At 45.1% G+C, this 57,671-nt stretch carries 45 protein-coding genes, 1 pseudogene and 1 riboswitch (2 of these 47 running past the window's edge); of the genes and pseudogenes, 36 read left to right on the top strand and 10 right to left on the bottom strand.

All coding sequences use genetic code 11. The features are described 5' to 3' along the window. Positions 1 to 1,081: the 3' portion of an arabinosylfuranosidase ArfA gene (arfA, locus tag ACTNEW_RS06000; protein ID WP_441058990.1), read on the top strand. The gene continues 437 nt to the left of window position 1, outside the view; only the last 1,081 of its 1,518 coding nucleotides appear in the window; its start codon lies beyond the left edge, outside the window; the stop codon is at positions 1,079 to 1,081. A 156-nt stretch (positions 1,082 to 1,237) separates the two neighbouring features. Here arfA and ACTNEW_RS05995 read toward each other — a convergent pair whose 3' ends face one another. Beyond that, the gene (locus ACTNEW_RS05995) at positions 1,238 to 2,575 is read right to left on the bottom strand and encodes an MATE family efflux transporter (RefSeq protein ID WP_441058988.1); all 1,338 of its coding nucleotides are present in this window, start codon (positions 2,573 to 2,575) and stop codon (positions 1,238 to 1,240) included. A 262-nt stretch (positions 2,576 to 2,837) separates the two neighbouring features. Here ACTNEW_RS05995 and ACTNEW_RS05990 point away from each other — a divergent pair, with 262 nt between their 5' ends. Next, positions 2,838 to 3,716 carry a helix-turn-helix domain-containing protein gene (locus tag ACTNEW_RS05990; protein WP_441058985.1) on the top strand — a complete coding sequence of 293 codons (879 nt, stop codon included), beginning with the start codon at positions 2,838 to 2,840 and terminating at the stop codon, positions 3,714 to 3,716. Between the two features lie 182 nt (positions 3,717 to 3,898). Here ACTNEW_RS05990 and ACTNEW_RS05985 read toward each other — a convergent pair whose 3' ends face one another. From ACTNEW_RS05985 to ACTNEW_RS05970, 4 genes are all read right to left on the bottom strand, one after another. Continuing rightward, positions 3,899 to 5,809, bottom strand: a complete 1,911-nt coding sequence (locus ACTNEW_RS05985) for an ABC transporter ATP-binding protein (RefSeq protein WP_441058983.1) — start codon at positions 5,807 to 5,809, stop codon at positions 3,899 to 3,901. Next, entirely contained in the window at positions 5,806 to 7,566 is a 1,761-nt protein-coding gene (locus ACTNEW_RS05980; RefSeq protein WP_441058980.1) for an ABC transporter ATP-binding protein, read from the bottom strand. The genes ACTNEW_RS05985 and ACTNEW_RS05980 overlap by 4 nt, the downstream gene beginning before the upstream one ends. A 47-nt stretch (positions 7,567 to 7,613) precedes the next feature. Continuing rightward, positions 7,614 to 8,051, bottom strand: coding sequence for a MarR family winged helix-turn-helix transcriptional regulator (locus tag ACTNEW_RS05975; RefSeq protein ID WP_441058978.1), 438 nt, complete (start codon positions 8,049 to 8,051; stop codon positions 7,614 to 7,616). A 306-nt stretch (positions 8,052 to 8,357) separates the two neighbouring features. Next, positions 8,358 to 9,260: a DMT family transporter gene (locus ACTNEW_RS05970; protein WP_441058976.1), complete on the bottom strand. Its 903-nt coding sequence runs from the start codon at positions 9,258 to 9,260 to the stop codon at positions 8,358 to 8,360. Between the two features lie 290 nt (positions 9,261 to 9,550). On the opposite strand from ACTNEW_RS05970, the pseudogene ACTNEW_RS05965 reads away from it, so the two are divergent. The 4 genes and pseudogenes from ACTNEW_RS05965 (at position 9,551) to ACTNEW_RS05950 (ending at position 14,008) form a co-directional block, all read left to right on the top strand. Further along, positions 9,551 to 10,838: pseudogene (locus ACTNEW_RS05965) on the top strand (AAA family ATPase). A gap of 43 nt (positions 10,839 to 10,881) precedes the next feature. Further along, positions 10,882 to 12,183, top strand: a complete 1,302-nt coding sequence (locus ACTNEW_RS05960; RefSeq protein WP_441058973.1) for a hypothetical protein — start codon at positions 10,882 to 10,884, stop codon at positions 12,181 to 12,183. Positions 12,184 to 12,193: 10 nt separating this feature from the next. Further along, on the top strand, positions 12,194 to 13,138 hold the full coding sequence (locus ACTNEW_RS05955) for a glycosyltransferase family 2 protein (protein ID WP_441058970.1): 945 nt from the start codon (positions 12,194 to 12,196) through the stop codon (positions 13,136 to 13,138). 3 nt (positions 13,139 to 13,141) lie between these two features. Next, positions 13,142 to 14,008 (top strand): serine hydrolase domain-containing protein, encoded by an 867-nt coding sequence (locus ACTNEW_RS05950; protein ID WP_441058968.1) that lies wholly within the window; start codon positions 13,142 to 13,144, stop codon positions 14,006 to 14,008. Positions 14,009 to 14,199: 191 nt separating this feature from the next. Here ACTNEW_RS05950 and ACTNEW_RS05945 read toward each other — a convergent pair whose 3' ends face one another. After that, entirely contained in the window at positions 14,200 to 15,576 is a 1,377-nt protein-coding gene (locus ACTNEW_RS05945) for an NCS2 family permease (RefSeq protein WP_441058965.1), read from the bottom strand. A 43-nt stretch (positions 15,577 to 15,619) separates the two neighbouring features. Continuing rightward, positions 15,620 to 16,900 (bottom strand): amidohydrolase family protein, encoded by a 1,281-nt coding sequence (locus tag ACTNEW_RS05940; protein WP_441058963.1) that lies wholly within the window; start codon positions 16,898 to 16,900, stop codon positions 15,620 to 15,622. 73 nt (positions 16,901 to 16,973) lie between these two features. Further along, a riboswitch (purine riboswitch) is annotated at positions 16,974 to 17,069 on the bottom strand. Positions 17,070 to 17,191: 122 nt separating this feature from the next. On the opposite strand from ACTNEW_RS05940, the gene ACTNEW_RS05935 reads away from it, so the two are divergent. Continuing rightward, the gene (locus tag ACTNEW_RS05935; protein ID WP_441058961.1) at positions 17,192 to 18,415 is read left to right on the top strand and encodes an AI-2E family transporter; all 1,224 of its coding nucleotides are present in this window, start codon (positions 17,192 to 17,194) and stop codon (positions 18,413 to 18,415) included. Between the two features lie 128 nt (positions 18,416 to 18,543). On the opposite strand, the gene ACTNEW_RS05930 is transcribed toward ACTNEW_RS05935, so the two are convergent. Continuing rightward, positions 18,544 to 19,770, bottom strand: a complete 1,227-nt coding sequence (locus tag ACTNEW_RS05930) for an argininosuccinate synthase (RefSeq protein WP_441058959.1) — start codon at positions 19,768 to 19,770, stop codon at positions 18,544 to 18,546. Positions 19,771 to 20,157: 387 nt separating this feature from the next. Here ACTNEW_RS05930 and argC point away from each other — a divergent pair, with 387 nt between their 5' ends. The 16 genes from argC to ACTNEW_RS05850 all read left to right on the top strand — a co-directional run bounded on the left by argC (position 20,158) and on the right by ACTNEW_RS05850 (position 39,019). Beyond that, positions 20,158 to 21,198, top strand: a complete 1,041-nt coding sequence (gene argC, locus ACTNEW_RS05925; RefSeq protein ID WP_441058957.1) for an N-acetyl-gamma-glutamyl-phosphate reductase — start codon at positions 20,158 to 20,160, stop codon at positions 21,196 to 21,198. A gap of 61 nt (positions 21,199 to 21,259) precedes the next feature. Beyond that, positions 21,260 to 22,483 (top strand): bifunctional glutamate N-acetyltransferase/amino-acid acetyltransferase ArgJ, encoded by a 1,224-nt coding sequence (gene argJ, locus ACTNEW_RS05920; protein ID WP_441059072.1) that lies wholly within the window; start codon positions 21,260 to 21,262, stop codon positions 22,481 to 22,483. Between the two features lie 36 nt (positions 22,484 to 22,519). Beyond that, entirely contained in the window at positions 22,520 to 23,416 is an 897-nt protein-coding gene (argB, locus tag ACTNEW_RS05915) for an acetylglutamate kinase (RefSeq protein WP_441058955.1), read from the top strand. Beyond that, positions 23,409 to 24,599 carry an aspartate aminotransferase family protein gene (locus ACTNEW_RS05910; protein WP_441059070.1) on the top strand — a complete coding sequence of 397 codons (1,191 nt, stop codon included), beginning with the start codon at positions 23,409 to 23,411 and terminating at the stop codon, positions 24,597 to 24,599. Before argB ends, ACTNEW_RS05910 begins: the two co-directional genes overlap by 8 nt. 4 nt (positions 24,600 to 24,603) lie before the next feature. Beyond that, positions 24,604 to 24,819 (top strand): FeoB-associated Cys-rich membrane protein, encoded by a 216-nt coding sequence (locus tag ACTNEW_RS05905; protein ID WP_441058953.1) that lies wholly within the window; start codon positions 24,604 to 24,606, stop codon positions 24,817 to 24,819. A 117-nt stretch (positions 24,820 to 24,936) separates the two neighbouring features. After that, on the top strand, positions 24,937 to 25,371 hold the full coding sequence (locus ACTNEW_RS05900) for a DMT family transporter (protein WP_441058951.1): 435 nt from the start codon (positions 24,937 to 24,939) through the stop codon (positions 25,369 to 25,371). Positions 25,372 to 25,560: 189 nt separating this feature from the next. Beyond that, the gene (locus ACTNEW_RS05895; protein ID WP_441058949.1) at positions 25,561 to 26,259 is read left to right on the top strand and encodes a helix-hairpin-helix domain-containing protein; all 699 of its coding nucleotides are present in this window, start codon (positions 25,561 to 25,563) and stop codon (positions 26,257 to 26,259) included. A 91-nt stretch (positions 26,260 to 26,350) separates the two neighbouring features. Further along, positions 26,351 to 27,040, top strand: a complete 690-nt coding sequence (locus ACTNEW_RS05890; RefSeq protein ID WP_441058947.1) for a response regulator transcription factor — start codon at positions 26,351 to 26,353, stop codon at positions 27,038 to 27,040. 3 nt (positions 27,041 to 27,043) lie between these two features. Continuing rightward, on the top strand, positions 27,044 to 28,465 hold the full coding sequence (locus tag ACTNEW_RS05885) for a sensor histidine kinase (protein ID WP_441058945.1): 1,422 nt from the start codon (positions 27,044 to 27,046) through the stop codon (positions 28,463 to 28,465). A 10-nt stretch (positions 28,466 to 28,475) separates the two neighbouring features. Then, on the top strand, positions 28,476 to 29,411 hold the full coding sequence (locus tag ACTNEW_RS05880; protein ID WP_441058943.1) for a GerMN domain-containing protein: 936 nt from the start codon (positions 28,476 to 28,478) through the stop codon (positions 29,409 to 29,411). A gap of 75 nt (positions 29,412 to 29,486) precedes the next feature. Then, positions 29,487 to 31,823 carry a DNA internalization-related competence protein ComEC/Rec2 gene (locus tag ACTNEW_RS05875; protein ID WP_441058941.1) on the top strand — a complete coding sequence of 779 codons (2,337 nt, stop codon included), beginning with the start codon at positions 29,487 to 29,489 and terminating at the stop codon, positions 31,821 to 31,823. Positions 31,824 to 32,151: 328 nt separating this feature from the next. Further along, positions 32,152 to 33,543, top strand: coding sequence for an ABC transporter substrate-binding protein (locus ACTNEW_RS05870; RefSeq protein WP_441058939.1), 1,392 nt, complete (start codon positions 32,152 to 32,154; stop codon positions 33,541 to 33,543). Positions 33,544 to 33,608: 65 nt separating this feature from the next. Further along, complete coding sequence (locus tag ACTNEW_RS05865) at positions 33,609 to 34,517, top strand: carbohydrate ABC transporter permease (RefSeq protein WP_441058937.1); 909 nt, start codon at positions 33,609 to 33,611, stop codon at positions 34,515 to 34,517. Between the two features lie 12 nt (positions 34,518 to 34,529). Next, complete coding sequence (locus ACTNEW_RS05860; protein ID WP_441058935.1) at positions 34,530 to 35,369, top strand: carbohydrate ABC transporter permease; 840 nt, start codon at positions 34,530 to 34,532, stop codon at positions 35,367 to 35,369. Positions 35,370 to 35,383: 14 nt separating this feature from the next. Beyond that, positions 35,384 to 37,423: a glycosyl hydrolase family 95 catalytic domain-containing protein gene (locus ACTNEW_RS05855; protein ID WP_441058933.1), complete on the top strand. Its 2,040-nt coding sequence runs from the start codon at positions 35,384 to 35,386 to the stop codon at positions 37,421 to 37,423. Between the two features lie 27 nt (positions 37,424 to 37,450). After that, complete coding sequence (locus ACTNEW_RS05850) at positions 37,451 to 39,019, top strand: glycoside hydrolase family 43 protein (protein WP_441058931.1); 1,569 nt, start codon at positions 37,451 to 37,453, stop codon at positions 39,017 to 39,019. Here the strand turns inward: ACTNEW_RS05850 and ACTNEW_RS05845 are convergent. After that, positions 38,971 to 39,903 carry an AraC family transcriptional regulator gene (locus ACTNEW_RS05845; RefSeq protein ID WP_441058928.1) on the bottom strand — a complete coding sequence of 311 codons (933 nt, stop codon included), beginning with the start codon at positions 39,901 to 39,903 and terminating at the stop codon, positions 38,971 to 38,973. The genes ACTNEW_RS05850 and ACTNEW_RS05845 overlap by 49 nt on opposite strands. Positions 39,904 to 40,103: 200 nt before the next feature. On the opposite strand from ACTNEW_RS05845, the gene ACTNEW_RS05840 reads away from it, so the two are divergent. Both ACTNEW_RS05840 and holA read left to right on the top strand, forming a co-directional pair. Next, entirely contained in the window at positions 40,104 to 41,507 is a 1,404-nt protein-coding gene (locus ACTNEW_RS05840; protein ID WP_441058926.1) for an alpha-glucosidase/alpha-galactosidase, read from the top strand. Positions 41,508 to 41,681: 174 nt separating this feature from the next. Further along, entirely contained in the window at positions 41,682 to 42,680 is a 999-nt protein-coding gene (gene holA, locus ACTNEW_RS05835) for a DNA polymerase III subunit delta (RefSeq protein WP_441058924.1), read from the top strand. A 59-nt stretch (positions 42,681 to 42,739) separates the two neighbouring features. On the opposite strand, the gene rpsT is transcribed toward holA, so the two are convergent. Beyond that, the gene (gene rpsT / locus ACTNEW_RS05830) at positions 42,740 to 43,003 is read right to left on the bottom strand and encodes a 30S ribosomal protein S20 (RefSeq protein WP_441058922.1); all 264 of its coding nucleotides are present in this window, start codon (positions 43,001 to 43,003) and stop codon (positions 42,740 to 42,742) included. Positions 43,004 to 43,406: 403 nt separating this feature from the next. Between rpsT and gpr the strand changes: the two genes are divergently transcribed. The 11 genes from gpr to ACTNEW_RS05775 all read left to right on the top strand — a co-directional run. Then, the gene (gene gpr / locus ACTNEW_RS05825) at positions 43,407 to 44,315 is read left to right on the top strand and encodes a GPR endopeptidase (protein ID WP_441058920.1); all 909 of its coding nucleotides are present in this window, start codon (positions 43,407 to 43,409) and stop codon (positions 44,313 to 44,315) included. Between the two features lie 90 nt (positions 44,316 to 44,405). Next, positions 44,406 to 45,656: a stage II sporulation protein P gene (locus ACTNEW_RS05820; protein ID WP_441058918.1), complete on the top strand. Its 1,251-nt coding sequence runs from the start codon at positions 44,406 to 44,408 to the stop codon at positions 45,654 to 45,656. Between the two features lie 179 nt (positions 45,657 to 45,835). Next, positions 45,836 to 47,644, top strand: a complete 1,809-nt coding sequence (gene lepA / locus ACTNEW_RS05815; RefSeq protein ID WP_441058916.1) for a translation elongation factor 4 — start codon at positions 45,836 to 45,838, stop codon at positions 47,642 to 47,644. 10 nt (positions 47,645 to 47,654) lie between these two features. Further along, entirely contained in the window at positions 47,655 to 47,885 is a 231-nt protein-coding gene (locus tag ACTNEW_RS05810) for a hypothetical protein (protein WP_441058914.1), read from the top strand. 4 nt (positions 47,886 to 47,889) lie between these two features. Next, entirely contained in the window at positions 47,890 to 49,044 is a 1,155-nt protein-coding gene (hemW, locus tag ACTNEW_RS05805; RefSeq protein WP_441058912.1) for a radical SAM family heme chaperone HemW, read from the top strand. Between the two features lie 18 nt (positions 49,045 to 49,062). Further along, positions 49,063 to 51,909 (top strand): excinuclease ABC subunit UvrA, encoded by a 2,847-nt coding sequence (gene uvrA / locus ACTNEW_RS05800; RefSeq protein ID WP_441058910.1) that lies wholly within the window; start codon positions 49,063 to 49,065, stop codon positions 51,907 to 51,909. 130 nt (positions 51,910 to 52,039) lie between these two features. Then, positions 52,040 to 53,029 carry a rod shape-determining protein gene (locus tag ACTNEW_RS05795; protein ID WP_441058908.1) on the top strand — a complete coding sequence of 330 codons (990 nt, stop codon included), beginning with the start codon at positions 52,040 to 52,042 and terminating at the stop codon, positions 53,027 to 53,029. 45 nt (positions 53,030 to 53,074) lie between these two features. Continuing rightward, positions 53,075 to 55,315: an SF1B family DNA helicase RecD2 gene (gene recD2 / locus ACTNEW_RS05790; protein ID WP_441058906.1), complete on the top strand. Its 2,241-nt coding sequence runs from the start codon at positions 53,075 to 53,077 to the stop codon at positions 55,313 to 55,315. A 125-nt stretch (positions 55,316 to 55,440) separates the two neighbouring features. Then, positions 55,441 to 56,166, top strand: coding sequence for a double zinc ribbon domain-containing protein (locus ACTNEW_RS05785; protein WP_441058904.1), 726 nt, complete (start codon positions 55,441 to 55,443; stop codon positions 56,164 to 56,166). Positions 56,167 to 56,433: 267 nt separating this feature from the next. After that, positions 56,434 to 56,868 carry a hypothetical protein gene (locus tag ACTNEW_RS05780; protein WP_441058902.1) on the top strand — a complete coding sequence of 145 codons (435 nt, stop codon included), beginning with the start codon at positions 56,434 to 56,436 and terminating at the stop codon, positions 56,866 to 56,868. Further along, positions 56,865 to 57,671: the 5' portion of a hypothetical protein gene (locus ACTNEW_RS05775; protein ID WP_441058900.1), read on the top strand. The gene runs 300 nt beyond the window's last position; the window shows 807 of its 1,107 coding nt (coding positions 1-807); the start codon lies at positions 56,865 to 56,867; its stop codon lies beyond the right edge, outside the window. The genes ACTNEW_RS05780 and ACTNEW_RS05775 overlap by 4 nt, the downstream gene beginning before the upstream one ends.

Here is a 57,671-nt window from a genome sequence, read left to right as displayed (position 1 = left end):
GGGTGGAACGAAATACAGTGACCTGCGGATTTCTCACGGACAGAAGGAACCTTATGGATTCAAGACCTGGTGCCTTGGAAATGAGATGGACGGTCCATGGCAGATCGGCCATAAGACCATGGATGAATATGGCCGTCTTGCAGAAGAAACCGCCAAAGCCATGAAGCTGATTGATCCTTCCATAGAGTTTGTCGTATGCGGAAGCTCCAATCAGGAAATGCCGACATTCCCGCAGTGGGAGAACAGGGTACTTACCCATACGTATGATTATGTAGATTATCTTTCCCTTCATACTTATTATGGTAACCGTTCCGGAAATACAGGTGATTTTCTGGCGAAATCAAACGATATGGATGATTTTATCCATACTGTGATCGCAACCTGTGATTATGTAAAAGCGAAGAAACGCAGCAGAAAGAACATGTACCTCAGCTTTGATGAGTGGAATGTCTGGTATCATTCCAATGCCACTGAGGATGATTACAGAGAGAACCATCCATGGGAAGTGGCACCGCCGATTCTGGAGGATATCTATAATTTTGAGGACGCACTCCTGGTGGGCCTGATGCTGATCGTGCTTCTGCGCAATTCTGACAGAGTGAAGGTAGCCTGCCTTGCCCAGCTTGTCAATGTCATTGCTCCGATTATGACAGACAGGAACGGCGGACCTTCCTGGAAACAGACAATTTTCTATCCGTTTATGCATGCATCCAAATACGGACGGGGTACTGCGCTTCTTCCTGTTATTGACTCTCCGGTCCATGCAACCAAAGACCACGGGGAGGTCACGGATGTGGAAGCCATTGCTGTACATAATGAGGAAAAAGGGGAAGTCACGATTTTTGCAGTCAACAGAAATCTGGAGGAAGATGTGGTTCTGACCACTGATATCAGAAGCTTTGAGGGATATCAGCTTGCAGAACATATTGTACTGGAGAATGACGACCTGAAAGCAGAGAACAGCGCAGAAAAACAGAAGGTTGCACCTGTTTCTGTGGACAGAACTACGATGGATGGAGGTATCCTTACCAGCATGCTGCACAAGGCATCCTGGAATGTGATACGACTTGTACGCAGATAAGAATCAAATGTCTGGAGAAATTCCGGATAGCAGCTGTGAGTCTGGTCTTGTCTATACAGTATATAACAATAAATCCCACAATCAGTGAACCATCAGAACTGATTGTGGGATTTTGTATAGTTTGTATCATTATTTGCAGATTGGATAAATGGAAAATTATGGCATTCGCCTTTCCAGCTTCCGGATGTACAGATAGTAAGCGATGCACAGAGGCACACATGCCCCCAGCCATGCCAGCGGGTTTGCGGTACATGCGCCTGCAAAGCCAAAGTGCTGTGCAAGAAACAGGGCAGCTACGGCTCGCATAATCAGCTCCATGGTGCCGGCAATGGTGGGAACCAGGCTGTTTCCGAGTCCCTGCAGAGTAAAGCGGTAAATAAACAGCAGTGCCAGGATCCAGTAATTTATCCCGGAGATGGAAAGATATGTTTTGGCAAGTCTCAGTACTTCTGTTTCTCCTTTGCCTACGAAGACAGCGGCAAGCTGGCTTCCCGCAAGGATGTTTACAGCGCCCATAATAATACTGAAGGAAACGGACATAAGGATACACTGGAAAACTCCTTTGCGGATACGGCTGATTTTGCCTGCTCCATAGTTCTGTGCGGAATAAGTTGCCATAGCGGATCCCATGGAATTGATGGGCATTGTGGCAATGGTGTCAATCTTCTGAGCAGCGGTATAGGCAGCAACAGCAACTGCTCCCAGCCCGTTAAGTGCAGCCTGGAGAATCAGAGCACCTATGGCAATGATAGACATCTGGAAAGCCATGGGAAGTGCCACCTTCAAATGCTGTATAATTTCATGGGAACTCAGGCGAAAATGCTTTTCGGAAACCCAGAGTGCCGGCATTTTTTTTCGGATAAATATGCAGCAGCAGATACCGGAAAGAAGCTGTGAAAATACGGTAGCCACACCGGCTCCGGCTACTCCCATGCGGAAAATCAGGATCAGCACGAAATCCAGTACGATATTGATACAGCATGCCAGCACAAGGAAATACAGCGGAATCCGGCTGTCACCAAGAGCGCGCATCATATTGGAAACCAGATTAAAAAGTACGGTTGCGGAAAGTCCAAGAAAAACTACTTTCAAATACGATTCCGCATCGTCAATGATTTCCGCAGGAGTGTTGAGAAGCTCCAGAGCAGGACGTGCAATAAAAAACGCGATTACGGTCAAAATTACTGCAACAGCAGCAGAAAGAAGAATTCCTGCTGCAAAACTCTTTTTAACACCTTCTTCATCCCGGGCACCGAAGCGCTGAGCGGTAATGATGGAAAGACCGGTGGTAAAGCCTATAATAAATCCCATAATAAAAAAGGTAAGACTTCCTGTACAGCCTACTGCGGCCAGAGCGTTTACGCCAATCGTGCGTCCAACGATCACAGTGTCCGCCATGCTGTAAAACTGCTGAAAAATATTTCCCGCAATCAGCGGAAGTGCGAAAAAGAGAATTAATTTAGCCGGATTGCCTGATGTCATGTCTTTTGTCATAATTGTTATGTCCCCCTCTTGTAATCAAATGGATTATCATACACAATTCGTGAAAGAAGTCCTGCAAATATTTATGCAGATTCGTTCGGATTGTCACTCCATATTATCAAATTTATGAAAAAAAGAAATGTAATTTCTTGTTATTCAGATGTCAAATCATGTATACTTGGAAATAGAACCCTATATCAGACAGTCTGCAGAGAAATGCAGGAAATCGATGCTGATAAATTGGTGAACCAGAATATGATTCAGGAGAAAATGTATGTGCGAGAATTCTTTTGATATGACTTATACGGATTTAAATCCGAGATTTTTGTATTCTTATCTGCTTACCAGAACAGAGCCCAATACTGCCCACACCCATGATTCGATTGAACTTGTTATGATCCTTAAGGGAAAAGGCAGATTCCGCATAAATGAAAGAGAATATCCGGTGGAAGAAGGAAATGTGATCCTTCTGAATCCGGGAACCGTTCATTACAGCTGCCCGGACCGGGAAGCCGGTGAGCAGCCTCTGGAATGTTATCTGGGATTTACGGATGTGGAATTTAAAAATTGTCCCAAAGGATTTATGCCGCTGTTTCATGATTATCAGATCATTACGAAGCTGCCGGATGGTCTTACGAAAGAAATGCACCATCTGTGTATGGCGATTGATCAGGAGGCAAATTCCTGTGAACTTGGGAGATATTTTATGCTGAAAGCTTATCTCATTCAGGTGATCTGCCTTCTGGAGCGTTTTCAGAAGCAGGAAGATGAAATCGTGCAGAAGAAGGAACATGGCATGGGATATGAATTCCACTCCATTAATAAAAAATATATCGTACAGAGAATTATGGAATATATGGAATCACACTATCAGGAGAAAATTTCTCTTGACCGCATTGCCGCAAATATGTATCTCAGTTCCTACTACATTTCCAGACTGTTCAAAAGCGAGACAGGGGATACGCCGATCAATTATCTGATCAGTCTGCGCATGAAAAAGGCCAGAGAAATACTGGACGGAGCGCCGGATATTTCCATTCAGTCCGTAGCGGCAGCGGTAGGATACGAAGATGCCTATCATTTCAGTAAACTATTTAAAAAGTATTACGGAATTTCTCCGCTGTATTATAAAGCGAGACTTCCGCAGCAGTAAAGTCATTTTGCCATATATCATGGTCTGAGCCCATGTTCAAAGGTCATGATCTGTCTGTACTGATCAGTCATTGGCATGGAAAAAGAAGCTGCAGCATTTTCAGATTCATAAATTCTGTAATGCTGCAGCTTCTTTTGTCAGTAGTTTTAATGGTTTATTATCATTATGGATACTGCTGATAATTATCCATTATACAGCTGATAATACTTCCCTTTTTCCGCCAGCAGTTCTTCGTGGGAGCCGCGCTCGATGATCCGGCCCTGCTCCAGGACCATGATACAGTCGCTGTTGCGGACGGTGGAGAGGCGGTGGGCGATGACGAAGGTAGTCCTGCCCTGCATGAGTTTGTCCATACCGTTCTGCACCAGCTTTTCGGTACGGGTATCGATGGAACTGGTTGCCTCGTCCAGAATCAGCACAGGCGGATCTGCAACGGCTGCCCGAGCAATGGAGAGAAGCTGACGCTGTCCCTGACTTAAGTTGGCTCCGTTGTTTTTCAGCATCGTATTGTAGCCATCCGGAAGACGCCTGATAAATCCGTCTGCGTTGGCAAGTTTTGCTGCGGCGATGACTTCTTCATCTGTGGCATCCAGTTTTCCGTACCGGATGTTTTCCATGACAGTCGCGGTGAACAGGTTGGTATCCTGCAGGACAATACCCATGGAGCGGCGGAGGTCGGCTTTTTTGATTTTGTTGATGTTGATGCCGTCGTAACGGATCTTGCCGTCCTGAATGTCATAAAAACGGTTCAGAAGATTGGTGATGGTAGTTTTACCTGCACCGGTTGATCCGACAAAGGCAATTTTCTGTCCGGGTTTTGCAAACATTTTCACATCATGAAGTACGATTTTGCCCGGATTATAACCGAAATCTACTCCATCCAGAACCATGTCACCTTTCAGTTCAATATAATCGGTGGTATTTGTTGCTTTGTGGAAATGTTTCCATGCCCAGCGGCCGGTCCTCTTTTCCGATTCTGTCAGTTTTCCGCCTTTTTCTGTAACGTTTACCAGTGTAACGTAGCCATTGTCTTCTTCCGGTTTTTCGTCAAGGAGATCAAAAATACGCCTTGCACCTGCCAGGGCCATAACAATACTGTTTAGCTGCTGACTGACTTGGTTGATCGGCTGGTTGAAGCTTTTATTAAAGGTCAGGAAGCTGGCAAGACCGCCAAGGGTGAAGCCGCCGAAACCATTGATTGCCAGGATTCCTCCAAAGATGGCGCAAAGCACATAACTGACATTTCCAAGCTGTGCCACAGTAGGCATCAGTATATTGGCGAATTTGTTGGCATTGTCGGCGCTTTCAAATAATGTATCGTTCAGTTCGTTGAATTTCTCAATGCTTTCTTCTTCATGACAGAAGACCTTGACTACTTTCTGTCCTTCCATCATTTCCTCGATGTATCCGTTGATAGCTCCAAGATTTTTCTGCTGCGCCAGGAAATATTTGCCGCTCAGCGCCACGATTTTCCGGCTGACGGTAAGCATAAATCCTACCATGACCAGAGTCAGAACGGTCAGAGGAATGTTCAGGATAATCATGCTCACCAGAACGCTGATGATGGTAATCACACTGGAGAACAGCTGAGGGATACTCTGGCTGATCATCTGGCGGAGAGTGTCAATGTCGTTGGTGTAAATAGACATAATATCGCCATGTGCATGAGTATCAAAATATTTGATCGGAAGCGTTTCCATGGTTGCGAACATTTCATTTCGAAGATCCCGGAGACTTCCCTGACTGACGTAGATCATGATGCGGTTATAGGTATAAGTTGCAAGGACACCGATGGCATAAAAACAGGCAACTTTGCCGATCGCCAGTGTCAGAGGATGGAAATCCGGCGTACTGCTCTTCAGAAGAGGAAGGATATACTGGTCAATCAGCGTTTTGGTAAACATGGTTCCCTGAACATTGGCGAGTACGCTGATAAAAATGCACACGATGACGATCAGGATATGGAATTTATACTTCCGGGAAACATACTGCAAAAGTCTCTTCAGCAGTTTCCCCGGATTTTCAATTTTGGGTGCGGGACCGCGTCCTCTTCCGGGACCGTGTTTCATTCCTGCATTTGCCGGTCTGCTCATAACTGATCACCTCCTGTAACGTTCTGGTCAAAATCTCCTCCGCCTTTGGTCTGGGAGTTGTATACTTCCTGATAGATCGGTTCGTTTTCCAGAAGCTCTTTGTGCGTTCCGAAAGCTGCTACGCGGCCGTTTTCCATGACAATGATCCGGTCGGCATTTCTGATACTGGAAATACGCTGTGCGATGATCAGCTTGGTGGTATCCGGGATTTCTTCGGCAAAAGCACGGCGGATGCGTGCATCTGTTGCGGTATCCACTGCGCTGGTGGAATCATCAAGAATCAGGATCTTTGGTTTTTTAAGAAGGGCACGGGCGATACAGAGACGCTGCTTCTGACCGCCGGAAACGTTGGTTCCGCCCTGCTCGATAAAGGTATTGTATTTGTCCGGCATACGCTGGATGAACTCGTCTGCACAGGCAAGCTCGCAGGCATGTCGGCATTCTTCTTCTGTTGCATTTTTATTGCCCCAGCGGAGGTTGTCAAGGATCGTACCGGAAAACAGGACATTTTTCTGAAGTACGACAGAAACCTGATTTCGCAGGGATTCCATATGGTATTCGCGGACATCAATACCGCCGACTTTTACCGAACCTGAGGTGACATCATAGAGACGGCTGATCAGGTTTACCAGACTTGATTTGGCACTGCCGGTGCCGCCAATGATTCCAATGGTCTCACCGGAGCGGATGGAAAGATTGATGTCTTTCAGGACAGGCTCTTTGCTGTCTTTTTTATAGCTGAAATCCACATGCTCGAAGGTGATGCTTCCGTCAGGGACTTCTGTAATCGGGGTTTCCGGGTCTGCCAGATCCGGTCTGTCGTTGAGGACTTCTGTGATTCGTTCTGCACTGGCCATACTCATGGTGATCATGACGAAGACCATGGAAAGCATCATCAGGCTCATGAGAATATTCATGCAGTAGGTGAGAAGACTCATAAGTTCACCTGTGGTAAGAGAACTGCCGACAATCATTTTTGCCCCAAGCCAGCTGATGCCGAGGATACATGCATAGACAGTGAACTGCATGACGGGCATGTTGAGGACGACGAGTTTTTCGGCTTTTACAAACATTTCATAGACTTTGTTGCAGGCCGACTGAAATTTGGTTGTCTCGTAATCTTCGCGGACATAAGCCTTTACCACACGGATTCCGGCGATGTTTTCCTGTACACTGGCGTTCAGGTCGTCATATTTGCGGAATACTGCCTGAAAATATTTGGTGGCATGTGTCATGATGTAAATCAGAATCGCACCAAGGAAAAGAACCGCGATCAGATAGATGCTGGCAAGCTTCGCATTGACCAGAAATGCCATGGTCATGGCACAGATGAGGCTGGCCGGAGCACGGGTGCACATGCGCAGGATCATCTGGTAGGCATTCTGCAGATTGGTGACATCCGTGGTCAGACGTGTGATGAGACCTGCAGTGCTGTATTTGTCGATATTGGAAAAAGAAAATGTCTGAATGTTTTCAAACATGGCTTTGCGCAGGTTGCGGGCAAAACCAGTGGATGCGCGGGCGCCGTATTTGCCGCCAAGGACTCCGGTGAGAAGTCCGAGAAGAGCAAGTACTGCCATGACCGCGCCCATGCGGCAGATGTGGCCGATATCACCGGTTTCCACACCATTGTCAATGATGGATGCCATGATCAGAGGAATCATTGTTTCCAATAATACTTCGAGAATCATGAACAGAGGGGTCAGGAGGGAATCTTTTTTGAATTCTTTGACCTGTCCCAGTAGTGTTTTCAGCATAGGGATGCTCCTTTCATGAATTTTTTGCAGAGGATGAACAGTCGTTTTTACAGTGTTTCGTTCTGGAGATTTTGTTTCATCTGATGAATGATCTCAAAAAAGAAATCCAGATCCTTCTGGGAAATCTGACCTTTCAGAAGCTGTTCTATCTGATTCAGATTCCGGATGATGCTGAGCTGAAAGCTGATTCCTTTTTCCGTCAGGACAAGGCGTTTCAGACGGGCATCACTGGGGACAGATTCGCGGGTGAGAAAACCCCGTTTTTCCATAAGCTGTATAATTCCGGTTGCAGTGGAACGTGCAATGTGGAATCGTGCTTCCAGATCTTTTTGAAATATGTTCTTATCAGAATGATCATAAAGGTAGCCGATGACCCAGCTCTGCATCTGGGTAAGTCCGTCTCTTTCGCAAAGTGCGGAGATCCGGCGGCCGATCATGTTATCCAGAATGTGGATTTCATATCCGATGATTTGCCTGTTTTCCATACATACCTCTTTTCTGAAAATGAAAAAGTTCGTGAACGAACTGTTAGTACACGAACAATATTATAGATATGAAATGTCAGATTGTCAATATTGATATGTGGGGTTGATGTTGGACAGTAATGAATGGGCTAAAATGTTTGGAGATGATATTGGAATGCATGGAAGAAAGAAGAAAAGTCCTGAGTTCGGGGAAATGTGTTTCCCTGCAGGTCAGGACTTTTCGGGTTATATGATGTACCAGTACATCGTAAATGAAATAACGGATACATTTGCATTGTCGATTTTTCGATGTGCTGGATACATTTTTTATTTCTCTTTCTGCGGAAGCTGAGCCAGGATGATGGCACCGAACATGATCACACAGCCAAGGATTTCCTTTGTGCTGAGACGCTGCCCCAGAATGATCCATCCGGCAAGGACGGAGATGCAGGATTCCAGACTGAGAATCAGGGAGGCGACCGTCGGATTCATATCCTTCTGTCCAATGATCTGCAGTGTGTAAGCGACGCCGCAGGACATCACACCTGCGTAGAGGATAGGCTGCCATGCTGCGCAGATAGAGGAAATCTGCGGATGCTCCAGAAGAAGCGCCGGAATTCCGGAAAGGATTCCGGCAGTCAGGAACTGAAGGCAGGAAAGTTTTACACCGTCTGTTTTGGGTGAAAAATAATCAATGACCAGAATGTGGAAGGAGAAAAGTACTGCACAGATCATGACGAGGATGTCTCCTTTGCCGATGGAAAATCCGTCGTTGATGCACAGCAGATACAATCCGACCAGTGCCATTACTACAGCAGCCCAGATAAAAGGACTGCATTTCTTTTTCAGAAATAATCCCAGAATAGGAACAATAACAATGTAACATGCAGTGATGAAACCGGCTTTTCCTACGGAAGTATATTTAATTCCAAACTGCTGGAAATTGCTTGCCAGGCAAAGGCAGATTCCGCAGCTGATTCCGCCGATGAGTAAGGTTTTGCGGCCGGCAGTTTTTTCCTCGGGAGTCCGGGATACCGGTTTTTTGCCCTTATCGAGAAACCAGATGACCGGGAGCAGTACAATGGCTCCGATGATGCAGCGCACCATATTAAACGTAAAACCGCCTACATAATCCATTCCCACGCTCTGCGCCACAAATGCCACGCCCCAGATGGCAGCGGTCAGCAGCAGAATCAGGGAATTTTTTAATTTTACTGGTTGTGTTTTCATGTGATTGATCCCCTTGTTTTAGAAATTCTGTGTATCGATAGATGGTACACAGGGTAAATAGTGCCGTATTTTTATTCTGTTAAGGAAAAATACAACGGTATTTATTATACTGTATAACTTCGAATTAATAAAGTGGGAATTTGAGATTTATCAAAGACTACCTGATCATATTTGAGGCGAGGAAAATAAATTGAGGGTTGTTTCTTTGGTGTTATTTTATTTGTATTCAGTATGCAAATGGTCTATAATCAAGAATAGAATGTTCGACCATGCTGACGGGAGGTGCAGAAATGGGCAGTTATCTGAATCCGGGTAAGGAAGTTTTTGATAAGATTGTAAATTCTGAGATTTACGTTGATAAAACCGGTTTGTTGAATTATACAAATAAAGTCATTAATACGATGCAGGGGTATCTTTGTGTCAGCCGGCCGCGTCGTTTTGGAAAATCTGTGGCAGCATATATGCTGACGGCATATTACAGCCGGGGTTGTGATTCCGAGAAATTGTTTTCTGCATTTGCGATTGCCGAGAGCAGTGATTTTAAAAAGTATCTGAATAAATATGATACCATTTTTCTGAACATGCAGGAGTTTCTGAGTCAGAGTGCGTGCATAGAGGATATGATTCAGCTGCTTCAGAAAAGTGTTCTCTGGAATCTCTTAGAGGAATATCCGGATTTTCGCTATTTTGATGATAAGAATCTGGCAAGAACAATGCAGGATGTCTATAGCCATACAAGGTGCCCTTTTATTCTGATCATTGATGAGTGGGACTGCGTTTTCAGAGAATATAAAACAGATAAAAAAGCGCAGGAGAAGTACCTGGATTTTTTGCGTAATCTGATGAAGGATAAGGGATACATTCATCTGGCATATATGACAGGGATTCTTCCCATAAAAAAATACGGAACTCATTCTGCGTTAAATATGTTTGATGAGTTTTCTATGATAGATCCAGGTCCTCTTGCTGCTTATGTGGGATTCACAGAGCAGGAAGTATATACTTTGTGTAAAGAATATGAAATGGATCTGGAAGAAGTAAAGAACTGGTATGATGGCTATTCTTTTGAAAAAGGGATTTCTATATACAGCCCGCGTTCTGTTGTGAGTTCCATGAGGTTTGGAAAAATCGGAAATTACTGGAACCAGACAGAGACATTTGAGGCACTGCAGGTTTATATTGATATGAATTTTGATGGGCTGAGGGATGATGTACTCAGCATGATGGCTGGAGAAAAAGTGCCGGTTAATACAGAAAGTTTTACGAATGATATGGCTATATTTCGAACAGAAGATGATGTCCTTACACTGCTGATTCACCTGGGATATCTGGGATATGACTGTGAAGAACGATGTGTGTTTATTCCGAACGGTGAAATCCGGGCGGAGTATATAAAAAATATGGAACAAAAGCGCCAGAGGTGCGATTGCACAGATAAAAGAAAAGGAGTATTGCGAAAGCCTGGAAGAATATCAGGGGAATCTTTTGCTGGTCGGTGTGAATTATGACTTGAAAACCAGAGAACATACATGTATGATTGAACGGTATGTGAAAGATCAGGAGCGTGGAAATTTGTGAAAATTGGGGCTGAAAAATGATCCCATCGGAGGGAGATAAGGTAATGAAAAAGAAGAAAATATTTCAAAATTTACTGATTGGCGCAGGAGTTTTTCTTACATGCGTGCTGGCAGGATTTTTGCTGATCTGTATGGTTTATATGCTGCCATCAGGACGTGTCAGCCTGCATGTGCAGGAGAGCGGAGCCATTCTGGAGCAGGAGAAGGATTATCCGCAATTGATTCCGTCCAGTCCTTATATGGTACTTGACAATTTTACGGACTGTATTATGCTGCTGACATCTGCTTATGACGGAGAAGAATCTATTGCTGATAAGGCCATTAATAATTATCGGATATATCAGAAAAAGGCCACAAAACAGGTTTCCTGTAAGGTGTGCGGGATTCTTCCGGAAAAAGATGCACAGAAAATAAGCTATGCGAGATACTGGCATGGATATATGGTAGTGCTGAAGCCTCTGCTTCTTTTTCTGAATATTAATGAGATACGGCAGCTGAACCAGTTTGGCATTCTTGGGTGTATCTGCCTGATTGGCATTTTGCTGTATATGAATAGAAAGATGAAATATCTTATACCGTTTTTACTTGCTGTCAGCTTCCTGAATCCGGGAGTCATTATGAATTCTCTTCAGAATTCTACGATCTTTTATGTGTCCAGTCTGGCTGTCATTGTATTGCTGGCCTGTTGGAAACGAACAGGATTCCGTCAGTATGCGTGGCTGTATTTTATGATTACGGGAATGGTGACCAGTTATATGGATTTCCTGACGTATCCGGTGGTGGCGCTGGCATTTCCGCTTATTTTTTATTATATGCTGAATGAAGACAGCCGCTTTATTGTGACTTTGAAACGCTTAGTTGGCTATTCTGTGATGTGGTGTATCGGATATGCGGGAATGTGGAGTTCCAAGTGGGTTTTGTCCAGTATTTTAACCGGAAAGAACTATTTTACCAATGCGATGGAGAGCATTACGATTAGATCCGGAAATGTTGTAGGAGAGCAGACGATTACCCTTTCGGATGTGTACGGGATGCTGATCACTTATCTGAAAGACAGCAAGCTGTGGACCTGTACGCTGTTGTTTGTTGTATTATGCCTGGTAACGCTTGTGCTTTCTTCCAGGAGATGGAAATGCTGGTCTGTCAGTCTTGCATTTCTGATAATTTCCCTGTATCCGTTTGTCTGGGGAATTGGAACGAAAAATCACACCTATATTCATCATATGTTTACGCATCGTGGCTGGAGTGTATTGATTTTCGGCCTGTCCTGTGCAGTTTTGCCGATGATTGAACGGCCTTTTGAGGTAATAAGAAAAAAAGTTTTCCATTTAGACAAAAGAAAATGAGGTACATGCAATGGATCAGATAGCGGTTTTGATTCCGTGTTTTAACGAGTGCAAAACCATTCATAAAGTGGTGACGGATTTTAAAAGGGTCCTTCCGGAAGCGGTCATTTATGTTTATGACAATAATTCGACAGACGGGACAGATGAAATTGCGAGGGATGCAGGTGCCATTGTCCGGTATGAATATCTTCAGGGAAAAGGAAATGTGATTCGAAGAATGTTCCGTGAAGTTGATGCAGAGTGCTATATTATGGTGGATGGGGATGATACCTATCCGGCAGAACCGTCCAGGGAAATGGCAGATAAAGTGTTGAAATATCATGCGGATATGGTTGTAGGTGATCGTCTGTCTTCTACTTATTTTACGGAAAATAAACGATTGTTTCATAACTTTGGAAATGCACTGGTGCGGAAAGCAATCAATGTTCTGTTTCAGAATAACATAAAAGATATTATGACAGGATATCGTGCATTCAGTTATGAATTTGTGAAAACGTTTCCTGTTCTGTCGAAGGGATTTGAAGTGGAAACAGAGATGAGCATTCATGCAGTGGATAAGAATATGTACGTGGAGAATGTTGTGATTAACTATAAAGACAGGCCGGCGGGAAGCAGTTCCAAATTAAATACCTGTTCGGATGGATTGAAGGTCCTTCGTACTATCGAAAGATTTTATCGCACTTACAAACCGCTGAGATTTTTCAGCGCTATTGGGATTCTGCTGGCATTGATATCACTGATATTTTTTCTGCCGATCGTGGATACTTATATCAAGACAGGGCTGGTTCCGAATTATCCTACACTCATTGTCTGCGGGTTTACCATGCTTGCTGCAATCCAGTCCTTTTTTGCAGGACTGACGCTGCAGACTATTACGCAGAAAAACAGGCAGGACTTTGAGATCAATCTTCAGAGGGCAGCCAGAGAACATAAAAAGCTGATGAGGGAGGATTAATATATGGATTTACAGGCATTTGTTGAAAAAGTGAACACAATTGGGGTGCTTGGAGTCAAGGTATCCCAGCATAATGAACTGATCGGAGAATGGCACAGCGAAGGCGAATGCCGCAGAAATGTCTATTCGGTAACGAAGAGTTTTACCTCCTGTGCAGTAGGATTTGCTGTGCAGGAAGGGCTGCTTTCACTGGATGAAAAACTGACAGATGTTTTTGCGGAAGACCTTCCGGAGAATCCGTGTGAGAATCTGAAAAAAGCAACTGTCAGAGATCTTTTAACCATGCATCTTGGACAGAAATCAGCCAGTCTTATGGGTGCGCAGAGACCCCTTTATGAAGAGGATAACTGGGTAAAACTGTCCCTGTCCATTCCGTTTGAATATGAGCCTGGAACGCATTTTGTGTACAATAATGTGGGCCCATATCTGGCAGGAATGCTTGTTCAGAGAAGGGCTGGATGTGATCTGATTTCTTATCTGACACCGAGACTATTTTCTCATCTGGGAATCAAACGTCCTACCTGGGAAATGGATCCTCTTGGCAATTCTTTCGGGGCAGGCGGACTGTTTCTGACATTGTCAGAAATGCATAAACTGGGGCTTTTTTACCTGAATAAAGGGGCATGGAATGGAAAACAGCTGCTTTTGGCAGAATGGATCGAAGAGAGTACGAGACAGTATGCTCCGGATGCGCCTTACGCATATCTTTTCTGGCGCGGGAAATATAATTCTTTCCGGGCAGACGGGAAATACGGACAGTTTTCGATTGTTCTGCCGGATTATGATGCAGTGATTTCAGTAGTATCAGAGTGCAGAAAAACAGAAGAATTGATGGCTGCTATTTATGAGGAAATCTGTACACAGCTGTAGAAAAGCAGTAAAAAACATGAAAAATAAAACAAAGGGCCTGTGAAAAACGTTCGTTTTTCACAGGCCCTTTTATAAATGGATGATTTCTGCGTGAAAAGAAATTTTCGTTTAGCCTGTTATTATCATGTTTTTGTCTTTTGAAAGAAAAGCAGCAAAAGCAGAAATACGTCGAATCAAATTTATTTCATACTTTACAGGAAAATATATTTCAATACAAAAATAACCGCCAGAACATACATCAGTGCACTGATTTTCTTTTCTTTTGCCTTACCGGTAACCAGGTTGATCACTACATAGGAGATGACTCCCATGGCAATGCCTTCAGAAATGCTGTACATGAACGGCATTGCGATAATGGCGATAAAGCATGGAATCGCTTCGGTGTAATCGTTGAAGTCGATTTTTGTGATGGAGGTCAGCATCAAAAATCCTACGATGATCAGGGCTGGTGCAGTCGCGAAGGACGGAATTGCCAGGAAAATCGGGGACAGGAACAGGGAAAGTCCGAACAGAATCGCAGCAACAATGGCAGTAAGTCCGGTCCGTCCGCCTTCGGCAACGCCGGATGCACTTTCTACAAAAGTAGTGACCGTGGAGGTACCAAACATGGCTCCTGCAGTAGTTCCGACAGCGTCAGAGAGGAGTGCTCCGCGGATTTTCGGAAGCCGACCGTCTTTGTCAAGCATGTCCGCTTTTGAGGCAACACCGATCAGAGTGCCCAGCGTATCAAACATGTCCACGAACAGGAATGCAAACATGATTACAAAGAAATCCAGTGAAAATACAATGGAAAAATCCATTTTCATAAAGGTCGGTGCCATGCTCGGGACAGACAGTCCGTTGGAGAAATCCGGAAGCAGACTGTAAAAACCAAGCTCTGCATCAGGCACATAAAGTCCGGTGAACTGACAGAGAATTCCCAGTCCCCATGTGATCAGAATGCCCCATAAAATACCGCCTTTGATGTTTTTTACGAGCATAATTGCGGTGATCAGAAGACCGATCAGAGCAAGCAGAACGGTGATTCCCAGTGTATGGAAAGTGCCGTCTTCCACAGAGCCTTTGAAGGAAAAAACGCTCACCAGTGTAGAGTCATTATTTACCACAATATGTGCATTCTGCAGTCCGATAAATGCAATAAACAGTCCGATTCCTACGGATACGGCATGCTTCAGGTTGATCGGAATAGAGTTGAAGATCGCTTCGCGCACGTTTGTGAGAGAGAGCAGAATAAAGATCAGACCCTCTGCAAACACAGCTGCCAGTGCCTGCTGCCAGGAATATCCCATTCCAAGAACTACGGTGTAGGCAAAATAAGCGTTCAGCCCCATGCCGGGAGCAAGGACAAACGGGTAATTGGAGAGCAGTGCCATGAGGCAGGTGGCAACAAAGGAAGACAGAGCAGTAGCCGTAAATATGGCACCTCTGTCCATGCCGGATGCCTGAAGGATGTTGGGATTCACAGCCAGAATATACGCCATCGTCATAAATGTGGTGATACCTGCAATGACCTCTGTTTTGACATCCGTGTGATGTTCTTTTAAGTGAAACAGTTTCTCAAGATTCATAAATCTTCCCCCTTTTTGATTGGTTTATTTTGTTTTATAAGTGTCAGAACAATTTTTGCCCTGCCACATATTTTCCGGTGATATTTCGGTCATCTGCCAGATAGATGAGCCTTTCCAGACGGTCTCTGGAGGAAAGCTTCTGAGGATGAGGAAGATTCTGATCATCCAGAATAACCGCATCAAATTCATAGCCTTCTTCAAAGCTTCCCACTTTTCCGAAGAAAGAACCGCCGCCGAGAGTCGCCATGTAAAAGCCTTCTTCCAGTGACAGAGGGCGGAGTGTGCTGTCTGTCAGTCTCCAGCGCAGTTTGGAAACCTGAACCGCATCGGACATGGCTCTGAGAATAGAAAGGGAAGAGCCGCCGGCAATGTCGCTTCCAAGTCCTATATGGAGTCCTTCGTTCAGATAACGCCGGACAGGCGCAATCCCTGAGGCAATGTTTGTGTTGGACTGCGGGCAGTGGGCAATGTAGACACCGCGTTTTTTGATCAGCGCGATTTCTTCATCCGAACTGTAAACACAATGTGCCATAATCGTCGGACAGCCATCTCCTCCGAAAAGTCCGAACTGGTCGTAGGCTTCTCCGTAAAAATGTGTATTCGGACAAAGCTCCTGAACCCAGGCGATTTCCCCTGGATTTTCTGACAGGTGGGACTGAACGGGCAGATGATATTCCTGCTGGATACAGGAGAGTTCCTGCATCAGTTCGTCCGTACAGGAGGGAGTAAAACGCGGGGTAAGAATGGGCTTCGTATTTTTGTATTTCCCCTGAATATTCCGAAGCCATCGGCGCGTATCTGAGGCGGAGGCTTTTGCATCTGCTTCCTGAAGCTGCGGAGAGCCGTTTCTGTCCATGTTGACTTTGCCCACACAGGTTTTCAGTCCTGTCGCTTCCAGAAGATCCATCAGGAGTTCCGTAGCCTCTGCATGAATGGTGGCAAAAATGGAAGCGCGGGTAGTAGCGCTTTTTTTCAGGTCATTCACAAAGATGGAATAGGCCGGTTGTGCATAAGTGAGATCCCGATATTTGGATTCTTCCGGAAATGTATAGGTATTCAGCCATTCCAGCAGTTCCAGATCCATTCCTGTGCCGCGGTAAGTATACTGGGGCGCATGAAGATGGAGGTCTGTGAGTCCGGGAATGATCATGCAGTGATTGGTGTCCCGGCAGGGAATCCGGCTGTATTTCTCCGGAAGTTCTGAAAAAATTCCGGCGCATCTGCCGTTTTCACAGACCAGCCAGGAGTCCTCGCGGAATTGAATCGTGTCCGGAGCGGTACTGAAACAAATTGTGCCTTTTAGCGCAAAAGTATTATGAGTCATACAGGTCACCTTCCTTTCAGCAGTCAGGGAAGAACAAAAAACAGGAAAAGAAAAACTACCTGATTTATTGTCTGCCGTCCCTGAAAAAACTTATAGACAACTATTCCGGTAGTTGGTAGAAACGTCCAACCGATTATGGACTTATATAAGTTACAAACTAATATGTTTTATTGATTTTATTACAAAATAATTATAAAATAGGATATGTTATCTGTCAATTGTTTATGCATGAAAAATTGCCTGGCGTATTTATGCATAAAAATTGCCCGGCGGAGTTTGCGGCAGGAACGGATGTCTGTTATAATAAACAGAGAATTGACAGTAGAAAACATTATGTGGTTTGTGAAATGGAGGATTGTTTTGGAGCTGAATCGTGAAAATATGAAAAGAATCGCGGCACTGATCGCGTTCGCTGTGCTGCTGTGTCTGGGACTGCAGCATCTGAGTACAGTACTTGCCTTTCTGGGGGAGATTGTCGGGATGCTTTACCCGTTTCTTCTGGGAGGAGCAATCGCGTTTATACTGAATGTGCCCATGAGTTTTATAGAACGCAGATTATTTGGAAAAGCGAAAGAAAAGCAGAATAAAATGGCCGTCAGGCTGGCAAGACCGGTTAGTCTCATCATTTCTATCTGTTTTCTGGCAGTTGTGATTCTGGTGGTTGTTCTGGTGGTAGCACCGGAACTGGGTAATACGTTTGCCAGTGTAGGCAGGAGAATTGAGGCCAATATTCCGGTTTTTCAGAAGTGGCTGGGAGAAATTCTCCGGGAAGATTCCCCTGTCATCAGCTGGGTAAATTCCATAGATTTTCAGCCTCAGAAAATGCTGAATACAGTGATGGATATGCTCAAAAACGGAGCGGATGGTTTTTTATCTTCGACAATTTCCGTGACAATGGGAATCGTAAATACTGCTATGAATTTTGGAATCGGGTTTATTTTTGCGTGTTATGTTTTGCTTCAGAAAGAAAAACTTTCTGTTCAGATAAAAAAAGCAATGTATGCGATTCTTCCGGAAAAAACAGTTGCCTATTGCCTGCATGCCTGCTCTCTGGCGCATCATATTTTTGCAAGCTTTATTGCCGGCCAGTGTATTGAAGCTGTGATTCTGGGAAGCATGTTCTTTGTGGCCATGACGATTTTCCGGTTTCCGTATGCGCTGCTGGTGGGTGTGCTGATTTCCTTTACAGCACTGATTCCGGTGTTTGGCGGATTTATCGGCTGTGGAGTGGGGTTTTTCCTGATCCTGATGGTAAATCCGGTACAGGCATTTGCGTTTTTGATTTTATTCCTGGTACTGCAGCAGATTGAAGGAAATTTTATCTATCCTCATGTAGTGGGAAATTCCGTAGGACTGCCATCTATCTGGGTGCTGGCTGCGGTAACCGTTGGCGGAAGTCTTATGGGAATTGCCGGTATGCTGGTATTTATTCCGCTTGTGTCTGTTGTATATACGCTGTTCCGTGAGTGGGTTTATGGACGGCTGAAAAAGAAAAAAATACGTAATATTTCCTGACAGAGAGACACAGGAGCATCTGCATGAATCGCAGATGCTCCTGTGTCAGTTTTAAGAAAAAGATCATTTAAAAGATTATTTGTAACTGTTCAGAAGACATTATCTGTGAAGGGAATGAACAGATACGATTATTTTTCGGTTTTCTTTGCTTCCTGCATCATCATCGCACGAACCTTCAGCGGCAGACCGAACAGGGTGATAAATCCGTCTGCGTCATGATGGTCATACAGATCACCTGTGGTGAAGGATGCAAGAGATTCATTGTACAGGCTGTATGGAGAAGTGGTTCCTGCTTTGATGATATTGCCTTTGTACAGTTTGAATTTTACTTCACCGGTGACATATTTCTGAGTAGATTCTACAAATGCCTGAATTGCCTCGCGAAGAGGGGTGTACCATTTGCCTTCGTATACGATCTGTGCAAACTGGCTTCCCAGTTTCTTTTTGGTTTCCAGTGTTTCGCGGTCAAGGATCAGTTCTTCCAGTTGGTCGTGAGCTTCCATGAGAATCGTTCCGCCAGGTGTTTCATAAACGCCGCGGGATTTCATTCCGACTACACGGTTTTCTACGATGTCCACGATACCGATACCATTTTCACCGCCAAGTCTGTTTAATTCCGTGATGATTTCGGAAACTTTCATTTCTTTGCCGTTCAGAGTTTTCGGAATACCAGATTCAAAAGTCATGGTAACTTCTGTTTCTTTGTCAGGAGCTTTCTGCGGAGTTACACTGAGCACAAGCATGTCGTCATAATTCGGAGCCTGTGACGGATCTTCCAGTTCCAGACCTTCATGGCTGATATGCCATAAGTTACGGTCACGGCTGTAGCTGTGGCTTGCGTCAAATGGAAGATGGATGCCGTGTGCCTCACAGAAAGCAATCTCATCTTCACGGGACTGCATAGTCCATACATCTGTCATGCGCCATGGAGCGATGATTTTCAGATCAGGAGCAAGAGCTTTGATTCCCAGTTCGAAACGGATCTGGTCATTGCCTTTGCCGGTTGCACCGTGGCAGATGGCAGAAGCGCCTTCTTTGCGTGCGATTTCTACTAATTTCTTAACAATAGCCGGACGTGCCATGGAAGTACCGAGAAGGTATTTGTGTTCATAAACAGCACCTGCTTCTACACATGGCATGATATAATTGTCACAGAAATCATCTACAATATCTTCAATGTATAATTTGGCTGCACCGGAAAGTCTTGCACGTTCATCGAGTCCTTCCAGTTCGTTGCCCTGTCCGCAGTTGACGCAGCAGCAGATTACTTCATAATCAAAATTTTCTTTTAACCACGGAATCAGTGCTGTGGTATCCAGTCCGCCTGAGTACGCTAATACAACTTTTTCTTTCATAATAAATTTCCTCCTGAATTTCTGAATTTTTATCATTCCTGCTATTGGCAGAAACGGTGATATTTGGTATTATATATTTTCGTATAAAAATAGATTTTCGGCATTGGATTCTTGATACTGGTCCTGCCGACATGGGTTAATATACAACATTTTTTATAAATATGCAATAGGCAATTAGAAAAAATATCAAAAAGTTTTTGCATAAAAATGCAACATTAAATAGGAAAAGATAAATGAAAATACACGAGAACAGATGAATCCCGGAAAAATGCGGAAAAAATAAGTGTTGCATATTATGCAGGATGGATGTATAATCTTAACTGCTTGACAGAAGTGAAATGATGATATAGTAAGTAAGAGGCTAGTCTGAAATATAAGGAGGAGAAAATGATTAAAGCAGGTATTATCGGTGCAACAGGTTATGCGGGAAATGAGATTGTAAGACTGCTGCTTGGCCATAAAGATGTGGAGGTTGTATGGTACGGATCCAGAAGTTATATTGATAAAAAATATGCAGAAATCTATCAGAATTTTTTCAAACTGGTAGATGCGAAATGTATGGACGATAACATGGCACAGCTGGCAGATGAAGTGGATGTGATTTTTACTGCAACACCACAGGGACTGTGCGCTTCTCTTGTAAATGAAGAGATTTTATCCAAAGTAAAAATCATCGATCTGAGTGCAGATTTCCGCATCAAGGATGTTGCAAAATATGAAAAGTGGTACGGTATCGAACATAAATCCCCGCAGTATGTGAAAGAGGCAGTTTACGGACTGTGTGAGATCAATCGGGAAGATATTAAAAAGGCAAGGCTGATTGCTAATCCTGGATGTTATCCTACCTGTTCCACATTGTCCATTTATCCTTTATTAAAGGAAGGAATGATCGACCCGTCCACCATTATTATTGATGCAAAATCCGGTACTTCCGGTGCCGGAAGAGGCGCAAAAGTGGACAATCTTTACTGCGAAGTAAACGAAAATATCAAGGCTTACGGTGTGGCCACACACAGACATACACCGGAGATTGAAGACCAGCTTGGATACGCATGCGGACAGGAAGTGCTGATCAATTTTACACCGCATCTGGTGCCTATGAACCGTGGAATTCTGGTCACAGCATATGCTTCTCTGACAAAAGATGTGACATATGAAGAAGTGCGGGCAGCTTATGATAAATACTATGCAGAGGAGACTTTTATCAGGGTTCTGGATAAGGATGTATGTCCTCAGACAAGATTTGTGGAAGGCAGCAATTATGTGGATGTAAACTTTAAAATTGATCCGAGAACCAGACGTATCATTATGATGGGCGCCATCGATAATCTGGTAAAAGGAGCTGCAGGACAGGCAGTTCAGAATATGAACCTGATGTTTGGATTTGATGAAGCGGAAGGTCTTCGTCAGGTACCGATGATGCCTTGATCGGGCAGGAAAACCAGCAAAAAATACAGGAAGAATCCTGCAGGGAAAAGAGGAGATTATGATGGAAATTATTACAGGTGGTGTAACAGCAGCAAAAGGCTTTCAGGCCGCAGCAACAGCAGCAGAAATCAAGTACAAGGGAAGAACAGATATGGCTATGATCTACAGCGAAGTACCATGTCTGGCAGCCGGAACTTTTACAACGAATGTGGTAAAGGCAGCACCGGTAAAGTGGGATCAGGATATTGTCTATAACCATCCCGCAGCACAGGCAGTGATCTGCAACAGCGGAATTGCCAATGCATGTACAGGTGAGGAAGGATTGGGTTATTGCCGTGCAACTGCAAAAGCAGCATCAGAAGCACTGCAGATACGGGAAGACAGTGTTCTTGTGGCTTCTACAGGTGTGATCGGAATGCAGCTTCCCATTGACCGGATCGCCAGCGGAGTAAAGGCTATGGCACCAAAACTGGATGGGAGTCTGGAAGCAGGAACGGAAGCAGCAAAAGCGATTATGACTACTGATACCGTAAAAAAAGAAGTGGCAGTACAGATCGAGATCGGTGGAAAAACAGTGACTGTCGGCGGCATGTGCAAAGGGTCCGGAATGATCCATCCGAATATGTGTACCATGCTTGGATTTGTCACCACAGATGCCAAAATATCCAAAAAAATGCTGCAGGAAGCCCTGAGTGAAGACGTAAAAGATACTTATAACATGGTATCCGTAGACGGAGATACTTCTACAAATGATACCGTTCTTCTTCTGGCAAATGGTCTTGCAGAGAATCCTGAGATTACGGAAAAAGGGGAAGATTACGAGATATTTAAACAGGCACTGAATTATGTAAATACAACCCTTGCCAAATACATTGCCGGTGATGGGGAAGGTGCAACCGCACTTTTTGAAGTAAAAATTATCGGTGCAGAGAGTAAGGAACAGGCAGTGACGCTCAGCAAATCTGTTGTCACTTCTTCTCTTACAAAGGCTGCGATTTACGGCCATGATGCAAACTGGGGAAGAATTCTCTGTGCTATGGGATATTCCGGTGCACAGTTTGATCCGGAAAAAGTAGATCTGTATTTTGAGAGCAAAGCAGGCAAAATCAAGATCATTGAAAATGGCGTGTCTACAGGATACAGCGAAGAAGAGGCCACCAGAATTCTTTCAGAAGAGGCAGTGACAGCAATCGCAGATATGAAAATGGGTGATTGTACAGCAACTGCATGGGGCTGTGATCTGACTTATGATTATATCAAAATCAATGCGGATTACCGTTCCTGATGATAAGAAAATGATACTGTAAAAGGAGTTCCGAAAATGGTTAATCAGAAATATCTGGACAAAGCTGAGGTGCTGATTGAGGCCCTCCCGTATATTCAGCGATTTAACCGTAAGATCGTTGTTGTGAAATACGGCGGAAGTGCCATGCTTGATGAAGAATTAAAAGCAAATGTCATCAAAGACGTTGTTCTTTTGAAACTGGTAGGATTCAAACCGATCATTGTCCACGGGGGCGGTAAGGAAATCAGCCGCTGGGTCGGAAAAGTCGGTATGGAAGCCAAATTTATCAATGGCTTGCGTGTGACAGATAAAGACACCATGGAAATCGCGGAAATGGTGCTTGGAAAAGTAAATAAAGAGCTGGTAACACTGGTTCAGACGCTTGGTGTAAAAGCCGTTGGAATCAGCGGAAAGGATGGCGGACTTCTGAAATGTCATAAAAAGCTTTCCAATGGAGAAGATATCGGATATGTTGGAGAAGTGGAAGAAGTCAACCCGAAAATCCTTTTGGATCTGCTGGAAAAAGATTTCCTTCCAATTGTATTTCCGGTCGGTTATGATGAGAATTTTGACAGCTATAACATCAATGCAGATGATGCCGCATGTGCGATCGCAGAAGCGATGAAGGCGGAAAAACTTGCATTTTTGTCTGATATTGAAGGCGTTTATAAAGACAAAGATGACCCTTCCACATTGATCTCCGAGCTTCATGTGAAGGAAGCAGAGAACCTGATTTCAGAGGGTTATGTAGGCGGAGGAATGATTCCGAAACTGCGCAATTGTATTGATGCGATTGAGCATGGAGTGAACCGTGTGCATATTCTGGACGGAAGAATTCCGCACAGCCTCCTTCTGGAAATTTTTACAAACAAAGGTATTGGAACAGCAATTTTACGAGAGGATGGCGAGAAATATTACGATGGACATGAATAAACAGATGGAAGAAGCTGAGGCTAGTATTCTTCATACTTATAACCGTTTTCCTGTAGTTTTTGACAGGGGAGAAGGATGTTATCTTTATGATACGGAAGGAATGAAATATCTGGATTTTGCCGCAGGAATTGCGGTAAATTCTCTTGGATACCATTATCCGGGATATGATGAAGCTCTGAAGGCACAGATCGACAAGCTTACTCATATCTCCAATTTATACTATAATCTTCCGATGAGTGAAGCGGGAGAGAAGCTGATCAAAGCAAGCGGAATGTGCAAGGCATTCTTTACCAACAGTGGTACAGAGGCAATCGAAGGTGCGCTGAAAGCAGCCAGAAAATATGCTTTTGCAAAAAGCGGAAAAGCGGATCGATATGAGATTATTGCTATGAATCATTCGTTCCATGGACGCAGTATGGGTGCATTATCTGTGACTGGAACAGCGCATTACCGTGAGCCGTTTGAGCCGCTGATCGGTGGTGTGAAATTTGCCGATTTCAATGATCTTGACAGTGTCAAGGCACTTGTAACAGACAAAACATGTGCCATTATTACGGAAGTGGTACAGGGAGAAGGCGGTATTTATCCGGCTGATTCTGAGTTCCTGAAAGGGCTTCGCGCACTCTGCGATGAGAAGGATATCGTTCTGATTTTTGATGAAGTGCAGTGTGGAATGGGCCGTACAGGATCTTATTTCGCATGGCAGTCTTACGGGGTACAGCCGGATGTTATGGCGTGTGCCAAGGCTCTTGGCTGCGGTGTGCCGGTAGGGGCATTTGTACTGAATGAAAAGGTTGCCGGGGCATCTCTGGCACCTGGAGACCACGGTACTACTTATGGAGGAAATCCACTGGTGTGTGCGGCAGTAAGCAAGGTATTTGATATTTACGAACAGGATCATATTCTGGAACATGTAAAAGAAGTGGCTCCTTACCTGGAAGCAAAACTGGATGAATTTGTTGAGAAATATGACTGTGTTGCAGCAAGAAGAGGAAAGGGTCTTATGCAGGGGCTTGTGATCACCGGACGTCCTGTGGGAGAAATTGTTAAGAAGGCTCTGGAAGAGGGACTTCTGGTAATTTCGGCGGGAAGTGATGTTCTCAGACTTGTGCCTCCTCTTGTAATCAGAAAATCACAGATCGATGAGATGGCAGATATTCTTGGAGATTGTCTGGAGGGCTGAGTCCATGGGAACTGCAGTTGTTCTGGCTGTTTTGATACTGGCTGTGGTGCTGGCAGCCAGAAGTATGATACGTGACAAAAAGTACGGAAAGTCCCTTCAGTGCGGTGGGGACTGCAGTCACTGTGCAGGACAATGTCACCGGAACGATTCTGCGTGGAAGGATTCTTGCTGGAATGATTTTTACAGAAAGGATTCTCACCGGAACAATCCCAAAGCCTGATGGTTTTCATTTGTCAGGCATAATTTTCTGAAATCTGTATAAAATCTAATAAAAAAAGCGGAAAAGGTGGATGTCTGTACATTCACCTTTTTTGACGGAACAGATGGAGGAATGGATATGTGGGGAATTCTGACAGCGCTTTTGTCAGGTGCGCTGATGAGCGTGCAGGGCGTTTTTAACACGGAAGTGACCAAACAGAGCAGTCTTTGGTTATCTACCGGATGGGTGCAGTTTTCGGCTTTTCTGGTTTGTGCAGCTGCCTGGTTTTTTACAGGAAGAGACAGTATCGGAGCATTGTGGCAGGTGGATCACAAATACACACTTCTTGGCGGCGTGATCGGTGCGTTTATTACGGTTACAGTGATTCAGAGCATGGGCGCGCTGGGACCGGCCACGGCGGCAATGCTGATCGTCATTTCTCAGCTTGCGGTGGCTTATGTGATCGAACTTTTCGGAATGTTTGGCGTGGACAGGGAACCATTTGAGTGGAGAAAAATCCTGGGCATGCTGATCGCGATTGCCGGTATTGTGATTTTTAAATGGAAAAAATAGAATCTGTTTGAAAATTGCTTTCTGACAGGAGTTGCAGCTTGCAGGCAGAAAAATTAGAATCACATAAAAACATAAAAATAAGAAAAGCTATTGTAAAAATTGTAATAATTCGTTAAAATATAGAGAAGGTTCTGTATGAGGAACGGGGAGCCTGCCATGTTGTAGGGCAGAGGGGTGAACCGGAGAACCATGCGTTATCAAAAGTTAAAAAAAGTGAATCATCCTGCCTGTATTTGTGTTTTTGCGGGAATTCTATGGTGTCTGATACTGCTTACAGCTGCAGGCTGCAGCAGCCGGGAAGCGCAATTTCTGGAAAGTGCCGGGAGTCAGACCGAAGAAGCTGCGGATGGAGAAAATCCTGAAACGGAGGAGGATACAGAGACCGCACCGGATGAAGAGGCTTCTGCACAGTCGGAGACAACGATTTATGTAGATGTATGCGGTGCAGTAATACGTCCTGGAGTATATGAACTGCAGTCAGATTCTCGTATTTTTCAGGCAATCGATGCTGCAGGAGGACTTTTGCCGGAAGCTGCCGCAGAATGTGTGAACCGTGCCGGTTTTTTGAGTGACGGGCAGCAGATCTATATTCCGACCAGGGAAGAAGCAGAGGCCGGTCTGCAGGAAAGTGCAGTGCAGGGAGAAATGGAACCTTCAGAAGGATCCGTGGACAGCGGATCCGGAAATACGAATGAAAAAATAAATCTCAATACCGCAGATGAAACAGCTCTGACGTCTCTGACAGGAATCGGAGCGTCCAAAGCACAGGCGATTCTGGCATACAGAGAGGAACATGGCGGATTTGCCGCAGTGGAGGAAATCCTGAATGTGCCGGGAATCAAAGAAGGAACATTTGCGAAGATCAAAGACAGGATATCAGTGGAATAAACGTATCGTTCCGTGAATGAATTTTCAAACATACTCTAGGCAACAGTCTCTGTGACACGGAGCAGATACAGATAAAATAAGGAGAACATGAATGAGCAGGAAAGTATTGGTAGTAGACGATGAGAAGCTGATTGTTAAGGGAATCCGTTTCAGTCTTGAACAGGACGGAATGGAAGTGGACTGTGCCTATGACGGTGAAGAGGCAGTGGAAAAAGCGAAAGAGAATAAATATGACATCATCCTGCTGGATCTCATGCTTCCGAAGATGGACGGGCTTGAGGTGTGCCAGCAGATCCGGGAATTTTCCAATGTTCCCATTGTGATGCTTACTGCCAAGGGCGAAGACATGGACAAGATCCTCGGTCTGGAATATGGTGCGGATGATTATATTACCAAACCGTTTAATATTCTGGAGGTCAAAGCCCGCATCAAGGCGATCATGCGCCGTGCCGGCTCTGACCATGAGCAGAAAGAAAAGGCAAAAACGATCCAGGCCGGAGACCTGAAGCTTGACTGTGAAAGCCGCCGTGTTTTTATTTCCGGCAAAGAGATCAACCTTACAGCGAAGGAATTTGATGTTCTGGAGCTGCTGGTGTTTAATCCAAATAAAGTATACAGCCGTGAAAATCTGCTGAATATTGTCTGGGGTTATGAATACCCGGGAGATGTGCGGACGGTTGACGTACATATCCGAAGACTTCGTGAAAAAATTGAGGCAAATCCCAGTGAGCCGAAATACGTACACACCAAATGGGGTGTGGGATATTATTTCCAGGCATAATCCATGAAAAAACGGGGCAATTTTTTTAAAAGTCTGCGTTTTCGTATTCTGATTATCCTGATTATTCTGGGAATTGTGCCAAGTGTCATTACTGTGGGAATGGTAATTAACAATTATGAAGATAAGGCCATTCAGATCCGTGTGGACGCAGTCCGGAATCAGTGTGAGATTTTGTGCAACCTGTTAATAAAATCAAACTATCTCAATGACTCCAGCTCAGACTCTGTCAACAGCAAGCTGGAGTTATTGTCTAATGTTTACGGCGGAAGAATTCTTCTGGTTGACAGGGATTTCAGGGTAGTAAAAGATACGTATCAGATGGATGAAGGAAAGGTGATGATCTCTCCGGAGATTATCCGCTGTTTTAAAGGAGAAAATAATACCGGATATACCAGAAAACATCAGACTCTGGAGATTACGGTTCCGGTGAAAAGTCCGGATGTACAGCAGCTTCAGGGAGCCATGCTGGTGACTTTTTCCTGCAGGGAAATCACAGCAACGGTAGCGGAACTGGAGCAGAAAGGGATTCTGATCATCGGTATTATTGTTGTACTTGCAGTCCTGCTTGGCTATGTTCTGTCGACGGTCCTGGTGAAACCTTTTGCCCGCGTGACAAAGGCGATTGAAGATTTGACAGATGGCTATCAGAACGAGGAGATTTCTGTTCCGGACTATACGGAAACAGTGCTGATCACAGACGCATTCAATAAGATGGTGGCACGTATGAAAGTACTGGACGAATCCCGCCAGGAATTTGTTTCCAATGTGTCTCATGAACTGAAGACGCCTCTGACTTCCATGAAAGTATTGGCGGACTCTCTGGTAGGACAGCAGGGAGTGCCGGAAGAACTTTATCAGGAGTTTATGCAGGATATTACTGCGGAAATTGACCGCGAAAATAAGATTATTACAGACCTTCTTGCACTTGTAAAAATGGACAAGAAGACTTCGGATCTGAATATCACCCATATGGATATCAACCAGCTTCTTGAGGATATTCTGAAGCGGCTGCGTCCGATTGCGGACAAGCGACATATTGATCTGATCCTTGACAGTTTCCGTACAGTGGAGGCTGATGTGGATGAAATTAAATTTACTTCAGCGATCAGCAACCTGGTGGAAAACGGAATCAAATATAACGTGGATGACGGCTGGGTGCGTGTATCCCTGGATGCAGATCACAAATATTTTTATGTGACAGTTGCGGATTCCGGACTGGGAATTCCGGAAGATTCCATAGACCGTATTTTTGAGAGATTTTATCGTGTGGACAAATCTCATTCCAGAGAAATCGGCGGTACCGGTCTGGGACTTGCGATTACCAGAAGCAGCATAGCCATGCATCATGGCGTGATCAAGGTATTCAGCAAAGAAGGAGAAGGCACGACTTTCTCCGTTAGAATCCCGCTGTCATATATTCCGTAGGAGGTGTCAGATGAAGAAGTTTTTATCTATGTTTATGGCTGTTCTTCTGATCTGTATTCCACTTGCGGGGTGTACGATTGAAGTGGAAGAGGAACCGCAGGAAGAAGCGGCTGTTTCTTATCATATTTATTATCTCAGCAGTGATGCGGCAGAGCTGATTGAGGAAGACTATATTCCGAAGGAAGAAACCACAGAGTATATGCTGAAAGATCTTATGCAGCGTCTTGGGAAAAAAGCTGCTGAGGGAGAGGAAATCAACCTTCTGCCAAAGGAAGTGACGATCAATTCCTATAAGCAGCAGGAAAACGTACTGATCATCGATTTTAACAGTCAGTACAGCAAAATGAGCAGAGCCAGGGAGGTTCTGGTTCGTGCCGGAATTGTGAAGACATTTATACAGGTTCCGGGAATCGGTGCTGTTCGCTTTACAGTGGGCGGAGAAGATTTGAAGGATTCCAGAAATGCGGTTGTGGGTGAAATGACAGAGGATACCTTTGTGGAGTATTCTGATGAAAATCTGGACAGTTACCGGTATGATACCTTTACCCTGTATTTTACAGACAAGACAGGTACCGGACTTGTAGAAGAGAAGAGAAACGTCTATTATAAACGAAATCTTCCAAAAGAACGTGTGGTACTGGAGCAGCTTGCCAAAGGTCCTATGGTAAAAGATCATTACCCGACGATTCCGGAAAGTGCAGCAGTGCTGAGTGTGATGACTGCAGACCGCGTCTGCTATGTAAGTATGGACGCAAGCCTTACCGATTATATTCCGGAGGTTTCGGAGGAGGCGGTGGTATATTCGATCGTCAATTCTCTTCTGGCTGTCGGTGATGCGGATAAGGTACAGATTTCCATAGAAGGGAAGAACACCGGTAATTTCGGGGAAAATCTTCCGGTATACAGCTATTATGAAAAAAATGAAGAACTGATTGTAACAGAATAGGAACGATCACAATTGTGTTTGCAGACAAGTGAGCGGTACCGCTGTTTTGAAAGCGATGTACCGGGGAGGAACGTTATGGGAAAACGTCCGTTATGTCTGGTCTGCATACTCCTGATGATTGTTTTGTGCCTTGCGGATGGACTGGGGATTTCACTGGTCAGAGGAAATCCTCTTCCCCGGTCCCTCCAGGCATGGCTGGAAACACATCCGGATGCTGTTATCTGCGGGGAGGTTCAGCAGTGTGCAGAAACCGAATATTCCCAGTCTGTCTATCTCAAAAATGTATCTTTGCTTCTGAAATCGGAAGGAGCAGAGAAGTCTGAAAAAATTTCCATCGAAAATGTAAGAGTTTTTTTAAAAAACAATAAAGAAAATGCCATGGAGAAAATACCTGCAGGAACATTGCTGAAAGTGTCCGGCAGGCTGGTTCGCGTGCCTGAAACAAGGAATCCGGGAGAATTTGACAGCCGGCAGTACTATGCGTGCAGGCATATTTATTATTTTCTGAAAGATGGTGTGATCGAAGAAAAATCGGAGTCTTTTTCTGTATATCTGCAGGGACTGGAAGATGTGAGAGAATGTTTTGTGAATGTTTTCGAGAACACTTCAGGAGCGGATGCACCGGTGTTTGAGGCAATGCTTCTCGGGGAAAAAGGAAATCTGGAAGAAGAAACAAAAATGCGGTATCAGATGGCTGGCATGATTCATATTCTGGCTATTTCGGGCATGCATATCAGCCTTCTGGGTGAAGGGGTAAACAGGTTTCTGAAAAAGGCGGGACTTGGGCTGTTTGCATCGGGAATGCTTGCTCTGGGTCTGATGCTGCAGTACGGGATGATGACCGGCACAAGTGTGGCTGCCATGCGTGCAGTCTGTATGTTTCTGATGTCTGTGGGAGCACAGCTTCTGGGAAGATGTTATGACAGTCTCAGCGCACTGGGACTGTCGGCGGTCATACTTCTTCTCAGTGCGCCTGCAAATCTGTACAGCAGCGGATTTCTGCTGTCTTTTGGAGCGGTTCTGGGAATCCGGGCAGGAGCGGCTCTGGTAAAAATGACCGGAATAAAAAACAAAATCCTTACAGCATTACTTTCTTCTGCTGCGGTGCAGCTGGTGACGATGCCGGTGCTTCTGTATTTTTATGGAGAAGTTTCCATGGCTGGAATTTTTCTGAATCTTCTGGTGCTGCCAACTGTGGGGCTGGTGCTGCTGACTGGAGCTGCGGGAGGGCTTATTGGGCTTTTCAGCCTGAAAGCTGCGGCTGTGACATTGATTTCGGGGCGTGCTCTGTTATGGTTGTATGATTTCTGCTGTAAACTGGCAGGAAAGCTTCCGGTGTGTACCTGGATCGGAGGAAAACCGGAAATCTGGCAAATGATCATTTATTATGTGTTGCTGCTAATGGTATTTTTTGTGGGAAAAAAGGATGGATCTGCTGTCAGGATTTTTCGAAAAATCCAGGAAAAAGGGAAAGCTTCCGGAAGAGATAAAGTTCATGGCGAATGTTTCGGTCAGGAAAACGATAATCGGCGATACAAGTATATTCTGTGTGTCCTGCTGATGTGTACAGCAGTGCTCATACTCGGATGGCGTGACAGAAAAGGCCTGAAGATTACCTGCCTGGATGTTGGTCAGGGAGATGCCATTGTTCTGGAGACGGAGGAAGGATATCATTTTCTGGTTGATGGAGGCAGCAGCAATAAAACGAAGGTAGGACAAAAGCAGATTCTTCCCTTTTTAAAGAACAGGGGGATTTCGAAGCTTGACGGGATTCTGATCTCACATACAGATCAGGACCACATCAGCGGAATTCAGGAATTGCTGGAGCTGATGGCGGAAGATCTTACCGGAATCCGTGCGGATAAACTGATTCTGCCAAAATGGACACAAAAGAATGAAGCGTATGAGGAACTGGAGAAAACAGCTCTGCGTTCCGGCGTGAAACCTGTATATGCAGGACACGGTGATATCATACAGGCGGGAAGACTGGAATTGGCGTTTCTGGCTCCTGTGATAAATGAGGAGCAGAAAGAAGAGCCGGATGTCAATGAGAATGGGATAGTCTGCGAGGTGAGATATGGTGATTTCCGAGGGCTTCTGACAGGGGATATCGGAATGGAAACCGAAAAGAAACTTCTGCCGTATCTGTCTGATATAGATTTTCTCAAAGTGGCTCATCATGGATCCCGGTATTCCACAGGAGCGGAATTTCTGCAAAAGGTTCGTCCGGAGATAGGTGTGATTTCCTGTTCTTCTTCGAATACCTACGGACATCCGTCGGATGAGACGATAGAAAGGCTGAAAATGGCCGGGTGCCGGGTGGAATATACGATGAAGAACGGGGCGATACAATGCAGGACTGATGGAACGAAAATCTGTGTGACAGAATGGCTGCAAAATAAGGAAAAATAATTTCCGGAAAGAAAAATAAAGAAAACAGCAAAAGAAGAAAAAGTTCCGGCAAGGATACAGGTGCCTTTACGACAGGGATCTTCCATTTGTGTGAAGTATAGAAAACGAAAACAAGAAATTGTGCAAAATATACAAAAAACTGAAATGCGAAGAAAAATGGAAAAGTAAATATAGTTCGAAAAAAATAATAATTAGGCCGATATTATGCAAAACATCAGACAATATTGACAGAGATAAAAAAGGGTGATAAGGTTTGTTTATAGAAAAACAAGCATTTTGTATGGCAAAATGCACAAAAGCAAAACCAGACAAGGAGGAAGAAGAAAACATGAAAAAAAGAGTATTTGCAATGTTGATGGCAGCAGCTATGGTATCCACTGCAGTTGTGCCGGTATTTGCGGAAGAGGCAGCAGAAGAGACTACTGAGGCTGGTACTGTCAATGATGTGAACGATCCGAATTATCAGTGGCCGGATTATTCAGGAGAAACACTGAACTTTATGTGGTGGGGATCTGATACACGTCATCAGAAAACCATCGAAGTCATCGAAATGTATGAAGAGCTGACCGGAATCGATATCGAATACGAATATGCAGACGGTTCCAGCTACTGGACCGTATTCCAGGCAAAAATGGCAGGAAACGAACTTCCGGATGTATTCCAGATGGGAAATAACTGGGCAACCTATTATGACACGATCGAGCCTCTGAACAGTTATATTGACAGCGGAATCATCGATACAAGCTCAATCAATGAAGCAATGCTTGCAACAACGGTAAACAATGCAAACGGCGATGTTACCGGTATTTCCAACGGAGCAAATGCAAGATGTTTTGCATATAATCCGGCAATCTTTGATGAATGCGGCGTACCGTATCCGACCGAGAACTGGACATGGGATGATTTCGCAGCTGCATGCCGTGCCATTACCGAGCAGACCGGAAATCCGGCAATCACCACAGTAGAATACAACAGTCTTCTGTTCAGTGTGGTTACCCAGTGGAAAGAAGGCTATAACTTCTATGCAATGGATGGAAGCGATTTTGCATTTGAGGGCGATACAGAACCGATCGCATACTTTATGAACCTGTACAACGATCTGATGACAGAAGGATGCATCGGTGACTGGGGTATCCAGAATGAAATCGGACAGAACGTGGAAGCTGACTGGATCGCATACGGTGACGCAGCGATGATCATGCTTTCTTCCAACCAGTTCCAGGCTCTGAGTAATGCAGCATCCGAGAACGGAATTGAACTGGAACTCTGCACACTGCCAAAAGTTTCCGCAGACGGACAGTCTGGTATGGTAGTTCGTTCCTCTCAGCAGCTGAGCATTTACTCCAAATCTGAGAAAAAAGAAATCGCAGCAAACTTCATTAACTTCTTTGCAAACAGTATTGAAGCAAACAAGATTCTCAACTGTGAGCGTGGTGTTTCCATTAACAGCGCAGTACTTGAGGCGCTCAAGGCCGACAGCACTCTGACAGATGCGACAACTGCAAAAGTATATGATATCATCGATCTGATCGGTTCCATGGAAGATACCAAGAATTCCAGCCCGGCAGAACCTACAGCAAATGAAGAAATCTCTGACGTTCTTAAGAAAGAATATGCACAGGGTCTCTACAATGGTTCTTACGAAAATGGTGAGGAAGCAGCTGAAGCATTCTGGGCAGAAGCACAGGAAATCTGGGCAAAATTCGAAACACAGGAATAAAGAATTTTGATGAAACCGCGCTCTGAAGGATTTCCTTCAGGGCGCATTTTTTAAGGAGGACGACTATGAAAGAAAGCAGAAAAGCTTCACTGAAAGCATTTCTGAATAATGATAATACCGTGGGATATATTTTTGCGGCACCGTTTATTATCGGATTCTGTGGATTGACTCTGATTCCGATGGCGCTGTCTTTATATTATTCCTTCTGTGATTATAAAATTGGCGGAAATGCATTATGGATTGGTCTGCAGAATTATCTGAATCTGTTTAAAGATGCCACATTTGGAAACTCAATTATGGTGACACTGCAGTATGTATTGATCGGAGTACCGCTGAAGCTGGTTTTTGCATTATTTATTGCAATGCTTCTGACAAGACCTACCAGACTTCAGGGAATCTACCGTGCGGTATATTATATTCCGTCTCTGATCGGTGGTTCCGTGGCAGTTGCACTGGTATGGAAACAGCTTTTTGGAAGCCGCGGTCCGATTGTAAGCTTTATCAAGAGTATGGGTGTGACGGGATTTAACTTTTTTGGCAGTACGACATGGGCATTTATTCCGCTGGTGCTCTGTAATGCATGGCAGTTTGGTTCTTCCATGCTGATCTTTGCATCCGGGCTTAAGCAGATTCCTATGGATTATTATGAAGCGGCAGAGATTGACGGAGCCGGTGCAGTGAAAAGATTCTTTAAGATTACCCTTCCGTGTCTGTCTCCGATTATTCTGTTTAACCTTCTGATGCAGCTGATTTCCGGATTTATGACTTTTACACAGGCGCAGATCATCACAAACGGCGGTCCGAATCATGCGACAGAATATGTTTCCCTGTTCATCTTTACAGAGGGATTTTCTTATGGACATATGGGATATGCCTGTGCGGCATCCTGGATTATCCTGATCATTATGGCGGTTACCACCGGCATTATTTTCAAGACATCCAAGACCTGGGTATTTTATGAAGCAGATGAATAAGGAGGCCTTGAGATGAAAGCAAAGAAGAATATTTACACCGTATGTTATCATGTGTTTGTAGTGCTGTTTGGCTTGCTGATGATTTATCCGGTAATCTGGATGATCTTAAGTTCTTTCAAAATGAAAAGCGAAATTCTGGGAAATAATGCGCCGTTTTTCCCGACAGAATGGGTTTTTGAGAACTATCCCAACGGCTGGAAAGGTGCCGGAGAATACAGCTTTGCCACATATTTTAAGAACTCGATCGTCATTTCTGTACTGGCTACAGTGGGAACGGTCGTGAGTTCTGCAATGGTTGCCTATGCGCTGGCACGAGTAAAATTTAAAGGCAGGAAATTCTGGTTTACCTGCATGATTATGACCATGCTTCTTCCGGGACAGGTTCTGATGATTCCTCAGTACATTATCTGGAACAATCTTCATATGGTGGGTACGTTTGTTCCGATGATTCTGCCGAAATTTCTGGGAGTACCATTCTTTATTTACATGATGATGCAGTTTATCAAAGGACTTCCAAAAGAGCTGGATGAGGCGGCGATGATTGACGGATGCAACCGTTATCAGATTTTTTCAAAAATAGTGCTTCCTCTTCTGGGACCATCGATTATTACGACTGTTGTAATTCAGTTCTACTGGGTATGGGATGATTATATGGGACCATTGCTTTATCTTACCAAGCCGGGACTTTATACAGTATCCTTCGCAATCAAAAACTTTGCGGATGTTCAGGGAACCAATTTCGGCCCGATGTTTGCCATGTCCACACTGTCACTGATTCCGGTATTCCTGTTGTTCCTGTTCTTTAACCGTTATCTGATGGACGGTGTAACAGCGGGAAGTGTCAAAGGCTGATACAGGAGAAAACGATGATAAACAGAAAAGAACTGCTGAAACGAAACAGTCCCGTACTTGACCGGTGGGAGGCGGAAAGTCCGCTGACTGTGGGGAATGGAGAACTGGCATTTACTGCAGATATCACAGGACTCCAGACATTTTATGAGGAGCAGAAAGTACAGTATGTACCACTCTGTACGATGAGTCAGTGGGGCTGGCACAGTGCACCGGCAGGGGAAAAGAGAACTGTCTGGTACAGGCCGGAGGACATCCGGAAAACGCCTTACGAAAGCCCGAAGGGAACGGTTTTTTACGCTTCAGAAGTGCAGCCGGGAAATGAAGAAATCTATCATTGGCTTCGCGAAAATCCGCACAGACTGAACCTGATCAGAGTCGGATTTTTGTGGGATGGAGAAGCAATTCATCCGGAACAGGCAGGAGATTGTTTTCAGGTTCTGGATCTGGAAAGCGGGATTTTGAAAAGCCGTTTCGTTCTGGAAGGATATCCGGTGGAGACGGAAACTGTCTGTGCAGGTACGAAAGATGTTCTGGGATTTTCTGTCCGGTCTGAAGCATTGGCGAAGGGAAGATTGTCTGTGCTGCTAGCATTTCCATACGGAAGCAGTGATATTACGGCTTCGGACTGGGAGCATGAAGACTGGCATGAAACGGTATTGAAAGAAGATGTATTTGTCCGTGTGCTTGACAGGGACAGCTACAAAGTCCGGCTGCGAACGGAGACTTCAGCGGAACTTGTTCCGAAGAAAAAGCACGAATGGATTTTGCGTGGAAATGAAAACTCTCTGGTATTTACGCTGGCATTTGGAAATGAGAAAGAACCGGAAATCAGTAATTTTGCAGATGTTATGTCAGACAGCCGCTCCCGATGGAGGGATTTCTGGAGTACCTGCGGGATGATCGATCTGCATGAATCGACAGATGAGAGAGCATGCGAACTGGAGCGGAGAATTGTACTTTCCCAATATCTTCTGGCTATTCAGTCTATGGGGTCTGTTCCGCCTCAGGAGACGGGACTTACCTGCAACAGCTGGTATGGGAAGTTTCATCTGGAGATGTACCCCTGGCACTGCGCATGGGCGGCGCTCTGGAATAAGCCGGAGCTTTTGCATGGAAGTCTGGACTGGTACCGGATGCATCTGGATCAGGCAAGGGAGAATGCGGCATGCAATGGTTACCGGGGAGCCAGGTGGCCCAAAATGACGGACAGAGATGCAGCAGACAGTCCGTCTTCCATTGCGGTACTCCTGATCTGGCAGCAGCCGCATATTCTGTGGATGCTGTATCTGGTCTGGAATGCAGAAAAAGAGGATGCACTTCTGGAAAAATTCTGGGAGGTCATTGAGGAGACGGCACGTTTTATGTGCGATTTTGCTGTTTTTGATGCGGAAAAAGGATGCTATGATCTGCCGTCACCGATGATTCCTGCGCAGGAAGAACATGATCCGCGCACAACGAAGAATCCGGCCTATGAACTGGAGTACTGGCAGTTTGCCCTTGAGACAGCGGCTGACTGGGCGGACAGACTGGGCAGGGACAGTGAAAACTGGAGGGAAGTAGCGGAACATATGGCACCTCTGCCGGAAAAGGACGGACGATATCTTGCCTGTGAGACCTGTCCGGAAACGTTTGAGCGGTTTAACAGAGATCATCCGTCGATGACAGCTGCTTTTGGCCTGCTTCCGGGACGGAGAATCCAGCCGAAGAAAATGAAAAATACACTGGAAAAAGTGATGGAATGCTGGGAATTTGATACTGCATGGGGCTGGGATTTTGCAATGCTGGCCATGACAGCGGTACGGCTGGGAGATCCGGATACGGCAATCGATATTCTGCTGAAAGATACTCCTAAAAATTCTTATGTTGCCAGTGGAAATAATTATCAGAAAACAAGAACAGATCTGCCTCTGTATCTGCCGGGAAACGGATCGCTTCTGCTTGCATCTGCCATGATGACAGCCGGATACAAAGGCTGTACAGAAGCTTTGCCGGGCTTTCCGAAGAATGGTAAATGGAAGGCAGAGTTTGAGAATATCATGCCGTTTCCGGACTGAAGATTTCCGGAAGGTAAGGAGAAAAAGATGATTCAGAATCCGATCTTGAAGGGATTTTGCCCGGATCCCAGTATCGTCCGGGTGGGGCAGGATTATTACATTGCAACCTCGACCTTTGAATGGTGGCCGGGAGTTCATCTGTGGCATTCCAGAGATCTTGCCCACTGGGAACAGCTTCCGTCGCCGCTGAACCGCATATCACAGCTGAATATGCTGGGAAATCCCACATCCGGAGGAATTTGGGCGCCGGATATCAGCTACGATGGAAAACGGTTTTATCTGGTTTTTACAGATGTAAAGACCAAAAAAGGACGGTATTATAATAATCATAATTATCTGGTATGGGCAGAGGATATCTGCGGCCCCTGGTCAGATCCTGTTTATCTGAACAGTACCGGTTTTGATCCATCCCTGTTTCATGACAGTGACGGGCGCAAATATCTGGTCAATATGCGGAATGGATTTAAGGGAGTGCTTGTACAGGAATTTGATCCTGTGAGCGGGAAACTTACCGGTGAAGTGAGGAATGTTTTTCGCGGAACAGAAATCGGATTTACAGAAGGACCGCACATTTATCATGTCGGGGACTGGTATTACTGTTTGACTGCAGAGGGCGGTACCGGATATGATCACTGTGTGACAATGGCACGCGCGCGTTCTGTATGGGGTCCATACGAAGTGGATCCGGAAAATCCTGTGCTGACTTCCGATACGAATAACCCGGATATTCTGCAGAAAGCCGGGCATGGTGACCTGGTGGAAACACAGAACGGGGACTGGTATCTGGTGCATTTGTGTGCCAGACCGCCTCACGGGGAAAAAAGGTGTATACTGGGGAGAGAAACCGGAATCCAGAAAGTGTTCTGGAATGAAAAGGGCTGGCTGCGGCTGTGCTGCGGAGGAAGAATTGCACAGAATGAAACAGAAAGTCCGAAAGGAATCGAATCCTGGATTCCTGCGGCACAAAAGGAACAGGATGATTTTGAGGAAAATGCTCTGGATGTGAGGTATTCTGTACCGAGAGTTCCGCTGGGGGAATGCGTTTCCCTTACAGAACGTCCGGGATGGCTGCGGCTGTATGGACAGGAGTCTCTGAATTCCCTGCACCACGTCAGTCTTGTGGCTGTACGGCAGAGCGAATATCAGGCAGCGGCACAGACCTGTATGGAATTTTATCCGGACTGTCCGGAGCAGTTTGCCGGTTTGTCCTATATGTATGATGCAGCTAATTTTTATCTGTTCGGTAAGACTGTGGATGAGGAAGGACAGCCAATCCTCTGTGTGATCAAAACAGACACGCTGATCACAACGGATGAAATCGTTCCGGTAAAACTTCCGGAGAAGGGGCCGTTGTGGCTTCGCATTGTTTCAGGAAGCAAAGAGGCATCCTGCCTGTACTCCTTTGACGGACAGAACTGGCTGGATACAGGAGCAAGGCTGGATACGGAGATTCTGACAGATGAGAACTGCCGGGGTTTCACGGGGGCTCATATGGGAATGTATTGTCATGATATGACCGGCAGAAGATGCTATGCGGATTTTGATGATTATTTCATGAACTGCCGGGAAGAGGATGGGAGCTTTTCTCCTATGTAGGACTGAGGGCGTACAGAGGGAGTTTCCTTTTCCTTTTGTTTCTGGCACTGGCGGCGGTATTTCAAAGGAGTGGTTTCCGTATATTTGCGGAATGTTTTTTCGAAATAGGTAATGCTGCCGTATCCAAGGAATTCGGCGATTTCCGTAATATTCATGTCACTGTCCGCCAGAAGCTTTCGGGCAAGCTGGATGCGGTTGACGTTGATGAATTCATTGACGGTATAGCCTGTGAATTCTTTGAAGACCCGGCTTAAATAGCTTTTGCTCATATAGAAGCGCCTGGCCACCTGATCCAGAGAATCTGCTTCTGTGCAGTTGGCGGAAATATAGGAAGCAACTTCTGAAACCTTCTGATGTGAGGCTGTGAGTGAAAGTGGGGCAACCGGTTCATTGCATTCCAGATAACGCAGGGAGAAAAAAAGCAAACGCGTGAGTTTGTTCAGCGCCATGAGTTTGTATCCGGGATCGCGTTTCTGGATTTCCTGTGCGATTCCATCCAGAAGATCTGTGACATATTTCTGATCTTCCGGGGTCAGTGCGATAATTCCCTGATGCTGGGAAAAAAACTGAGAAAGCTCCAGTTCCCCGGTGCAGGACAGAACAGAGGCAAGAGGCTCATTTTTCAATTCGATCACAATTCGTTCGTGATAGGAATCACCGGACTGACTGGTCATGTGAATGGTGTTTTTGTTTATAAAGACCAGATTTCCGGCACAGACATGATAAATCTGATTTTCGATGAAATAAGATCGCTCCCCGCTGATGAGATAGTAGATTTCATATTCATCATGGGTATGTTTGGCCGGCATATTGAATTCAAAATTACGAATAATACGGCTGATGGTAACTCCTTCCATCGCTTCTTCGTAGATGACATTTCGCATAAGTTCCTCCTTGTCATGACATGAGCGGCAGGGTTTCTGTGTGTGAAAAGGGGCAGACAGAATTCTGTTCCGGATGGTTTCGGGTAATAGGAGATATAACGTACGGAAAATACGTTGATAAAAAAGGGGCAGAATGTTTTGCCCCCTGTTTCTTCACAATTATTATACTATATTTTGAGAGGACAGAAAGGGAAAAAATTATGAAATATGCAGAGGGAAAGGTATCGGAAGTACAGATTGCTTATATTGGTGGAGGATCACGGGGATGGGCCTGGACTTTTATGACCGACCTGGCTCTGGAGCCTTCTATGAGCGGCACGATCCGCTTATATGATCTGGACAGGGATGCGGCAGAAGCAAACGAGATTATTGGAAATCGGGTGAGCCGCCGTGAAGAAGCTGTCGGAAAGTGGGAATACAGAACCTGCAGCAGTCTGGAAGATGTGCTGACGGGTGCGGATTTTGTGGTGATTTCAATTCTTCCGGGAACGTTTGATGAAATGGCAGTGGATGTTCACATGCCGGAACGTCTGGGAATTTATCAGTCAGTCGGGGATACGGCGGGACCGGGAGGGATTATCCGTGCTCTTCGCACGATTCCCATGTATGTGACGATTGCAGAAGCAATCAAGAACTACGCACCGAAAGCATGGGTGATCAATTATACCAATCCCATGAGCCTTTGTGTCAAAACACTGTATCGGGTATTTCCGGAAATTAAGGCTTTTGGCTGCTGTCATGAGGTGTTTGGAACCCAGAAGGTACTGAAGGGAATCGTGGAGGAAACTTTTGGGATTACCGGTATCGAACGAAAAGATATCCATGTGAATGTGCTGGGAATTAATCATTTTACCTGGTTTGACTATGCTTCTTATGAGGGAATCGATTTATTTCCGGTGTATCGGGAATATATTGAAAAGCATTTTGAAGAGGGATATAAAGAAAATGACGGAAACTGGGCCAATGCCTCTTTTGAATGCAAACACAGAGTCAAATTTGATCTGTTTCGCCGTTACGGTATGATTGCGGCAGCCGGTGACCGTCATCTGGCAGAATTCATGCCGGGGGATGAGTATCTGAAAGACCCGGAAACCGTGGCTGGATGGGATTATGGCCTGACAACGGTGGAATGGAGAAAAGAAGATTTGAAGAATCGTCTGGAAAAGAGCCGCAGGCTTCTGGAAGAGAACGAAGAAGTGGAACTGAAACCGACAGGAGAAGAGGGAATTCTGCTGATCAGAGCGCTCTGCGGTCTGGATCGTATGGTCAGCAATGTGAATATACCAAATACGAATCATCAGATCCCGAACCTTCCCGCAGATGCCATTGTGGAGACAAATGCAGTGTTTGAACGGGATGCGATCCGTCCGCTGATTGCAGGAAATCTTCCGGAAAATGTGAAAGCACTGATTATGCCTCATATTGAAAACCATGAATATACACTGGAAGCAGCGCTGGCATGTGATAAAGAACTGGTAGTCCGGGCATTTCTGAATGATCCGAATGTCAGATCTGCCAAATGTTCGGAGGAAAAAGTGCGAAAACTGGTGGATGACATGATTCAGGGAACGATGGAATATCTTCCGGAAGGCTGGAGAAAATAAGCGGAACGTAAGAAGCAAAAAGCTGGAAAAAATATACCCTTTCTGTGTGTGGCTGAGAGTGAAGAAAACAATCATCCGGCAGGTTCCTGTCAATGAAAATTCCCATGTACAGATGACAATGGAATGTGCTAAAATAGGTGTTGCCTAAAAGAAAAGATGACGGGAGCCCAAAGAGTGAAAAACATACAGGAAGATATTAAAACAGGAAATTTCAAACAAGTGTATCTTCTGTTCGGAGAGGAAGCGTATCTGAAACAGCAGTACAAACAGAAACTGGTGGATGCGCTGAATCCGGACGGAGATACGATGAATTTCAGCCGCTATGAGGGAAAGGGAATTGAAGTAAAAGGAATTATCGATCTTTGTGAGACGATGCCTTTTTTTGCAGACCGCAGAGTGATTTTACTGGAGGATACCGGATTTTTTAAGAATAAATGTGAGGAACTGGCAGATTATATGAAAGAACTGCCGGATTATATGGTTCTGATCTTTGCGGAATCAGAAGTGGATAAACGCAGCAGAATGTACAAAACAGTAAAAAGTGCCGGACGTGCCGTGGAGTTTGCCAGACAGGATGAAAAGATGCTGATGCGCTGGGCGGCAGGTGTTCTGGCAAAAGAAGGCAAAAAAATCACCCAGAGAGACATGGAACTTCTTCTGGCAAAGACCGGTACAGACATGGGAAATCTCCGCATGGAACTGGAAAAACTGATCACTTATACCTGGGGACGGGAGGTGGTCACTTCCGGGGATATTGAGGAAGTTTGTACGACTCAGACCCAGAATAAGATTTTTGATATGGTGCGTGCAGTCACAGAAAAGAATCAGAAGAAGGCACTGGATCTGTATTATGATCTGCTCACCCTGAAAGAGCCACCGATGAGGATTCTGTTTCTTCTTGCCAAACAGTATCGCCAGATGTTTCTGGCAAAACAGCTGTCAGTTGAGGGGGCTTCTCAGAATGAGATCATGTCGAGGCTGGGCGTTCCGGCTTTTGCAGTAAGAAATATTCTGTCCTGCGCCAGAGCGTATTCCCTGCAGGAACTGGAAGAGGCGGTCCGGGATTTTGTGGATGCGGAAGAAGCGGTAAAGACAGGACGTCTAGGAGATGTCCTGAGTGTGGAATTGCTGATTATTAAATACAGTACTGCGAAAAAAAAGACAGTCACATGACGGTTGTGACTGTCTCTTTTAATTATAAGCTTATAATTAAAAAATAGAAAATTCGTCTATTAGCCGATGCTGTTAACGGCTTTTGTTAAACGGGAAACTTTTCTAGCGCAGTTGTTTTTGTGATAAACACCTTTGGAAGTTGCTTTGCTGATAGTGGAGATTGCATTTGTTAATGCAGCCTGTGCAGCTTCCTTATCCTTGTTCTCTACTGCAACTTCAACTTTCTTAATGGAAGTCTTAACAGCGGAACGGATAGCTTTGTTTCTCGCAGCTTTGGTTCTGTTAACTAAGATTCTTTTTTTAGCAGATTTAATGTTAGCCAATTTGTACACCTCCAATTCAGGGTAATAGTAAAAGTATTTGACGCAGGAACAGACACGGGCGCCCCTGCGAACATGCTTATACATTTTATGATAAATTGTAAAGAATGTCAATATATATTTCTGATAAAATATGATTTGTTATTTTGATATTTTTGGAAAAAACAACCGGAAATTTTATCAAAAAAATAATACAAACTGTAAGATCACAGTTCCGCCATGATCGCAGAACCTGTTTTTGTAAAAACCGGAAAACATACATATTTTCAAAAAAAACGTAAAGACTTACTACTAAATAAAAAAGATTTTCGTGCAGAATCGAACTGCAGCGAAGAATCCGGCAAAGAAAGAGTTTTTCTTAAAAAGTGTACATGGTAAATTCTTATACATCTTGGAGGACGAGAGCATGAGGGACAATTACAGAGTCAGAACAGACCTGGCGCTGGAGACGACAGAGCGCTTTGCACAGGGGCATGTGGAAATACGCGGTGTGGAAATTCAGGAAGATTACAATGAAGAAAAAGACATCCGTACAACAGTCGTATGGATCCGCACGGAAAATGGAGCAAAAGCCATGGGAAAACCTCAGGGACATTACATTACCATTGAAGCTCCGAATCTGTCCATTCCGGATGAGGATTATCACAGAGAAGTTTCGGAGGAAGTGGCAAAACACCTGAGACATCTGATCGATCTGGAAACAGAGAAATCCATTCTGGTGGTAGGGCTGGGAAATCAGGCAATCACAGCGGATTCCCTGGGGCCTCATGTGGTGGAAAATCTTCATATCACCCGTCATGTTATCCGGGAATACGGGCTGAAAGGAATGGGTGAGGAAAAGATGCATCAGACCAGCGGAATTGTTCCGGGAGTGATGGCGCAGACGGGAATGGAAACTTCGGAAATCGTGGAGGGTGTGGTAAGTGAGACAAAACCGGATGTGGTGATTGCCATTGATGCACTGGCTGCCCGCAGTGTGAAAAGGCTGAACAGGACGATTCAGATCACTGATACAGGAATCCACCCTGGTTCCGGTGTGGGAAACCATCGGATCGGATTGACGGAAGAAAACCTTCGGGTAAAAGTGATCGGAATAGGAGTTCCTACCGTAGTGGATGCTGCAACAATTGTACATGATTCCATGGCGCATCTTCTGGATGCTCTGGATGAAGCGGAGCAGAAAGAATTTCTGGAGGAGATGATCTCTCCTCATCTTCACAGTATGTTTGTGACTCCGAAAGACGTGGATGAGACCGTGAAATATCTGAGTTTCACCATTTCTGAAGGTTTGAATCTGGCTTTTTTACAGAGATAAAAGCCGGGAAGCAATATACCGGCACGGTTGTCCGTAATTTAGTATAATCTGCAGGAAGCTGTCATAGGATAACTTGAAAGAGGTGATCGTGTGACAAATTTCCAGAAGGCATGCTGTGTGATATTAAGCCTGTGTTTTTTTGCTGTGATGACACTGGCGCCGGAGCCTTTTTATCTGAAAGAGAATCTGTACAGACAGTTTCCCCTGTATTGCTTTCTGGAAAGAAACGCGGTGCAGGCGCGAAAGAGAGAAGATCCGGAAACCGGTGAAAAAATCATTGCGGCAAATTCGGAATATATAGCTGGACAGGTCCTGAATGAAAATAACAAAAACGAGCAGAGAATTCTGGAAGAAGACAGTCAACAGGAAGGAACGGATTTGGAAAGTGAAAGAAAAGTAACAGAAAAAACAGATGCAGAAATTGAACCAGATATTTCGGAAGAAGCAGAACAGGAACCGGAAACAGGTATTTCAGAAGAAACAGATCTGGAAAGCGGAACGGTAGTTCCGGGAAATACAGATTCGGTATCCGAAGAATCCAGTCCTCATCCGGAGGTGGATCTTTCTCCGGAGTCTCTGGCAGATTATGATTACCTTTTGGGGCAGTTTTTTATCCTGGACTCCAATACTGCCACCAGTCCGGAGCAGCTGAACGCCGCGCGGTTTCTCGAGGAAGATCTGACGATCGATAAAAATGCGTTACAGCCTCAGATCCTGATCTACCACAGTCACAGTCAGGAAACTTTTGCGGATTCCAGAGAGGGTGTTCCGGAGGATACCATTGTAGGTGTGGGAACCTGCCTTTCCAATATTCTTACAGAAAAATACGGCTACAATGTGATTCATGTTACGGAAACTTTTGATATCATAGACGGGGAAGTCGACAGGAGCCGTGCTTATGATTTTGCCCGGGAGTATGTGGAACAGGTGCTGGCGGAAAATCCATCGATAGAGGTAGTGATCGATCTGCACAGGGACGGTGTTCCGGATGACCGGCATCTGGTTACAGAAATCAATGGAAAAGATACAGCCCAGATTATGTTTTATAATGGATTGAGTTATACAGTGAACAATGGCCCTGTAGAATACCTGCCCAATCCATATATACAGGATAATCTGGCTTTTTCTTTTCAGCTGGAATATCAGGCTGCCATGTATTATCCGGATTTTTACAGAGGAATTTATCTGGCCGGACTTCGGTATAATCTCCATCTTCTTCCAAAAACTCTTCTTCTGGAAGCAGGTGCACAGAACAATACCATTCAGGAAGTAAAAAACGCAATGGAGCCTTTTGCTGATATTCTCAATAAAGTTCTTTGCGGAACCGGTGAAATTTGGTAAAATATCACAAAAATATCACAAACATGAGTTCGGTTAGCATAAAGCCGATGACAAATCCAGCGGGTTTATGCTATAATAGCGTTCTAGTATACCGAATAACAGACAAGTCAGATGTATCAGCTATTTCACTTACGATGTGCTGGTACATGGATGGAAAAAATAAGAGGAGGAAGGTCTTAATGACAGACCAGAGTAAGATTCGTAATTTTTGTATTATTGCACATATTGATCATGGGAAATCTACCCTTGCAGACAGAATTATTGAAATGACAGGACTTCTGACAGAGCGCGAGATGCAGGCACAGGTTCTGGATAATATGGATCTGGAGCGTGAGCGCGGCATTACGATCAAATCCCAGGCTGTGCGCATTGTTTATAAAGCAAAAGACGGGGAGGAATATATTTTTAATCTCATCGACACACCGGGGCATGTGGATTTTAACTATGAGGTTTCCAGAAGCCTTGCAGCCTGTGATGGTGCAGTTCTGGTAGTAGATGCTGCACAGGGAATTGAGGCCCAGACCCTTGCCAATGTTTATATGGCTTTGGATCATGATCTGGATGTGATTCCGGTAATCAATAAGATCGATCTGCCGAGTGCAGATCCGGAGAGGGTCATTAATGAAATTGAGGATGTCATTGGACTGGAAGCACAGGATGCTCCCCGTATTTCTGCCAAGACAGGACTGAACGTGGAAGATGTTCTGGAAGAAATCGTGGCCAAAATTCCTGCGCCCTCAGGAGATGCGGATGCGCCTCTGAAGGCTCTGATTTTTGACTCTGTATATGATCCTTATAAGGGAGTTATTGTGTTCTGCCGTCTGATGGATGGCCGTGTAAAAAAAGGAACACCGATTCGTATGATGGCTACCGGATTTAAGGCAGAGGTTGTGGAAGTCGGATATTTTGGTGCAGGTCAGTTTATTCCCTGTGAAGAACTGACAGCGGGCATGGTTGGGTATATTACGGCAAGTATCAAGAATGTGAGAGATACCCGCGTGGGTGATACAGTTACAGATGATTCCAATCCCTGTGCAGAGGCACTTCCCGGTTACAAAAAAGTGAATCCCATGGTTTACTGCGGACTGTATCCGGCTGATGGGGCGAAATACGGCGATCTCCGCGACGCATTGGAGAAGCTGCAGCTGAATGATGCCTCTCTGTTTTATGAGCCGGAGACTTCCGTTGCACTGGGATTTGGTTTCCGCTGCGGTTTCCTTGGACTTCTTCATCTGGAGATTATCCAGGAACGTCTGGAGCGGGAGTACAACCTTGATCTGGTAACTACCGCACCGAGTGTTATTTATAAAGTGCATAAGACGAACGGAGAAGTGATCGATCTGACAAATCCGACGAACCTTCCGGATCCGTCGGAAATTGAATATATGGAAGAGCCGATGGTTAATGCGGAGATTATGGTTACGACAGAGTTTATCGGCGCGATCATGGATCTCTGCCAGGAGCGCAGAGGTCAGTACGGCGGTATGGATTATATGGAAGAGACGAGAGCTCTCCTGAAATACAAGCTGCCTTTGAATGAGATTATTTATGACTTTTTTGATGCACTGAAATCCCGTTCCAGAGGATATGCATCTCTGGATTATGAATTATGCGGATATGAACGCAGTGAACTGGTGAAACTGGATATTCTGGTGAACAGAGAAGAAGTGGATGCTCTGTCCTTTATCGTACATGCGGATACTGCCTATGAGAGAGGCCGCAAAATGTGTGAAAAACTGAAAGAGGAAATTCCGCGCCAGCTGTTTGAGATTCCGATTCAGGCAGCGATCGGCAGCAAGATTATTGCCAGAGAAACAGTTAAGGCCATGCGTAAAGATGTTCTTGCCAAATGTTATGGCGGTGATATTACCCGTAAGAAGAAACTTCTGGAGAAACAGAAGGAAGGTAAGAAACGAATGCGTCAGGTAGGAAATGTGGAAATTCCGCAGAAAGCCTTTATGAGTGTGCTGAAGCTGGATGACAAATAAGGAGCTGATCATGAACAGGAGATATGTCAGAAAATGTCTGCTGGCTGCGGTTCTTTTGTCATGCAGTCTGTTTTCCGGCTGTGGGTGCGCAAAAGAAAAGGATCCGGAAAGCCAGCAGGTGATGGAGATTACGATCACGCCGGAGCCCACCCCTACCCCGGATCCAATGGAAATCAATCCCGACGCAGTGGTGACAAATGGAAATATGACCATGGTAAATGAATATCTGGCGGGAGAGTAAACAAATGCCGAAATCAGCTTGTGCAGAGCGGGAGAAGTGCGTACCTCTGGAACTTTACGTGCATATCCCGTTCTGTGTGAAAAAATGTGATTATTGTGATTTTTTATCAGGTCCTGCAGGAACAGAACGCCGCAGAGAATATGTGCAGGCTCTTCTGAAAGAAATTCAGGGGGTGTCTCCGGCAGAAGGGTACGAAGTGATATCTGTATTTTTCGGCGGAGGTACGCCATCTTTGCTCGAGGCAGAACAGATCAGAGAACTTCTTTTTTGCCTGAAAAAGAAATTTTTATTTTCCCCGGATGCCGAGATTACCATAGAGGCAAATCCGGGGACTTTAACGAAAGAAAAACTGGAAATCTACCGAAACGCAGGAATCAACCGGCTGAGTCTGGGACTGCAGTCGGCGGATAACCGGGAACTTCGGGAGCTTGGCAGGATCCACACCTATGAGGAATTCCTGGAAAGCTTTTTTCTTGCAAGGAAAGCAGGTTTTGACAATATTAATGTGGATCTGATGTTTGCTGTTCCGAAGCAGACCTGTGAGGGATGGGAACACACGCTCAGGACTGTGGCAGAACTGAAACCGGAACATATATCGGCTTACAGTCTGATTATTGAAGAAGGGACTCCTTTTTCTGAGAGAGACCTGAATCTGCCGGATGAAGAGACGGAGTACCGGATGTATGAAGATACGGCGAAAATTTTGGGCCAATATGGATATCATCAGTACGAAATCTCCAATTACGCAGAACCCGGGCGGGAATGCCGTCATAATACCGGTTACTGGAGACGGACGGAATATCTCGGACTGGGACTTGGTGCATCGTCTCTTTACCAGGATGTGCGTTTTTCCAATACTTCAGATATGGAGGAATACCTGCGTGAAGACAGTTGTCCGGACAAAATCCGAAGAGAACTACATCGTCTGACAGAGAAAGAAAAAATGGAGGAATTCATGTTCCTGGGACTTCGGATGACAGAAGGAATCCGGGCAGAGGATTTTGCCGGGTGTTTCGGCATATCTCTGGATGAGGTGTATGGAGAGATTCTGAGAAAATATGAGTCCGGAGGATTTCTGGAACAACAAGACGGATTTTGGCGTTTTACCCGCAGTGGAATCCATGTGAGCAATACGATACTGGCAGAATTTTTGTTTTGAATAAATATGGAGGCACAAATGGCTGCAAATACAACAGGTAAAAATTTTATCAAAATACGCGGTGCGAATGTGAATAATCTGAAAAATTTAAGTGTGGATATTCCAAGAAACCAGTTTGTTGTACTGACAGGTGTGAGTGGTTCAGGAAAATCTTCGCTTGCTTTTGATACCATTTATGCAGAAGGACAGAGACGCTATATGGAGTCACTGTCTTCCTATGCGAGACAGTTTCTGGGACAGATGGAAAAACCGGATGTGGATCTTATCGAGGGTCTGCCGCCTGCAATTTCCATCGATCAGAAGTCTACCAACCGAAACCCTCGTTCTACTGTGGGAACGGTGACCGAAATTTATGATTATTTCCGTCTTCTTTATGCCAGAGTGGGAATTCCCCATTGCCCCAAATGCGGAAGAGAGATTCGCAAGCAGACGGTGGATCAGATGGTGGATTCCATTATGGCATTTCCGGAACGCACCAGAATCCAGCTTCTGGCTCCGGTTGTCCGGGGGCGCAAGGGAACTCATGCGAAGCTTCTGGAACAGGCCAAGAAAAGCGGCTATGTCCGTGTACAGATTGACGGAAGCCTGTATGAGCTGTCGGAAGAAATTTCTCTGGACAAAAATCTGAAGCATAATATTGAGATCGTGGTAGATCGTCTTGTAGTAAAACCGGGGATTGAAAAACGTCTGTCAGATTCCATTGAGACGGTCATGAATCTGGCCGATGGACTTCTGATGGTGGATACCATGGATGGAAATATTCATAATTACAGCCAGAGCTTTGCGTGTCCGGACTGTGAGATCAGTATTCCTGAGATTGAACCGAGAAGCTTTTCCTTTAATAATCCGTTTGGTGCCTGTCCGGCCTGTCTGGGTCTGGGATACAAAATGGAATTTGATCCGGATCTGATGATCCCGGACAAGTCTCTGAGTATTTCAGAAGGAGCAATCCGGGTGACAGGATGGCAGTCCTGTACAGATAAGGGAAGTTTTACAAGAGCGATTCTGGACGCTCTTTCCCGGGAATACCAGTTCAGTCTGGATACTCCGTTTCAGGAGTATCCGCAGGAAATTCAGGATATGCTGATTCACGGCACCAACGGACACTCAGTCAAGGTGCATTATAAAGGACAGCGCGGTGAAGGCATTTACGATGTGGCGTTTCCGGGACTGATCAAAAATGTGGAGCAGCGATACCGTGAAACCGGTTCAGATACGATGAAACAAGAATATGAGACTTTTATGCGGATTACTCCCTGCAAGGAATGCAAGGGGCAGCGTCTGAAAAAAGAAGCTCTTGCAGTAACGGTAGGAGAGAAGAATATTTATGAAGTCACCAATCTTTCCATCGAAAATCTGAAAAAGTTTATGGAAGAACTGAAGCTGACTCCTCAGCAGGAACTGATCGGGAAACAGATCCTCAAAGAAATCAGGCAGAGAGTAGGTTTCCTTTCGGAAGTGGGACTGGATTATCTTTCTCTTGGACGTGCAACGGCCACTCTGTCCGGAGGTGAGGCACAGCGTATCCGTCTGGCAACGCAGATTGGTTCCGGACTGGTGGGAGTTGCCTATATCCTGGACGAGCCGAGTATTGGTCTGCATCAGAGAGATAATGACAAACTGCTTGGTGCTCTGATGCGTCTGCGTGACCTGGGCAACAGTCTGATCGTGGTGGAACATGACGAAGATACCATAAGGGCAGCAGACTGTGTGGTGGATATCGGACCGAGGGCCGGCATGCATGGCGGGGAACTGGTGGAAATCGGAACAGCAGAGGATCTGATGAAAAATCCGGATTCCCTTACCGGAGCTTATCTCAGCGGCAAAATAAAAATTCCTGTGCCTGCAGAACGAAAGAAGCCGACGGGCTTTCTGCGGATCAGAGGTGCTGCGGAAAATAACCTGAAAAATATCAATGTGGACATTCCTCTTGGAGTGCTGACCTGTGTAACTGGTGTTTCAGGCTCCGGCAAAAGTTCTCTGGTGAATGAGATTCTCTATAAACGGCTTGCAAGGGATCTGAACCGTGCGCGGACGATTCCGGGCAAACATAAGGATATTCTGGGAGAAGAACAGCTGGATAAGGTGATCAATATTGACCAGTCCCCGATCGGGCGGACTCCAAGATCCAATCCGGCAACGTACACCGGCGTATTTGACCAGATCCGTGATCTGTTTGCCGCAACCGCGGATGCCAAGGCAAAAGGCTACAAAAAAGGACGTTTCAGCTTTAATGTAAAAGGCGGCCGGTGTGAAGCCTGTTCCGGAGACGGAATTATTAAAATCGAAATGCATTTTCTGTCGGATGTGTATGTTCCCTGTGAAGTATGTAAAGGAAAACGATACAACAGGGAAACCCTGGCTGTCAAATATAAGGATAAGAGTATTTATGATGTCCTGAATATGACGGTGGAAGAAGCAATGACATTTTTTGAAAATGTCCCTTCTATTCGGAGAAAGATTGAGACTCTGTATGATGTGGGGCTTTCCTATATCAAACTGGGCCAGCCGTCTACGGAACTTTCCGGAGGTGAGGCACAGCGTATCAAACTAGCCACAGAACTGAGCAAGAGAAGCACAGGCCGTACGATCTATATTCTGGATGAGCCGACAACGGGACTTCATTTTGCAGATGTGCATAAGCTGGTGGATATTCTGAAACGCCTGACAGAAGGCGGAAATACGGTTGTAGTGATTGAACATAATCTGGATGTGATCAAAACGGCAGATTATATCATTGATATCGGACCCGAAGGCGGAGACAGAGGCGGTACCGTTATTGCCAGCGGAACTCCGGAAGAAGTGGCAGCCAATCCAGTTTCCTATACAGGAAAATACGTGGCGAAATATCTGGACAATAAATAAGAAGATTACATGCTGTTGTGAATGGCTGAACAGCAGTGACAGTAACGACGACACGAAAAGTTCACGATAAAAAACTTTTCATTTGAAACACAGTTGTTTATAATAACTGTGATAGGAAAGGGGGATTCCTGTGCCTGCAAGTGATATTGGAATTGATCTTGGAACCAGAAACAGTCTGGTATATTCTACAGGGAAGGGACTGATACTGAATGAGCCTTCCATTGTTGTTTATGATAAAGATACCGAAAAAATTCGAGCCATAGGAGAGGAAGCCCGCCAAATGGCCGGACATCTGACGTCAAATATGGAACTGATCCGTCCGATCCGTCAGGGCGTGATCACAGATTATACTGTTCTGGAAAAGATGCTGAAGTATTTTGTTTCCAAAGCCCTGGGAAGGAGAGCTTTCCGAAAACCCAGGATTAGTATCTGTGTACCCAGCGGAATTACGGAAATTGAGCGCAAAGCAGTAGAAGAGGCCACTTATCAGTCCGGGGCCAGAGAAGTGTATCTGGTGGAAGAGCCGATCGCCGCTGCCATCGGTGCAGGGGTGGATGTGACCAGACCTTACGGCAATCTGGTGGTGGATATCGGAGCCGGAACAACGGATGTTGCGGTGATCTCCATTGCGGGAGTGGTGGTGTCCGGAACAATCAAGGTGGCCGGAGATGCATTTGATCAGGCAATTTTGAGTTATGTCCGTCAGAATCACAGTCTGTTTATCGGTGAAGAAGCTGCGGAAAAAATCAAGATTGCCATCGGAACGGCAAGTGAAGAGGCAAATCCCAGAACCATGGAAGTGAAGGGAAGAAATATTATGACAGGTCTTCCGAAAGTGGCTGTCATTACTTCTGAAGAAATCCGTGTGGCTCTGAAAGATGCAACGAATCAGGTGGTGGAGCTGGTTCACAGTGTTCTGGAAAAAACACCGCCGGAACTGGCTGCAGATATTGTAGAGCGTGGCATTGTACTTACCGGAGGCGGGGCAATGCTTCATGGAATGGATACACTGATCGAACAGCGTACCGGTGTCAATACGCTGACGGTCCAGGATGCCATGAATGTTGTGGCTGTGGGAACCGGCAAATATGCGGAAGTCATGGCAAAGATGGAAAGCTGAGAAGAATCCTGCAGAGCAGGATTCTTTTATATACAGGAGGAAAGTATGAGTGAAACAGTAACAGGATATATCGACCATATTATTTTCCGAAATGATGACAATGGATATACAGTGTTTGTACTGAAAGACAATCAGGAGAAAGAATTGACCTGTGTGGGCTCTTTTCCATCTGTATCCCAGGGTGTGACCATAGAAGCTTCCGGTTCCTATACCCGCCATCCGGTTTATGGAAAACAGTTTCAGATCGAGTCTTTTGCGGAAAAAATGCCGGAAGATTCTCTTGCAATGGAACGTTATCTGGGGTCCGGGGCAATCAAGGGTGTGGGAGCGGCGCTTGCCGGAAGAATTGTCCGTCATTTTGGAGAAGATACTCTCAGAATCGTGGAAGAAGAACCGGAACGTCTGGCGGAAGTAAAAGGCATCAGTGAAAAAAAAGCAAGAGAAATCGCTGCTCAGGTAACAGAAAAAGCTGATATGAGAAAAGCTATGATGTTTTTGCAAAAATACGGCATTTCTCTGAATCTGGGTGCAAAGATTTATCAGAAATATAAAGAATCTGTTTACAGTGTCCTACAGGAAAATCCGTATCGTCTGGCCGATGACATCAGCGGCGTTGGTTTTAAGATTGCGGATGAAATTGCGGCACGAATTGGAATACATACGGATTCCGATTACAGGATCCGGAGCGGAATGATGTATACTCTTCAGCAGGCTGCCGGGGAAGGACATACCTATCTCCCGAAAGAGATTCTGTTTGCAAAAGCATCGGAACTTCTGGATGTGGCCCCCTCTTATATGGAAAAACATCTGATGGATCTTTCCCTGGACAGAAAAGTGATACTGAAACAGCAGGAAGAGGGAGTAATCGTCTACCCGACGCAGTTTTATTATCTGGAGCTGAATACAGCCAGAATGCTGTCGGAATTGAATATCATATGTCCGGAAGACGAGAAACTGGTGGACAGACGAATTGCACAGATTGAAAAGGACACAGGAACCATTCTGGATGAAATGCAGAAAAAAGCTGTGAAGGAAGCTTCGGGACACGGTCTGTTTGTACTGACGGGAGGTCCGGGTACCGGTAAGACGACGACGATCAATGCGATTATCCATTATTTTGAGGGAGAAGGCGCAGAACTGCGGCTTGCTGCTCCAACCGGCCGTGCTGCCAAGCGTATGACAGAGGCAACCGGATATGAGGCACAGACCATTCACCGTCTGCTGGAACTGACCGGGCTTCCGGATGAAGAGAGAGAGGGCCAGGCGGTACATTTTGAGAGGAATGCAGAGAATCCGCTGGATGCAGATGTGGTGATTATTGATGAAATGTCTATGGTGGATATTCATCTGATGCATTCGCTTCTTCTGGCTGTTACGGCAGGCACACGACTGATCCTGGTGGGAGATGAGAATCAGCTTCCCAGTGTGGGACCGGGAAATGTTCTTCGTGACATTATCCGGTCCGGACAGTTTCCGGTGGTGGAACTGAAAAAGATTTTCCGTCAGGCATCCGAAAGTGACATTGTAGTAAATGCACATAAGATCAATAGAGGAGAACAGGTCATTCTGGATAATAAGAGCCGTGATTTCTTTTTTCTGAAGCGTTATGATGCCAATATGATCATCCGTGTCGTGATCGCACTCATACAGGAAAAACTGCCCCGTTATGTGGAGGAAAAGCCGTTTGATATTCAGGTTCTGACTCCTATGCGAAAGGGCCTTCTGGGAGTGGAACGTCTGAATCAGATTCTGCAGAGATATCTGAATCCTCCGGATGAAACCAAAAAAGAAAAAGAATTCGGTCAGGGGCTTTTCCGCGAAGGGGATAAAGTCATGCAGATCCGCAACAATTATCAGTTGGAGTGGGAAATAAGAGGGAATTATGGAATTCCCGTGGAAAAAGGTGTGGGTGTATTTAACGGGGATACCGGTATTCTCAGATCTATCAACGATTTTGCGGAAACAGCGGAAGTGGAATTTGAGGATGGAAGACATGCGGAATATTCTTTCAAACAGCTGGAAGAGCTGGAGCTGGCCTATGCCATTACGATCCACAAATCGCAGGGATCAGAGTATCCGGCTGTTGTGATACCTCTGCTTTCAGGACCCAAAATGCTTTTGAACAGAAATCTTCTTTATACAGCAGTGACAAGGGCGAGGAAATGTGTGACTGTTGTAGGAAGTGAAGAAACCTTTGCGGAAATGATCCGCAATGAAAAACAGCAGAAGCGTTTCAGTTCTCTGGATATCCGAATACGGGAACTGGAAGAGCAGAATCGGATATGAGGAAGACATGTAAGCCGGAAGAAATAGGAACAGGCATACAGCTTGGCTGTGTTGAGTAGTCTTGAGCTGTGTTGTCAAAAAAGAAAAGAAGAAAAGAGAGCGTCATCGGGGAGAAAGGACATCTCTTGAAACAATGGATCAGAAAAGCCGGGACAGGAATCCTGAACAGCCTTTATCCGAGGTGCTGTCCCGTATGTCACCGGATACTGGCGGATCAGGGTCTTCTGATCTGCCCGGAGTGTTCGGCAGAATTAAAACCATATACAGGACCGGGATGTATGAAATGCGGGAAACCGGTAAGAGCAGAGGAAGAATACTGTCCGGAATGCAGTGTTCGTCATCGTTCTTTCAGTGAAGGGCGGGGGATTTATCTGTACGATGACAGAATGAGAACTTCCCTGGTGAAATATAAATATTACGGACGCAGGGAATACGGAGATTTTTATGCGGCGGCAATGTGCAGATACGCAGACAAAGAAATACACCGGTGGAATCCGGATCTGATCATTCCCATACCGCTGCATCCGTCCAAGAGGAGAATAAGAGGATTTAACCAGGCAGAATATCTTGCAGACAGAATCGGGGATTTTTATGGAATTCCGACAGCTTCCGGAGTGCTTAGAAAAATAAAAAAGACAAAATCCCAGAAAAAGCTAGATGCCGGAGAACGGCGCAGGAATCTGAGTGATGCATTTGAGGTGGCAGAGCGTCTGGATGGATGGAAGATTCTTTTGGTTGACGATGTTTATACTACCGGAAGTACGATGGATGCGGCTGCAGCATGCCTTAGAGAAGCCGGTGCGGATCAGGTTTATTTTCTGACGGTCTGTATGGGAATCGATGTTGACTGAAATGCGTTTTTTGGTGTGTTTTACTGGATTTACAGCAGAAAAGGGGCTTTTCATGGATTGGGATATATGTTACAATTCATCTGTATGAGTATTTCATTTAAAAGCCCTCTGGGCAGAATCGCACTGCGCGGAGAGGAAATATATTGCTAAAGCAATCCGCCGCAGGCGGAGAATCCTGCAAAGCAGGATTCTTTCTTGAAAGCTGATGTCTGCGCTGGAAGATATTTCCGTATAGCTTGGCTGCAGTAAAATGACAAGGAGCATGTTATGATAAACGAAGAAAAGGTAAAAATCATGAATAAGCTCGCCATGTATGAAAAAGGCGAGGGAAAAAAATACCTTCCGGTCAGTAAGTATTACAGAAGCGACTATATAGGGCTTGCACTGATCAAGAACTTTTTTCTTGTAACGATCGGATATGTACTGATTTTGGCGGGAGTTGCCGCATATTATGGAGAATATCTTCTGGAAAATATTCATAAGATGGATCTGATTTCCCTTGGAATCGGGATTATTGCCGGATATGTGGCGGTTCTTGTAGTATTTTCCTGTCTGACGTATATCCAGTATTCCGTCAGATATCACTGCGCGAAGAAAAGTGTCAAGAAGTATTATGGAGATCTTACCAGACTGGAAAAGATATACAGCCGTGAAGAAAAGAAATCTGCAGGCCGCAGAACGTCAGGAGGACATAGAAAATGACAGCATTACTGGAAATGAAACAGAAAATCAAGAATTTTTACGGGCAGTATGAAATGTATTTTATGCCTCTTCTGAAATTTATACTCGGATTTTCCTATTTTTCCTGGATCAACCAGAGTATGGGTTATATGAATGAACTGAATAATATTTTTATCGTGCTGATTCTTGCACTGATCTGTTCGATTCTTCCATCGTCCGTGATGGTGTTTGCAGGATGCGTTCTGATGGTTGGACACAGCTATGCGCTGGGAATCGAAGCTGCTGGATTTATGCTGGTGCTCCTTCTGTTTATGATGATCCTTTTTCTGAGATTCAGTGCAGGTAAGAATCTCGTGATGGTTTTTACACCTCTTTCTTTTGCACTGAATGTACCGGTATTACTTCCGATCGGCAGCGGACTTCTGGGAAGTGCTGTTTCTGTCCTTCCGTCCGGATGCGGAGTGATTATTTATTATTTTATTAAGTTTCTGAATGCAAATGCACAGAGTTTCCAGAATCCTGATGTAGAAGTCATGGATCGTCTCACAATGATGGCTGACGGGATGGTGACCAACTGGGAAATGTGGATTACAGTGATTGCATTTATTGTGGTTATACTGCTGGTGAATCTGATCCGTACCCGTTCTTTTGACTATGCATGGAGAATTGCAATTGTTACAGGCGGTGTTGCATATGTACTGATTATGCTGGGCGGAAGCTTTTATTTTGGTGTATCTGTGGATATTGTTCCGCTGATCGTTTATTCCGTTGCAGCTGTTCTGATCGGTATTGTGCTGGAATTCTTTGTTTTCGGCGGGGATTAT

It is taken from the genome of Blautia sp. HCP3S3_G3 (genome assembly GCF_052063365.1).
In the GTDB taxonomy this organism is placed as follows: Bacteria; Bacillota; Clostridia; order Lachnospirales; family Lachnospiraceae; genus Blautia_A.
Note: the sequence above shows the minus strand (reverse complement) of the source record. Positions and strands in the feature narration are given on the sequence as shown.

Bases quoted from the DNA above. Each gene is read 5' to 3' on its own strand.
- ACTNEW_RS05840 (WP_441058926.1), top strand. From the start codon at position 40,104: ATGAAATATGCAGAGGGAAAGGTATCGGAAGTACAGATTGCTTATATT.
- ACTNEW_RS05970 (WP_441058976.1), bottom strand. From the start codon at position 9,260: ATGAAAACACAACCAGTAAAATTAAAAAATTCCCTGATTCTGCTGCTG.
- ACTNEW_RS05870 (WP_441058939.1), top strand. From the start codon at position 32,152: ATGAAAAAAAGAGTATTTGCAATGTTGATGGCAGCAGCTATGGTATCC.
- ACTNEW_RS05895 (WP_441058949.1), top strand. From the start codon at position 25,561: ATGCGTTATCAAAAGTTAAAAAAAGTGAATCATCCTGCCTGTATTTGT.
- ACTNEW_RS05890 (WP_441058947.1), top strand. From the start codon at position 26,351: ATGAGCAGGAAAGTATTGGTAGTAGACGATGAGAAGCTGATTGTTAAG.
- ACTNEW_RS05990 (WP_441058985.1), top strand. From the start codon at position 2,838: ATGTGCGAGAATTCTTTTGATATGACTTATACGGATTTAAATCCGAGA.
- ACTNEW_RS05975 (WP_441058978.1), bottom strand. From the start codon at position 8,051: ATGGAAAACAGGCAAATCATCGGATATGAAATCCACATTCTGGATAAC.
- ACTNEW_RS05935 (WP_441058961.1), top strand. From the start codon at position 17,192: ATGTCTGTTATAATAAACAGAGAATTGACAGTAGAAAACATTATGTGG.
- ACTNEW_RS05780 (WP_441058902.1), top strand. From the start codon at position 56,434: ATGATAAACGAAGAAAAGGTAAAAATCATGAATAAGCTCGCCATGTAT.
- ACTNEW_RS05810 (WP_441058914.1), top strand. From the start codon at position 47,655: ATGAACAGGAGATATGTCAGAAAATGTCTGCTGGCTGCGGTTCTTTTG.
- ACTNEW_RS05905 (WP_441058953.1), top strand. From the start codon at position 24,604: ATGGGAACTGCAGTTGTTCTGGCTGTTTTGATACTGGCTGTGGTGCTG.
- gpr (WP_441058920.1), top strand. From the start codon at position 43,407: ATGAGGGACAATTACAGAGTCAGAACAGACCTGGCGCTGGAGACGACA.
- ACTNEW_RS05985 (WP_441058983.1), bottom strand. From the start codon at position 5,809: ATGAGCAGACCGGCAAATGCAGGAATGAAACACGGTCCCGGAAGAGGA.
- ACTNEW_RS05945 (WP_441058965.1), bottom strand. From the start codon at position 15,576: ATGAATCTTGAGAAACTGTTTCACTTAAAAGAACATCACACGGATGTC.
- ACTNEW_RS05855 (WP_441058933.1), top strand. From the start codon at position 35,384: ATGATAAACAGAAAAGAACTGCTGAAACGAAACAGTCCCGTACTTGAC.
- argB (WP_441058955.1), top strand. From the start codon at position 22,520: ATGGTTAATCAGAAATATCTGGACAAAGCTGAGGTGCTGATTGAGGCC.
- hemW (WP_441058912.1), top strand. From the start codon at position 47,890: ATGCCGAAATCAGCTTGTGCAGAGCGGGAGAAGTGCGTACCTCTGGAA.
- ACTNEW_RS05885 (WP_441058945.1), top strand. From the start codon at position 27,044: ATGAAAAAACGGGGCAATTTTTTTAAAAGTCTGCGTTTTCGTATTCTG.
- ACTNEW_RS05850 (WP_441058931.1), top strand. From the start codon at position 37,451: ATGATTCAGAATCCGATCTTGAAGGGATTTTGCCCGGATCCCAGTATC.
- argC (WP_441058957.1), top strand. From the start codon at position 20,158: ATGATTAAAGCAGGTATTATCGGTGCAACAGGTTATGCGGGAAATGAG.
- ACTNEW_RS05950 (WP_441058968.1), top strand. From the start codon at position 13,142: ATGGATTTACAGGCATTTGTTGAAAAAGTGAACACAATTGGGGTGCTT.
- ACTNEW_RS05980 (WP_441058980.1), bottom strand. From the start codon at position 7,566: ATGCTGAAAACACTACTGGGACAGGTCAAAGAATTCAAAAAAGATTCC.
- ACTNEW_RS05960 (WP_441058973.1), top strand. From the start codon at position 10,882: ATGAAAAAGAAGAAAATATTTCAAAATTTACTGATTGGCGCAGGAGTT.
- ACTNEW_RS05860 (WP_441058935.1), top strand. From the start codon at position 34,530: ATGAAAGCAAAGAAGAATATTTACACCGTATGTTATCATGTGTTTGTA.
- ACTNEW_RS05930 (WP_441058959.1), bottom strand. From the start codon at position 19,770: ATGAAAGAAAAAGTTGTATTAGCGTACTCAGGCGGACTGGATACCACA.
- uvrA (WP_441058910.1), top strand. From the start codon at position 49,063: ATGGCTGCAAATACAACAGGTAAAAATTTTATCAAAATACGCGGTGCG.
- recD2 (WP_441058906.1), top strand. From the start codon at position 53,075: ATGAGTGAAACAGTAACAGGATATATCGACCATATTATTTTCCGAAAT.
- ACTNEW_RS05910 (WP_441059070.1), top strand. From the start codon at position 23,409: ATGAATAAACAGATGGAAGAAGCTGAGGCTAGTATTCTTCATACTTAT.
- lepA (WP_441058916.1), top strand. From the start codon at position 45,836: ATGACAGACCAGAGTAAGATTCGTAATTTTTGTATTATTGCACATATT.
- ACTNEW_RS05940 (WP_441058963.1), bottom strand. From the start codon at position 16,900: ATGACTCATAATACTTTTGCGCTAAAAGGCACAATTTGTTTCAGTACC.
- ACTNEW_RS05880 (WP_441058943.1), top strand. From the start codon at position 28,476: ATGAAGAAGTTTTTATCTATGTTTATGGCTGTTCTTCTGATCTGTATT.
- argJ (WP_441059072.1), top strand. From the start codon at position 21,260: ATGGAAATTATTACAGGTGGTGTAACAGCAGCAAAAGGCTTTCAGGCC.
- ACTNEW_RS05995 (WP_441058988.1), bottom strand. From the start codon at position 2,575: ATGACAAAAGACATGACATCAGGCAATCCGGCTAAATTAATTCTCTTT.
- ACTNEW_RS05900 (WP_441058951.1), top strand. From the start codon at position 24,937: ATGTGGGGAATTCTGACAGCGCTTTTGTCAGGTGCGCTGATGAGCGTG.
- ACTNEW_RS05955 (WP_441058970.1), top strand. From the start codon at position 12,194: ATGGATCAGATAGCGGTTTTGATTCCGTGTTTTAACGAGTGCAAAACC.
- ACTNEW_RS05865 (WP_441058937.1), top strand. From the start codon at position 33,609: ATGAAAGAAAGCAGAAAAGCTTCACTGAAAGCATTTCTGAATAATGAT.
- ACTNEW_RS05845 (WP_441058928.1), bottom strand. From the start codon at position 39,903: ATGCGAAATGTCATCTACGAAGAAGCGATGGAAGGAGTTACCATCAGC.
- ACTNEW_RS05875 (WP_441058941.1), top strand. From the start codon at position 29,487: ATGGGAAAACGTCCGTTATGTCTGGTCTGCATACTCCTGATGATTGTT.